We start from the raw sequence: 57671 nt of genomic DNA, 5'->3' as shown, positions 1-57671 counted from the left end.
TGATGTTGTCACGTGAACGCGGTAATATTTCACCTTTGTCCGCCCAAAAGTTAACTTGTTGATAAATTTTATCAACATCTGACATTCTTGCACGACGCACCGACATTGCCGCCGCTTTTTGTGCATTTAAACGTTGTTTTACTTGCTTTAATGCAACTTCAGTTCGTTGCTTACCTGGAGCACCAACCACTTGCTCGTTGAGTATTTCTTCATTGCCAGTCGCTAATGCTTTTTCAACTTGTGAACGCGAGGTACCACCAAGTGCTTCACGCTTATCTAGGGTAGATTCAATCGATAAATGTTGATAAACATCTTGCTCAATTTTTTCCGAGTATTCCTGCAATTGAGTAATGGTTAGATCTTCAAGCGGCACACCTTTATCAATTGCGGCAAGCACTACCTCACCCACTATATGGTGCGCTTCTCGAAATGGAATATCTTTACCGACTAAGTAATCAGCAAGTTCAGTCGCATTAGCGTAGCCTTGCTGCGCAGCGGCAAGCGTACGTGAACGATTGACTTTCAATCCGTCAGCTACAAGCACTGCCATTTCCATGCACTCTTGCCAAGTATCCATTGCATCAAAAAGGCCTTCTTTGTCTTCTTGCATATCTTTGTTATACGCAAGCGCCAGCGCTTTCATTGTTGTTAACATACCGGTTAACGAGCCAAAAACTCGACCCGCTTTACCACGAATTAATTCACAGGCATCAGGGTTTTTCTTTTGCGGCATTAATGATGAACCAGAGCTAACAAGATCGCTCATCTCAACAAAACCGGCTTCGCCAGAGTTGTAGAAAATCAGATCTTCTGCAAAACGTGATAAATGCATCATTGAAATACTCGCAGATGCTAATAATTCAATGACGTGATCTCTATCTGAAACAGCGTCTAAACTATTCATCGTTGCGGTTCTAAACCCTAAACGATTGGCGAGTGCGTTACGATCGATTGGATAAGCGGTTCCTGCAAGGGCGCCAGAGCCAAGCGGTGACACATCTAACCGATAAAGTGCATCTTTTAAACGCCCAATATCACGGTTAAACATTTCAACATAGGCTAAACACCAATGACCAAAAGTAACAGGTTGCGCACGTTGTAAATGGGTATAACCCGGTAACACTGTGTCTTTTTCACGTTCAGCAAGATTCATCATTGATTGCTGTAAATTCACTAAGGCAAACAATAAATCTCCACCCGTTTCTTTACACCACAATTTTAAATCAGTTGCCACTTGGTCATTACGGCTACGGCCGGTATGAAGCTTTTTACCTAAATCACCCGTTTTCTCGATTAACTGAATTTCAACCCAGCTATGAATATCTTCTGCATCAGATGCCAAGATTTGTTTAGGGTTTTCTTCAACCGATGCTTTTAATTCTTCTAATGCTGCCGTTAAACGTGTTAACTCGTCATCATTGATTACGCCAACTTCATGAATGGCCTGTGCCCATGCAATTGAACCAACAATGTCTTGTACCGCCATACGATAGTCAACAGGAAGCGAGTCATTAAACTTTTTAAATTGTAAACTCGCTTTTTCTTTAAATCTTCCGCCCCATAATGCCATGGTAATTTATCCTTTACTTCTGATCTGATTGAGAGAGTGCTGTAATTCTGCTTGATAAGCTGAATAAGCGGATAAAGCCTTCTGCATGTTTTTGGTCATAAACATCATCAGCACCAAACGTAGCAAATTCTTCTGAATACAATGAATTAGGAGAACGACGTTGGGTAACTTGTGCCATACCTTTATAAAGTTTAACTACCACATCACCCGTTAATTTTTCTGCAAGTGATGCTGCACCAGCCAGTTGAGATTTCGCTAAAGGCGTAAACCAACGACCGTCATAAATCACATGAGAAAACTCAAGGCCAATTGATTCACGATATTTTAATGACTCTTTATCTAAAATTAAGGTTTCTAAACCTTTGTATGCCGCCATTAAGATAGTACCGCCTGGTGTTTCATAACAACCTCTAGACTTCATACCAACTAAACGGTTTTCCACGATATCGATACGGCCAACACCATGAGCGGCACCTTTTGCATTTAAGTACATTAGAGCTTCATGAGCAGGTGAGCCTGTGTCTTTAAAGTCTTTTCCATCAACAGCAACTAACTCACCTTCGACAAAGCTAAGTTGTACGCGCTCGGCTTCATCAGGTGCGTCCATTGGATCAACCGTCATGGTCCACACTTCTTTTGAAGGCTCACACCAAGGATCTTCTAATTCACCACCTTCGTGCGAAATGTGCCATGTATTAGCATCACGGCTGTAAATTTTCGTTAATGACGCTGAACATGGAATATCACGCTCTGCTAAGTAATCTAATAAGTCTTCACGAGAAACCATGTCCCATTCACGCCATGGCGCAATAACGGTTAACTGTGGAGCAAGCGCGGCAAAACAAGACTCAAAACGCACTTGATCATTCCCTTTACCAGTACAACCATGACATACAGCATCAGCACCAACTTTAAGTGCAACTTCAACATGAGCCTTAGCAATAACAGGACGTGCCATTGAAGTACCTAACAAATATTGCCCTTCATAAACCGCACCGGTTTTCAAAATAGGGTAAATGTAGTCTTTTACATATTCTTCTTTAAGATCAACTACATGACATTCTGAAGCACCCGAAGCAATCGCTTTTTCCTGAATACCGACTAATTCTTCTTCGCCTTGACCAACATCAGCACAAAAAGCGACAACCTCACAACCTTCATAGTTTTCTTTTAACCATGGAATGATCGCTGAAGTATCTAAACCGCCTGAATATGCTAATACTACTTTTTTGATTTTTTTCTTTGCTGCTAAAGCCATTTCAATCTACCTATAAATTTTAAATTTGTTTAAAAAACCCGATTTTCAGGTTTTATGTTAATTATGACTATTTCTTTTATTTGCTGACACCGCTAAATAACGACGTTAACACAGCACATTGTGCCCACATTCTATTTTCTGCTTCTTGGAAAACAACTGACTTTTCTTCATCATCAAATAGTGCGGTGGTAATTTCTTCCTCTAAATGCGCCGGCTGGCAATGCATAACGACACTTGCCTTAGCTTTTTCCATTAAGGCATGATTCACCTGATAAGGCGCAAACACCTTTAATATTGTCGCTTTCTTACTTGGGTCTTCATCACCCATTGATACCCAAGTATCAGTATAGATAGCGTCTTGTTGACCAAGCTGATTAATATCAGTGGTAAACGTAAACTGTGCGCCACTTTCTTGTGCAAAAGCTTGTGTTTTATCTAGCATTTCTTGTGAAGGTCCATAACCCTCTGGGCAAACAAGTGTAAAATCAACGCCCACTAATGCCGCCATCAACATTAAAGAATTAGAAACATTATTCCCGTCTCCAATATAAGCAAGTTTGACCTTGGTTAAATCGTCGATATTATCTTTAGCAAAAATTTCCGCTAAAGTAACAAAGTCGGCAAGTGACTGACACGGGTGATATAAATCACATAACGCGTTTACTACCGGCACACTAGCGTGTTGTGCTAGTCCTTCAATAGCACTGTTTTCAAAAACCCGAGCAACAATGGCATCAGCGTAACAAGAAAGGTTTTTAGCGTAATCACTTACTCTTTCACGTTCACCTAACTTACCGTTTTGTTGACCTAAATAAAGCGCATGGCCACCAAGTTTTGCTATACCCATGTCAAAGCTTACATGCGTTCTCAAAGAAGGCTTTTCAAAAATCATAGCCACAGATTTCCCTGCTAATACTTGATTAAAGTTAGCGGGATTTTTTTTAATTTCAATCGCAAGTGAGATTAACGCTAATATTTGTGATTTGCTTAATTGATCATCCGCTAAAAAATTAGCCAATGCTGGAGTATTATCTGTCATTTTATTGTCCTGTTTCGAATTCGTATCTTTCAATAATTTACGCTAACTAGTTTGTTTCTTTATGTTTAAAGCTACTTAGCAACTTGGTTGAATGCGGGTGCCGATATTCTCACCATTAAGCAAATGAATAATTTGCTCGGGAGATTGCCAACTGGCCACCGCGATACTTCGTCGTAACTGGTTCGCCGCATGTAAAGCGGCATTTACTTTGGCGGTCATACCGCCAGCAATCACACCTTGATCAATCAAAGCCGATGCTTGTTCATTATTTAAAGAAGCAATGTATTCTCCGCTACCATCTTTTACGCCATTAACGTCGGTTAACAGTAGCAATTCGGCATTAAGTAATTTACAAATAGCAACCGCCGCGTCATCGGCATTAACATTGACAAGTTCACCACTATTTAACGAACCAATAGAAGAAATAATGGGCAAAAATTTCGCATTGATTAAGCTATCCAGTAATTTGCTGCATTGCGCACTTGGCTCACCAACCATGCCTAAATCTTTTTCACTTAATGTGCATGACACCATATTACCATCTGATAATGACAACCCAACGGCATGTATATTTAAGCTAGCTGCGGCAGCGACGATTGATTTATTAACACTCCCCGCTAATGCGCCAGAAATGATTTGCATTTGCTCTGGTGGCGTTACCCGTAAACCGTGTTTTTTTTCCGTGGTAAAACCCGCTTGGCTTAGCATTTCATCAACAACACAGCCACCACCATGCACAAGCACAACAGCTTGATTTTGTAATGAGGCGATAACCTTTAATAACGATTGCAAAGCTGAAGCTTTCTCTAAAATAGCGCCGCCAATTTTGATCACTAATGGCTTGTTGTTTTGCTTACTTGACTGTGCCATTAGCTAATGCCTTTATTTTGTGTGGCCAGTAAACTATATTCACTCGGCAAACCAAGTGAGATGTTGGCACATTGCACGGCTTGAGAGGCCGCACCTTTTAATAAATTATCAATCGCACAACTAACCACTACCACCTGCTTTTCTTCATCCACTTGCCAATGAATATCAGCAAAAGGTGTGTTAGCAACATTATCAATTTTTGGCCAAGCACCAGTTAACCGCACTAAAGGTTGATTTTGATACGCTTGCTCAAAGGCTTGATCGACCTGCTCTTTAGTAACAGATGGTTTGATTTGAAGGGTTACGGTTGCCATTAAGCCTCTTTTATAAGGAGCAAGGTGTGGATTAAATATCACCTGAGCATTTGCTTCTTGGCTGATTTCTGGCTGATGTCTGTGTTGTAAAATATTATAAGGCGTTAAACTGACCTCATAAAAACTGGTGGCTAACGACGCTTTTCTACCTGCACCACTAACGCCACTAATGCCATTAACCACGATCAGTGAGTTTTCAAGGTGTAAATGATTTGCCGTTAATGGCTTCAGTGATAATAAACTCGCGGTTGGATAACAACCAGGTACAGCCACTAGCTGAGTAGCCGCAATATTTTCGCTTTCCCATTCAGCTAAACCGTACTTTGCTTGTGATAAAGCCGTTAGGTGTTTATGTTCAAAACCATAAAACGTCGGGTAATCTTGACTATTTTTCAAGCGGAAGCCGCCAGATAAATCAAATACTTTAATACCTGCATCAACAAAGCTTTGTGCCCAATCGGCACTGAATTCGTGTGGCGTCGCAAAAAATACCGCATCGATGTTATTAATCGCTGAATCAAACCAAGTTTGTGAGAAACAAACCAATGGTAAATCACACACTCCAAGGTAACGAGGATGCAATTGCGAAAATGTCATATCAGCAGAGCTACTGTTTTCAGAAACAACTAAATATTCAAGCGAAATTTTATCGTGCGCTGACAATAAACCAATAAGCTCAGCACCTACATATCCACTTGCTCCAATAACCGCGACTTTCATATAACCTCTATTTGCAATTTTATTCAGCTAATTGTTCTATATTCAATCAACTAAAATGATAATTTTTAATGTTAAATTTTTTCTATGTGAAATGAATAACCAAGATAAAAGTTATTATTTATTAAACCTAATAACTGAGTCTATATAACAGTTATGTTCTAATTTATTCGATAATAAATAATGGATTAAACATTTTTCCATAGCGTTATCAAATTAGGTTATCTACACTAGAATGAGAATTTAACACCTAATGGGTAGTTATGCAACAAATTAGCATAACTACCTACTGATTTTATTTTTTATGAATGTGAATCCTTATGCGTCAATTACCAAACTTTTCAGAATCATTAAAACAACTCATTGCAAGTCCTTCAATCAGCTCAACACAAGCCAGTTGGGATCAAGGAAATTTAGACATTATTCAATTACTTGCAACCTGGTTTGAACAAATTGGATTTGCGGTCGATATTCAAAAAGTGCCTGAGACACGCAATAAATATAATTTATTAGCTAAGTTAGGAAGCGGCGAAGGTGGGCTCTTATTAGCAGGCCATAGTGATACCGTACCTTTTGATGAAAATAGGTGGCAATCAGACCCGTTAAAAGTAGTGGATAAAGATGATAAATTTTACGGCTTAGGGACATGTGACATGAAAGGGTTCTTTGCTTTTATTTTGCAAGCATGTAAGAAATTGAACGCGACGCAATTAAAAAAACCTTTGTATATTCTTGCCACCGCCGATGAAGAAACAACCATGGCGGGTGCCCGTTTTTTCGCGCAACAACAATTAATGAAGCCAGATGTCGCCATTATTGGAGAGCCAACTAACTTAGTACCGGTTGTGATGCATAAAGGGCACATGTCACACCGCATAACTATTCAGGGGCAATCTGGCCATTCCAGTAAACCTAGTTTAGGGGTTAACGCTATTGAAATAATGTATTTAGTTATTGGGGAACTGATCGCATTAAAAGAAAAACTCATCAATAACTACAATAACCAAGCTTTTGATGTTACCGCGCCAACACTGAATTTAGGCGCGATTAAAGGCGGTGATAATGCAAATAGAATATGTGGTCACTGTGAACTTGATCTAGATATGCGCTCACTACCAGGCATGACCGATGCTGAATTAATTAACTTACTTGCTGACGCTTTAAAACCATTAGCTGAAAAATACCCCAACCGAATCTCTTTTAATGAATTACATCCAAGCTCGCCGAGTTTTGAACAAAAGCAACCAAGCGATTTTGTCAGTTTGGCGGAAGAAATTAGTGGTCATCAATGTTGCGCTGTAAACTATGCAACAGAAGCACCTTATATTCAGCAATTAGGTTGTCAAACGATTGTCCTTGGACCGGGCTCGATAAATCAAGCCCATCAACCAAATGAATTTTTAGCCTACTCTGAAATAGATAAGACCAACTTGATACTTGCAGAAATGATCAACAAATATTGTCTTTAACGTGAGTGCAAATATCTATTAAGCAAGCGAGTGTTCATAATATTTCACTACGTTACGTCCTGCCGATTTTGCGTTATATAAGGCATTATCGGCAAGATTAATTGAAACCTCTATATCTTGAAACTCTTTCACTTCGCATAACCCAAAACTAGCGGTTAAGTTAATAGAACCTTTTTCTGTCTCAATAGATAAGTTTTCAATTTGTTCACGCATCCTATCTACCACAGAGAACCCATTTGTTTTATCTGTTTGAGTTAACAAAGCGACAAATTCTTCACCACCATAACGCGCTAAAATATCACCACTCCGTAACGACTTATTTAAAGTTTCAGCAAATTTTTTGAGCACTTTGTCACCCACTTTATGACCATAGTTATCATTCACTTTTTTAAAAAAATCGATATCACACATCATGATACACAAAGGCTCTTGATGTCGTTCTGCCACGCTAAGAATTCGCTTTGATTCAGAGAAAAAAAATCGACGATTATAAAGTTCAGTTAAAGGATCAGTCGTCGCTTCAATTTCAAGCGCTTTATGAGCATCCAACATATAACTTGAAAATAAGAAAATCGTTAAGCCTGCTAAATAAGCTGGAGCAAAAATGAATAGCGTTACCATGAATTGTGTTGAAAAGTCATGACTTATAATTCCAGTGAAACTGGCTAAATTAGCGAGAAGTAATATAGTATTTAATAAAATAACGAGTGCCATACCTTTATCACCAACATTACTTCCTTGCGTTCTCTTTAATAGTGCATAGACACACAGAAGCGAATTAACAACGCTGTAAAAATAGGCAACTTGCACACTAGATTCAATGACCAATCTATCGGTAATTACATAAATCACCGCAAAGCTACAAACAAATGAAAGGGGTATTTTACTTTGGCAACGCCATAAAATACCTATTGTTAAACACAATCCAGTTAAGGCAAAAAAAACATCACTAAAAAAATCGAGTAATAGAGTAGAGGATCGGATATTGGCAGACATCACGACAAAAAAGATCACAGTACAAAAATAAAACGCACGAAATGCTAAACGAGCGGGTTTATCGCCTTCTTTATCTTTAAAAAGAAGCGACGCGATAAACATGACAATTGAAACAATAATTACCGATAAAGCTATTTCAAACTGAGAGCCCATATAGATTCATCCTATTATCTACCAGCTGTTACAGCTTATGCTTTCTAATCATTATTGTCTATTAATTAGACAAATAAAGATGTTGTCGTGTTAACTACAAATACATAAACCGACATCAATTAAGTATTTTTATTCCATAACTTTTGATGGTTTTTTAAAGAAAAATATTCACCGGCGTGCCAACACCTAGGCAATAAATCAAGATTTTTACGTTCTTGATAATTCGATGAAAGTAACTCTAATATTTCATTTAATCGTTCTTTACTGAGACTCGCGAAACCTTGCGCTGTTTCAGTATTATATAAATTCATTTCTAAAGGGATCACTATATCTAAACCATGCCCGAGAAAAGTTAAATTTCTTGTTGCCGTTCGACAAGCGGGGTATTCAGGGTTGTCTGGATATAAACTATTTACAATTGCGTATTCATAATGATCACCTAATTTTCCATCTGAAAGTTTCGGGATATAAGTAATACCAAAACCTTGCGGATAATCTCCGGTAATTGCGCGCAATGCATCAACTGCCGTTTTGCTACAACTACCATTTTCAGCATTTGCATTTAAGGCTTGATAAACCTTAGGTAACAATTTGTAATTATAACTCGGTTTTGTCGAGAGAATGATAGACGTATATATTTGAGGTACTTTCAGTAGATTACCAATTCCTTGCTTGGGAGCTATCGCACTTTTTAATAAATTTTTTATAAAAATTAATTTTTTATGCTCTGTAACATTAAACTTATCTCTATCTGCTTTCGAGTTACCTATATAAATAGGAGCACCAATACCTTCAGCCAAAAAGCGAATCGTTTCACGGTAATTGATTTGCAGCAAAGCTTTGCGATCATCAACTGGCAAGGTTCGATGAGGATCAAGTGTGCCATCTTCTCCTTTAACAATACGCTGCGCATCTTGATGAAAATGACCAATATCTTGCAGTAAAGCCGCCATTAATACCGGCACTTTTACCTGTTCTACAAATAGTTGATAAGTTTCATTATTTTCATTTTGCCAATGCTCAAATTGAGCTAAATCTTCTTCATTGAGATAGGTCTTTAATTGCGCATCATTGACTATATTTTCTTTATCAAGACACAATTTATCGAGTAATCGTAAACATAAAATAGCTTTATATAACGGCTTATTACATTCATTCACCTCAGCAATTTTTTTTCCTTCAGTTGGACTTAATAATTGAATGGTACCTAAGAATTGAGCCGACTTTTTATTACTCTCTGCTAAGCTGCTTCCTTCACTTAAGTTGATAATCTCGTGACAAATAGTTGAAAGAAACTTATGACGTTCATTACTTTCCTCTTTAAGCTCTTGCTTAAAATCACGGTAATCACGTTCTATCTTTTCAATTTCACGCTTAACTTTATCATCATCTTTTTGCGTATTTAGCTCGGCAATTCGTTGTTTAAATTTATCGAGTTTATTTTCATTAAACGGCTGACTTTCAAAAAAACTAATGGAACGCTCAAGTAAAGAATCTTTTAATATACTTCGGCCATATATTTTATTCAGTAGCACCTTTACTTGCGCGGTAAATCGCGTATCACTATAAGCTTTATTCGACATAGTTTTTTATTACAGTAAGTTACCTAACATAAAACAGATAACCTTCATGCTAGTTAATATTGCTATAAGTCACAAGAAAATATTGTACTCTTTAAAATAACCGCACAATTTAAGTGAACTGTTTTAATCAATTCCTTTGAGTTTAACTTGACTATGACGAGTATTTAACTGCTGACATATATTCACAAGATCGGAATGTATGCCACTAGCCGTAACATCTCGTCCAGCACCTGGGCCTCGGATAATTAATGGATTGTCTTGATACCAACCAGTTTTAATTTGGAAAATATTATCGCACGGCGTTAAATTTGCAAACGCATCATTATCACTTAATACTTCTAGACCAACTTTAGCCGTAAATTGACCCGAGCTAGCGACAGAAAAACGCGCTATATAACGTATACAACACTGTTTCTCTTTTGCTTGATTTAATTGTTCAGCAAAAAATGAATCTAATTGCTTTGCTGCAGCTAAAAAATCGGCAATGGATAACGTTTGTAATTCATCAGGTACTAAGTTTTGACATTCGATATCAGCTAACGAAAGTTCAAAGCCCGCAGCCCTAGCTAAAATTAATAACTTTCTTTGTACATCACGACCGGATAAATCTTCACGAGGATCAGGTTCCGTGATCCCTTGTGAAAGTGCGTCAAGCATTAACTCAGAAAACGGTAACGAGCCATCATAGGTTTCGAAAATCCATGATAGCGTTCCTGAAAAAATCCCTGATATTTCTGTAATATTATCGCCACTATTTAATAAATCATTGATGGCATAATTTATCGGTAATCCGGCACCTACCGTAGTATTGCCAAACCACAAACTTTTATTTTTAGCCGCACTAGCAAGCAAAGATTTATAATTGTCTGTGCTAGATGAAGCCGCCCATTTATTTGCACCGATAACATGAATACCTTGCTTGAAAAATTCTTCATATAACAAACTAAATTGTTCACTTGGTGTAACATCAACCACCACGAGTTCATCATAAGGATGATTCGCTAACCAAGTCATCAACTCTGCTTTATCAATTTCTTTCGCATCGTTTTGATACAAGGACAACGCCTGATTGACTTCAATCCCATCGTTATTAATGAGCGCTTTTTTAGAAGTAACTAAGCCAACTAAATGTACATTCTCAAGCGCTGGCACTCGGCCTAATTGTGCCGGTAACATTTCAAGAAAACGCTCACCAATATTTCCTAAACCTGCGACAACTAGCCCAATATGGCGAGCATCTTTGGTCATGTCATGATGAACATGGTTTAATAACTCAGTTGTGCAAGCTTGGGTGAGTATTGCCATGATGCTATGTTCATTTGGTGAATTAACTCTCGCAAACGTTTTGCTATGTCTTAATGAACGTTTAAACCGCGCTTGAACATCACCATGATGAATCACCTTATGACCGACAGTTGCTAAAATACTGGCTGGAGTAAATTTCACTTCAGTATCATGGCTCGCTAACCATTGACTCACTGCCTTTTGCTGTTCTTGATAAATAACAATAAACCCAGCTTTGTGATCTCCACATATGGCCGAAAATTCTCGTTGAGCTTGCTCGCCTAAGTTCCCTGTAAAGCTATCAGATTGCGCGAGCAATAAGTCGTTTAAAAATGTCACCGACAGTTCTTGCTTGGCAATTTGACCAAATTTACCAATTTCTGTACCGCTAATTGAAGGGTCAAAACTACTGGCAACATGTAAATGAGTACTATGGTCTGTTAGCGGTTGCAGGGTTTTTGCGTGTAATACTGGATTTCCTAATCGTCCTAGTTCTTTCGCCACACCATTTGGCAAACGGTGTAATTTTCTCGCTGATGGCACCACGCGAGGGTCGGCACTATAAATACCATCAACATCCGTCCATAAGGTAACATTTAATGCCCCAACTAATGACGCCATAATAGTAGCGGAATAATCGCTGCCATTTCGACCTAAGGTACAGGTTTCATGTTGATCATTTTTCGCAATGTAACCGGTAATAACGGCGAGTTTATCGCTTTGTTTTAATTGATATAACTGCGATTTACTTAAAACAGTATTAACTTGGCAAGCTTTGTCGTTATTAATCACGAGAAAATCACGTGAATCCACCATAAAACTTGGACAAACTCTTTCGCTTAAAACTGCAGATAATAATCGCGCAGACCACAATTCACCATAAGCTAAAATATCTGCTTGATGTTGCTGTGGTGAATGGTGTAACCAATTTAATAATTGTTCACAATCGGCTGCTAATTCATTTAATAACCGCTTTGCATTGCTTGGTGACAATAACTCACGAATCAGGTGAGCTTGCATTGACTTTAAGTCATCAAGCAAAGTTACTATTTCTTCAGATTGTGAAATGGCTTGATGATATAGCGCAAATAAGGCATCGGTTGTCCCACCATTCGCAGAAACCACCACAATATCATTTAGTTGGCAATGTTGACGAATAATGTCTACGACACGAACAATACATTGAGCAGATGCTAACGAACTACCACCAAATTTATGAACTTGAATCGCATGTTTTGCCAATTGGTTTTGATCGGCCGTTAACTTTTCTGCTGCATTAGACTGTTTCATGTTCTTTTCACTTTTGCTCTACAATTGGCTAGCGGCTAATCCAGCAGCTAAATCTTCAATAATGTCATCACTGTCTTCGATACCTACCGAAATGCGCACTAATGATTGTGTAATACCGGCTTCAATTTGAGCCGCGATCTCCATTCCCGCATGGGTCATCGTTGACGGATGACTAATTAAACTTTCTACGCCACCAAGTGATTGCGCCAAAGTAAATAAGGTTAAATTAGCGAAAAGTTTTTTCACCGCTTCTTCGCCACCCTGAACTTCAAAGCTCATCATGGCACCAAAATCATTTTGTTGACGTTTTGCAATTTCATGACCGGGATGATCTGAAAAACCCGGATAATAAACCGCTTTTACTGCTGCATGTTCTTTTAGAAACTTGGCCACCGCATTAGCATTTTCTTGATGCTGCTTCATGCGAATTGGTAAGGTTTTTAGGCCACGTAACGCTAAGTAACTGTCAAAAGGAGAGCCTGTTATCCCAATACAATTTGCCCACCAGGCCAGTTCTTCACCTAACGCTTTATCTTTAGTGACTAACACGCCACCAACCACATCACTGTGACCATTGATATATTTAGTCGTCGAGTGAAAAACAATGTCAGCACCTAACAGCAGTGGTTGTTGTAATGCTGGAGATAAGAATGTGTTATCAACCGCCACTAATGCGCCAACTTGATGACAGGCTTGTGTGATTTTCTCAATATCAACTAAACGTAATAAAGGGTTACTTGGGCTTTCTAATAACACTAGTTTAGGTTTTGCTTGCAAAGCTTCATTCAGTGCTTGCTCATCATTTTGATCAACAACAATTAATTTAAATTGTCCGCGTTTAGCTAAATGGGTAAATAATCGGTAGCTTCCACCATAACAATCATGAGGGATAACCACTGTGTCTTCTGTAGATAACAACTGACAAATCAAATGAACACTCGCCATACCTGTACTGGTGACGATACCAACACTGCCCTGTTCTAAATCTGCAATCGCTTGTGCGAAGGTTGCCCGAGTTGGATTGCCTGTCCGTGAATAATCAAACTGACGTTTTTCATTAAAGCCTTTCAGTGCATAAGTACTCGACAAATGAATAGCAGGAATAACAGCACCATGATGCTCGTCAGAATTAATGCCTGCTCTTACTGCAATAGTGGCAATTTTTTTATCGTTCATATGACTCTCAGTGAAATATTTGCTGCAAATAACCAAATAGACTTTTGGACGTCCAAAAGTCTAAATCTTTTAAATTGACCGGTCAAGAACTTTAGACATCTAAACTTCTACACATTCGTTATTGACTCGACGCTAACAACCAGTAAAATCTATTTAAAACTATACGATGAATAGTTTATCTGTTTTCAGTGTAAATTAAGCATAAAACTCATAATAAAAGTAATCAGAGGTAATTCATGGCAAAGTGGAATGGCGAATATATTAACCCATACGCCGAGCACGGTAAAAAAAGCGAACAAGTGAAAAAAATTACCGTTTCTATCCCTTTAAGAGTTCTCAAAGTATTAACGGATGAACGCACCAGACGCCAAGTAAATAACCTTCGCCACGCAACGAATAGCGAATTATTATGTGAAGCGTTTTTGCATGCCTTTACGGGTCAACCTTTGCCTGATGATATAGACTTAGCCAAAGACAATGATGACAAACTACCCGCTAGTGTACGTAAAGTATTGGAAGAACAAGGTGTGACAGACTTTAGTCAGTATGAAACTGACGATGAAGAAAAATAAGCCGACGAATTCGGCTTATTTTAAATGATTACAAAACTTACAACTTAATTTGCATAAACTTCTAACTCATCAATTTCAATAAAACTGTCGCCAAAGTTTGAATTAATTTGAATTTTCAATATTTTCGCTTCAGTTTTGTTAGCTAAATTAGCACGTTGATCGATCGCTTTAGAAAGAGTGTACTGGCCTTGCTCTTCAAATTCGCCGTTGCCTAGCGATGTTGAAACAGTGATATGACGAGGTCCACGCCCTAATTCAGCCGACTTCGTATTTAACATAATTCGAAAGCCTGAAATATTAACCACTTCTTCAAACTCAACTTGTATCCAATATTCCGCTTCATCGTCTTCAGGATCTTTTTTAACTAACCAAATACCCCGATTAATTAACGTCCCTTCACCATCAACTAATTGCTCACCAAAAATATGCCCATCAAAAGCTGCTGCTGGCTCATCACTCCCATAATGATTACTCGCATGATAGCTAGGTTCGGTTAAACCGTTTGTAAATATTTGCGCAATATTACCATATTGACCTGTTCTCTCTAGTGAGTCATTAACTTGCTCATTGCCATCACCAATAATATTACTATCGCCTTTGAGCAATGCTAAGTATTCGATAGCGCACTCCGCGTCATTATTTTCTAAATAGCCTATGCGGATAGTTTCTTGTGTTCGTCGGACTAAATTCAGTACATCAAACCATTCTTGAGAATAGTTATGCCCTCTTTCAAAGGTGAACTTCCAATCTTGATCTTCTTCACTTAGGCAGTTAACCACATTATCATCTGACTCAACAATACCCACCTTGATCACTTCAGATTTTCCAATCAAAATATCGGTGACTTTACCTTTATATTCGGCAATATCCGCTACTGCATTATAAGATAATAAAAATAATAAGAAGGGAATTTTATTCATGATTCGAACCTTTAAATTCTTAAAATATGTTGTTCGAATGCATTTACAAGATTAGTGCCAAGTTAAAAAGACAACTTTTTGACTAACAAAAGAAAATAAAAAGGTTCCGAAGAAGTTAGTATCCGCTTCACGAACCTTTGATATTAACGCAAAATTTTTATGAATTATTCCATATAATCTTCAGGCAGCTCTAACGCAGCAACCCCAGAATCAACTGCCGCTTGTGCTACCGCTTTGGCTACTCGGGCACACAAACGCGAATCCATTGGTTTAGGGATGATGTATTCTTTACCAAAGGTTAAGGTATTTTCACAACTGGCATCTAACACATCTTGAGGAACAGGCTCTTTTGCCAATTCACGAATGGCATGAACACAAGCCACTTTCATTTCATCATTAATGGTTCTTGCTCTTACATCTAACGCGCCGCGGAAAATAAATGGGAAGCAAAGAACATTATTCACCTGATTAGGGTAATCAGAGCGACCCGTTGCCATAATAATATCATCACGTGTTGCATGAGCTAATTCAGGTTTGATTTCAGGATCAGGATTCGAACAAGCAAAAATCACAGGCTTTGGAGCCATTAATTTAACATGTTCTGCTGATAAAACATTAGGGCCAGACACGCCAACAAAAACATCGGCACCATCAATCACATCTTCTAAGGTACGTTTGTCGGTATTGTTAGCAAAAAGTCGTTTATATTCGTTTAAGTCATCACGACGTGTATGAATGACACCTTTAGTATCTAACATGTAGATTTTTTCACGTTGTGCGCCACACTTAATAAGCAATTCCATACAAGCTATCGCTGCAGCACCTGCGCCCATACAAACAATATTTGCCTCTTTAATATGCTTCCCTTGAATTTCAAGCGCATTGATCATACCTGCCGCAGTAACAATTGCCGTACCGTGCTGATCATCGTGAAACACTGGGATTTTACAACGTTCAATGAGTGCTTTTTCTATTTCAAAACACTCAGGTGCTTTAATATCTTCAAGGTTTATCCCACCAAAGCTATCAGCAATGTTGGCAACGGTTGAAACAAATTCTTCCACCGTTTTATGTTTTACTTCTAAATCAAATGAATTGATATTAGCGAAGCGTTTAAACAATAATGCTTTACCTTCCATCACCGGCTTTGACGCCATACCGCCTAAATTACCTAAACCTAAAATCGCCGTACCATTAGTAATGACGGCCACAGTATTTCCTTTACCGGTATATTTATACACATCATCAGGATTTTCAGCGATCGCTCTAACAGGTTCGGCTACTCCAGGGCTATAGGCAAGCGAAAGATCAAGGCTTGTTTCCGCAGCAGTAGTAAGTTCTACACTTATTTTTCCTGGTGTTGGAAATTGATGATAATCAAGTGCCTGTTGGCGTAAATCAGTCATTATAGGTTGTCCCAGTGCGTTATATATTAATATATTATAGATTATTGTTTTTTTAGTTCATTTTCTTTTACATAATATTGCATTCTTTACCTTAAACTCAAGCTAAATTTTTGTGGTAATACCTCTAGAGCCTTTATAAACACTAACACCAATAAAACAGATTACACATTAATTGGATAAATATTCGTTATTGGTAATGAGGTATAGTGCTAGAAAAAACGCTTATTCAAAATATTTATCGTTTTTTACGTACCATTTAGCCCGACTTCACCGACTTTAGCGCGATAAAGACTTTGGTGTGCGAAAATACTGTAGTGAATAAAGTAGATAACTGAGTGGGTAGGAAAATATTAATTATATAAATAAATTGACTATATCGTTCGAAAAAACGATATAAAAAAGCCACTTCAATAAGTGGCTCTTAAAAACGTCAACCTATTTCAGGACAACACATGTAAATGAAAAACTATTCGCTAAATGGGTTAACTAAAATAATAGTTTCATTACGGTCTGGGCCTGTTGAAACTAAATCAATCGGTACACCAGTGACTTCTTCAATACGTTTAATATAAGCAATGGCATTTGCCGGTAATTGCTCAATTGAAGTAGCGCCGTAAGTTTTTTCAGACCAACCAGGCATTGTTTCATAAACAGGGGTGATTTCTTCATAACCTTCAGCCGCTGTTGGCGGAACAGTAATGATTTCACCTGATTTCGTTTGATAACCCGTACAAATTTTCAATTCTTCTAAGCCATCTAACACATCAAGCTTAGTTAAACAAAAACCCGTTACGCTGTTAACTTGAGTCGCGCGATGCATAGCAACGGCATCGAACCAACCACAACGACGTTCACGACCGGTAGTTGCACCAAATTCATGACCCACTGTGCCTAAATGATTACCAATTTCGTCATTTAGTTCAGTTGGGAATGGACCTGAGCCAACACGAGTCGTATACGCTTTGGTGATCCCTAAAACGTAATCAATATTACGAGGGCCAAATCCACAACCTGTTGAAACACCACCAGCAGTAGTATTTGAAGAAGTTACATATGGATATGTACCGTGGTCGATATCAAGTAATGTGCCTTGAGCACCTTCAAACATGATTTTTTCGCCAGCAATACGGGCTTGATCAAGCAATTCTGCAATATCAGCAACCATACCAATGATCACTTCGCGAACAGCTAATACATCAGCAAGCACTTCTTCATAATTCACCGGCTCTACTTTGTAATAATTCACCAAAGCAAAATTATGGTATTCCATAATTTCCTTTAATTTTGACGCAAAAGTTTCCGCATTAAATAGGTCGCCAACACGTAAACCGCGACGAGCAACTTTATCTTCATAAGCTGGACCAATACCACGACCGGTAGTACCAATAGCTTTACTGCCACGAGCAGCTTCGCGAGCAGCATCAAGTGCATTATGATAAGGAAGAATTAATGGACAAGCATCACTGATTAATAAACGTTCGCGAACGGGAACACCACGCTCTTCTAACATTTTCATCTCAGTCATTAATGCTTTCGGACAAAGTACAACACCATTACCAATTAAGCATTTTACGTTCTCGCGTAAAACCCCTGATGGTATTAGATGTAAAACTGTTTTTTCACCGTTAATAACAAGTGTATGACCGGCGTTATGGCCACCTTGATAGCGTACTACGTACTTAGCTGTATCAGTCAGTAAGTCGACTACTTTACCTTTGCCTTCGTCACCCCATTGGGTGCCAAGAACTACGACGTTTTTACCCATGTTCACATATTGGTAAGAAAATTAGGCGGGGATTCTATCAAATTATAATAATGAGTCCAAGCTATTCTTGTTGGATTTTAATACGATTTAAAAATATCAAATAAAGAGAATAACTTAGTTAACCACCAAATAAATATAAAAAGATGATTAGGGCGTGCTGAACTTTCGAGGTTAAATTTTGAACCCTTCGGGCAACGCTTGTTTGTCATTTCTCCTGCATTTTTGCTCATTGAGGTGGAATAACCACATATCATTTGTAATGCTTTGTATAAATACCAAACAAACTGTTGCAAAAATCATCGCGAAAAATCAACATGCCCTAGCTAATTGTTATTGTGATAACCAAAGAATGATCAAACCAATGACAATAATGGTGATCCCTATTGAACGAATTGACTGCGGCGTTTCTTCCGCCAGTTTTATTACGTATGCGCGCCATTTATTCGGAAATAATGCCGGAATTAATCCTTCAATAATCAATGCCAACGCTAAGGCTGTGAGTAATAATTGTAACGTCATCTTTTGGTCCCTAGGATTAAACTTAGCCCATAAAAAAACCATGACAATGTCATGGTTTTTCTGCATTTAGATAATAACGATTATTTTTTTACTTTGTCACTATTTTTTAAATAGTGAAAGAAATCGTTATCTGGTTTAACAACCAAAATATCATTTTTGCTACTGAAGCTTTTTTCGTAGGCTTCAAGGCTACGATAAAAACTAAAGAATTCAGCATCTTTCTTATAAGTGTCAGCATAAACTTTTGCTGCTAAGGCATCGCCTTCACCACGAATTTCAAAGGCTTCTTTTTGTGCGGTTGCTAACATAACCGTCACTTTAGCATCAATCGTTGCACGAATAATTTCCGACTGCTCTTGACCTTGTGATCTATGCTCTTTGGCTACTGCTGTACGTTCAGCACGCATTCGATCATAAATTGAATTACTTACTTCGGTAGGAAGGTTAATGGCTTTAATGCGCACATCAATCACTTCGATACCTAAGTCTTCACGGCTACTTGCAGCACTTTCTAATGCTTTAGCCATGATAGAATCACGATCACCTGAAACAATCTCTTTAATGGTACGAGTACCAAATTCAGTTCTTAAGCCATTGTTTACTTTTTGCTTTAATAAAGCACGAGCATTTTCAATGGAACCTGAAGTACGTAAATAGTACGTAGAGAAATCAACAATACGCCATTTAACAAATGAGTCGACCATTAAATCTTTTTTCTCAGAAGTAACAAAACGATCAGGTGCTTCATCTAACGTTTGAATACGCGCATCAAGTTTTTTAACACTTTCAATAAAAGGTATTTTAAATTGTAGTCCTGGCTCATAAACCATCATGTCGCCTGTTTCGGCATCTCGTTTAATTTTCGAGAACTGAAACACTATGCCACGTTGTCCTTCAAAAACAACGAAAACAGAGGAGACTACTAAGACAAACAAAGCAGCGATAATCGCAATCATAAAATTTTTCATTGCTTAATCTCTCCCATTATTAAAGCGGTCAGTACGACCAGAGGATGAAGGAGTAGAATTAATAGTGTTACCAGAATTATTGACACTCTGAGAAGAGCTTGGCACCACTCGATTAACAGGCGTTTGTTGCTGCATAATCTTATCCAATGGTAAGTAAATCATGTTATTACCACCGTCTACGTCTACCATCACTTTACTGGTGTTACTGTACACTTTTTCCAAAGTAGATATGTATAAACGTTGACGAGTAACTTCTGGCGCAGCTTGATATTCAGGTAGTAGCTTTTCAAATTTCGCCACTTCACCTTGCGCGTCTAAAACGGTTTGTTCTTTATAAGCAATGGCTTCTTGCTCCATACGTTTAACACGGCCACGCGCTCTAGGCTCAATGCCTCTTGCATACGCTTCTGCCTCACGTAAGAAACGTACTTCATCTTCTTGTGCTGCTATTGCATCATCAAAGGCATCTTTTACTTCTTCAGGAGGACGAGCATCCTTGAAGTTAACATCAACCACGATCAAACCCAGATTATAAGGTTCAATAATATCGTCTAGTTCCTTCCAAACATCTTGTCGAACTTGTTCACGACCACTGGTTAAAATATCATCCATTTTCGCGTGACCAACCACATAACGTAACGCGCTATCAAGTGACTGACTCAAGCTGTCATCAGCATTAGTGACACTAAACACGTAATTTCTTGGATCAACGACGCGATATTGAATTTGCATTTCTACACGAACAACATTTTCATCTTGTGTCAGCATAAAGCCTGCTGCGGGTAGATCGCGTGTTGTTTGGATATCAACAGGAATAATACGGTCAATAAACGTCCATTTCCAACGTAAACCAGGTTCTACCGTGCCTGAATATTGACCAAAGCGTAATACAATACCTTGCTCAGCTTCTTTAATCGTATAAAAACCACTGAATGCATAAACCAACACAGAAACAATTAACGCTAAACCAAAGCCTACAGAAGAAAAGCTTTTGCCTGAGCCACCGCCCGAAGGCTTGCCTCCAAAAATTCCGCCAACTTTGTTGCCTAAATCTTTTAAGAGATCATCTAAGTCAGGTGGACCTTGATTTTTACCACCTTTATTTTTCCAGGGATCTTTATCGTCTTTCCCCGGTTCATTCCAAGCCATGCTGCTCTCCGCTGTCTAATCTAAAATGTATAAATTGACATAATAAGTCAAAATTTATGTAAAACCTAATATATCAGTCTGTTAACTTTCGATAAAGCTTTCAATCACCGCTTCATCTTTTTTTACTAAACGATTCCACTCTCTTGCCGGTAATTTCACTTTTAATAGACAATTACCTTGCTCATCATATTGTTCATCAGAAATGCAATTTAATTGATAAAAAGTCCCTCTGAATTTTCCATATTGTGGCGGAATTTTTAAGCTATGTTTTACGATTTGTTTACCTAATCGTTCAGCTAACGCGGCAAAAAGCAGTTCAATACCTATGCCTCGCTGTGCAGAAAGCCACACTCTAATTGGTAAGCCAGTATCATCACGATCAATACGTGGTTCAACATCTTCTAACTTATCAATTTTATTACAAATGAGTAATTGAGGAACATCACCTGCATCGATTTCTTTCAACACTTCTTGTACTTGCTCGATATTTTCACTACGTCGTTCATCAGCAATATCAATAACATGTAATAAAAGTTCTGCTTCTCGGGTTTCCGTTAGGGTCGCTTTAAAGGCCGCCACTAAGTCATGAGGAAGATGTCGAATAAACCCTACGGTATCCGCTAAAATTGCACGGCCTACGTCTTCAACTTCAATCCTTCTTAATGTTGGATCAAGCGTGGCAAATAACTGATCCGCCGCATAAACCTTCGCTTTGGTAATACAATTAAATAACGTTGATTTACCTGCATTGGTATAACCAACTAACGAAATGGTCGGTAACTCGGCTCTTTCTCGTGCTCTTCGCCCTTGCTGGCGCTGCTTTTCTACTTTTTCTAAACGTTTGCGAATATTAACCATACGTTCACGTAGTAAACGTCTATCAGTTTCAAGCTGTGTTTCACCAGGTCCTCTAAGACCTATACCACCTTTTTGTCTTTCTAAATGCGTCCAACCGCGAATCAGGCGAGTACTAATATGACGTAATTGTGCGAGCTCTACTTGTAACTTACCTTCATGCGTACGGGCACGCTGCGCAAAAATATCTAAGATTAAGGTGGTGCGATCAACCACACGACACTCACAAAGTGCTTCAATATTTTTTTCTTGTGAAGGAGATAAACTGTGATTGAATAAAATCACATTCGCATCGAGTAACTTAACTTCATCGGCGATTTCTTGTGCTTTACCACTACCGACAAAAAATTTACTATGCGGTGTGTTGCGCTTACCTGTGATCACAGATAACGATTCAATGCCCGCAGAATCTACAAGCATTTCAAATTCTTGTAAATCTTCACGTGCATTTTCGTCTGGAAAATCTAAATGAACAAGTATCGCCTGCTCACCTGCTTGGTACCTATCAAACAAATGAGCAAATCCTAACAATACTAGTTAAGTGCATTAATCTTGAGAATCCATTGATTGGTTAAAGCCTGCTTGAGTTGGTTGTGGGGCTGTATTGACTGCACGTGCAGGTACAACCGTTGAAATAGCATGTTTATAAACCATTTGACTAACGGTATTTTTTAACAAAATAACGAATTGATCAAATGACTCTACTTGTCCTTGTAGTTTGATGCCATTAACTAAGTATATTGCGACTGGAATGCGATCACGACGTAAAGCATTCAAAAATGGGTCTTGTAAAGATTGCCCCTTTGCCATTATTTGGCCCCTTTTTTATTGTTAGTGAAAATTAAGTAAATCATTGCTGCTTTATTTTATAATTGTATTCAATTAACTATCTAATAAATCTAATTATACATCAATGTTTAAAGTTTGCTTACTGCTGTCAAAATTTGTTGTAAATTATCTTTACTTTCCATATTAAGCCATTGCAAATTTGGCCAATTTCTTAACCAAGTTAGCTGTCTTTTCGCTAATTGTCTGGTGGCACAAATCCCTTTAAATATCATTTCATCATGATCAAACTCACCATGAAGATGTTGCCACATTTGACGATAGCCTACACAACGTATTGAAGGAAGATTTTCATGTAAATCTTGCCGTTCTATTAGTTTAACGACCTCTTGTTCAAAACCTTGAGCAATCATTTGCTCATATCGTAAAGCAATGCGTTCGTGTAAAACACTTCGCTCTTTCGGTGCGATGGCGAATTGTAAAACATCACCTAACAGTTTCTCACCTTTTATTGCCGTTAATTGTGACAAAGTGTTTCCTGTTATGCGAAAAACTTCTAATGCCCGAGTAATTCTTTGTGGATCATTAGGGTGAATTCTTTGTCCAGCTTCAGGATCAACCTCAGTTAATACTTGATGAACAGCTTGCCAACTGGTTGCTTTTGCTTCTTGCTCAATCTTTTTTCTAATTTCACTATCCGCTTGCGGTAGTGGCGATATACCTTCAATTAAGCTTTTAAAATACATCATAGTGCCGCCGACCAATAATGGAATACGACCTTTGGCTCGAATTTCAGCAATTTCGCGTAAGGCATCTTGACAAAAATCAGCAGCTGAATAACTTTCGCTCGCATCTCTAATATTAATCAAACGATGAGGATATTTTGTTAATTCCTCTGTCGTTGGCTTAGCGGTGCCTATGTCCATATCACGATAAATAAGAGCTGAATCAACACTAATAATATCGCAAGGTAATTGTTCAAAAAGCTCAAATGCAAGGGCTGTTTTTCCAGATGCCGTCGGTCCCATTAAACAAATAACCGGTGGTTGTTTGGCCGTTGCAATCGCTTTTTTACTTTCTAAAGATGACATAGTTAATCACTTCAACTTTTCTATTGATGATGTAAGGTCGATTGTCGTTGAATTCAAGGCCAATTCTTGATTTATTGTTTGCGGACACAAATGAGTCAGTTGCATGTAAAGTGCATGTAATTGCTTTTCGTCAAAAGACTCAGGAGTTAAACATTTTACAAAACTGTTTTGCCACACCTCAACAGATAATAATGCTTCGTTATCCGCCATGAATAAATGCTCTAAGAAAAGTGAAAAACTATGATTCACATCTTTTTCTCTCAGCATAGCTGGATATTGTCTAATTTGTATCGCAGTGCTGCTAAGTCGTTGTATGACCATACCAAAAGAAGTAAACATTTCTGCATTACTCTCAATAAAGTCAATGTCAGCTTTTGAAAAACTTAATTTAATGGGTAACAACAAGGGTTGACTGGTTAATCCTTGTGGCCATTGTTTGGTAATATTTAGAAAGTTGATTCGTGCCGTCAACTTTTCTAAAGAGATTAATCTGGGCTGATTATCGTCAATATACAGCGCAAAGCTTGGCGCGATAAACTGTAAGGTTAATTGAGACAAGTTATGGTTTTCTTGATGTTCGCGAGCTTGAGCCCTAGATTCATCTAAAGGTTGCATCAAGGTTTGATAAGCCTTGCTGGCAATTGCTAAACCTTGGGCATTTCCTTGAAACTTAGCCGCATTAGTCGATGGAGCATAATGTCTCGCAGAAGTTTGACGATGATTACTGTCGTAACTTAATGGTTTTACATATTCTTGAACTTGCTCACTCGCGCTATTTATTGCTGCATTGTGTTGGTGATGAAAATACTCAACGGGCGGTATGTGCTGCTCAGCACTTTGATTTAGCTGACTTTCAAGAAAATTATCAGCTTCACCAGTAACGTCTTGTTCTTGGTGAGCCGATTGGAGTTCATTCATTAAAGCTTGATGGCAAACAGAATATATAAAATCATGTACATATCGCCCTTGATGAAAACGCACTTCATGCTTCGCCGGATGCACATTAACATCGACATCACGCACATCAAGCGTTAGAAATAAGACAAAAGCGGGATAAGTATTGTCAGGTAACATTTCATGAAAAGACTGCCGAATCGCATGATTAATCAATTTATCTCTCATCATTCGGCCATTTACATAGCTGTAGCACAAGTCATTTTGCTTACGATTAAACTGCGGGTTAGCAATCCAACCCGTTAAACTTAAACCGTCATGTTGGCAATCGACTTGTAAGGCGTTATCGATAAAGGCTTGGCCACAGACTTGTGCAACACGTTTTGCTTTTTGATTAGCCGTGTTCGCTAATCGATACTGACGAACGACTTTATGGTTATGAGTTAAAGTAAACGCCACATCAAATCGAGCCAAAGCAATACGTTTGATCACTTCTTCGATATGAGAAAATTCAGTTTTTTCTGTTCGCATAAACTTTCGACGTGCTGGCGTGTTAAAAAACAAGTCCATGACATCGATAGTCGTGCCGTCTGAATGCGCGGCTGGATTGATAGCAACGTCCATATCTCGACCTTGGGCACACGCTTGCCAAGCACTCTCTTGCTCTTTAGGTTTAGACGTTAACGTTAAACGAGCAACTGAACTAATACTCGCTAACGCTTCACCACGAAAACCTAATGAATTAATACCTTCTAAATCATTTAGGTTCTTAATTTTACTCGTCGCATGACGACTAAGCGCTAAGGTTAATTCGTCTTTAACAATGCCTTTACCGTTATCACTAATACGTATCCGTTTTGCACCGCCTTTCTCAATATCAATTTTTATCGATGTCGCGCCGGCATCTAAGCTGTTTTCAACCAATTCTTTAACAACAGATGCGGGACGTTCTACTACTTCACCTGCGGCAATTTGGTTCGCAAGTTGAGCGGGGAGGATTTCAATGGTCATAAAAAGCTTAAAAAGGCCTTAATCTGCACGAGGAATTTTTAATGTTTGTCCAATTCGAACAACATTAGAGTTTAAATTATTGACCGACTTTAACTTTCTTACTGTCACATTATAACGTTGCGCGACAACAGATAACGACTCACCGCGCGAGACTTTATGCTTTTTATAGCTAACAGAGGCATAGTAAGTTCCATCGGGCGCATTATTAGCAAAATAATTATCAACCGAATTAAAAATAGCCTGGGCCAGCTTTTGTTGATGAGCAGGTGAATTTAAATTACGTTCTTCTTTGTGATTAGAAATAAACCCTGTTTCAATTAATACCGATGGAATATCTGAAGATTTTAATACTGCTAAACTCAATCCTTCGGGCTTTTTCTTATGAAGTTTAGTAACCTTTTTTAATTGCGAGATAACGTGTTCGGCAAAATCATAACTACTTGCCATGGTATATTCTTTTTTCATGTCCGCTAACGTAATCGCTAAATTTTTATCTTTTGTCTTTTTGATGGTGTCACCAGCACCACCCAACAACTCTGACTCTTTCTGACGATTCGCTATCCAGCGGGTAAATTCAGAATTTGCCCGTCGAGTTGACTGTACTAATACAGAGGCACCATGCGGTTTTGATGACGTAAAAGCATCGGCATGAATAGATATTAATAAATCAGCTTTGTGCTTTCTTGCTAACGCTGTTTTGCGATTATGATTAACATAATAATCGCCGGTTCTGATCATCGCCGACTTTAGGCCTTTTTGTTTATCGATTAAAGCGGCTAATTTTTTAGCAATTTTTAACGTGACATGTTTTTCATAGGTACCTTTTGCGCCAATAGAACCTGGGTCTTCACCACCATGTCCCGCGACGATAGCGATCACAATATCTCGTTTGTCATTTTTATTGGTAGTTTGAATGCTATGTGTCACACGGTCTTGATCGAATAAATCAACCACTAAACGATTACCATATTGTCCTGCAGGCGCTAAAGGAAAAACATTCAAATTATATTTTTCATGCAACTCTAATACTAAACGTGTCGATGCTTTATTTTTTGCCGTGGAGGTGCGAATGGTTTTAATTCTTTTATCATTTTCAGCAAGCGCTTGAAGATTGACTAAATTTTTAGTGGATTGAAAATCAATCACAAGACGTTGCGGGTTAGCTAAACTAAAATAGCTGTAATCAGGCGTGTCCTTTAAATCAAATACTAGCCGAGTGTTTTCTGGTGCCGGCCAGACACGAATACCATCGATACTATTATTAGATTGAGCAGCATAAATCGAACTGACTAAAGCCAAGTAAAGAAAAAATAACGTACTTAAATATCGACTTATAACGCCACGCGCCATTTCGTATAACCTCTTATTCAATCGTATCAATGTTTGAACGTTCAAGCGCTAATAGTAAGTTTTTACCTAGGATATTATGCGATTGAAATTCAACCACTCTTTGCTCACCTTGGTAAGCCATATTAATGGTAATATCTGCATTAGCCAATAGACCATTGCCTTTTTCTGGCCATTCAATAAAACAACAACAATTTTCATTAAAATAATCACGAATACCCATAAACTCTAACTCTTCAGGATCTGCAAGTCGATAAAGATCAAAGTGATAAACTTGCCAGTCAGCTAAATCATAAGGCTCAACTAAAGTATAAGTGGGACTTTTCACATGACCATCATGCCCCATGCCTTGAACGAAGCCACGAGTAATTGTTGTTTTTCCAGCGCCTAAATCGCCATTTAAATAGACCACAATCCCTTGATTAAGTTCGCCTTTTACAATATTCGCTATTGTTTTCCCCATGGTGACTGTTGCTTGCTCATCAACTAATGGGAAACTACAACGATATGTGATTACATTATTGTTCATGAAAGTAAAAACACCTCAAAAGATAACCTGTTGAATGAAAAAAATAGCATTTTGCTGTTCTTCTATTTTAACTTGGTATTGGCCATTTTATTTTTAAGAAAAACGCCGAATAAAATGCAAAGTAAATAACAAGTTTTCAGGTTAGATAGTACATTAATAATGAAGCGATTATACCCGAATATAACGACAAAAATGTATAGACTGATAATATTTTATTTACCCGCTTCCAGCTTTTGTGCGCGATATAAACATTGTGATAAACTTTCAACTAAGGTTTGCAACTAGCATGTAACGCTCATTACAACGGCGGCTTTTATTATCAACTATCAAGCATTAGCAGAGAAAATCAAAATTTGGGGAAAGGAGCTGGGGTTTTCTCAAGTTGGTTTTAGTGATATCGATTTATCGTCCCATGAAAAAGCGTTAACCAACTGGTTAGCAAAAAACTACCACGGCAACATGGATTACATGGCCAAGCATGGTTTAATGCGTGCTAGGGCTAATGAATTAGTACCCAATACCATGAGCGTGATCAGTGCGCGTATGGATTATTTACCAAGTGATGCAAAATTTGCTGAAACCTTAAAAAACAAAAATAAAGCTTATGTTAGCCGTTATGCGTTGGGGCGTGATTATCACAAATTAATGCGAAAACGCTTAAAACAGTTAGGTGAAAAAATAACCAATTATTGTCAACAATTTAATTATCGTCCTTTTGTCGACTCTGCCCCTATTTTAGAACGCCCTTTAGCCGAAAAAGCAGGTTTAGGTTGGGTAGGAAAACATACGTTATTAATCAATAAAGACGCAGGGTCTTGGTTTTTTCTTGGCGAATTATTGGTAGATATTCCTTTGCCTGTGACTGAAAAAGCAGAAAATCAATGCGGCAGCTGCGTGTCGTGTATTAAAATTTGTCCAACTCAAGCAATTGTCGAACCCTATGTCGTTGACGCACGAAAATGTATTTCTTATTTAACCATAGAGTTACGTGAAGCCATCCCAGTGGAATATAGAGCAGCCATTGGTAACCGGGTTTACGGTTGTGATGATTGCCAATTAATTTGTCCATGGAATAAATTTGCACAACTTACTGCGCAAGATGATTTTCAGCCTCGACAAAATTTAGATAATATCGAGTTATTAGCCTTATTTTCGTGGGATGAAGAAGCTTTCTTACGTAAAACTGAAGGCTCTCCAATACGGCGTATAGGGTTTGAATGTTGGCAACGAAATATCGCGGTAGGTCTTGGCAATGCCGATTACCATCAAGATATTGTTATGGCTCTTGAACAACAATTAATAAAAACAACTCCAATGGTCGCAGAACATATTGAATGGGCAATTGAGCAGCAAAAACAAAAACTTAAAGCTCAAGAAAATAACCTTCCTTTTATCACCGAAAATGAGAGATTGTCAGGACGATTAATTCGCTCTGTAGAAAAAGGGTTGCCTAGAGATGCATAACATTCGTCGTGCTGTAATACTGAAGTTAACCTTCTACTCTAAAAAAGCTTAACCACTTAGTTTTAACTTGCTCTACCGCTTCGGCTGTTTTTCCTTCAAGTTTTGATTGATCAAATAATGCTAAGGCTGTATCAGCGTATTCTAAATATCGATCTTCTAGACTATCTTCTTCTTTCATTGTTGTGATAATTTTCAACAGACTTATAGAAAACTTAATACTCGTTGGGGCAAGCTGAATCGCTTGTATAACTGCCTCTAATGCAGGTTTAAGTCGTTTCTTTTGAAAATGCTCAACAGCCATATCGTGCAGCTGTTTCGGAGTAAAATGAATATCTGAGCGTTCTTGCGTTTCTTGTTCGACATACTTATTGACCACTTGGCTCGTTAATGAATCACCAGAAATTTGGTTTTTGATAGATTCAAGTAATAGCATAGCTTCTTCACGCATGCCTAACTCATGGTATACCTTCACTTTATCAAGATTGTCTTCAATTAATTCAGTAGGACGAATTGAGACTTGGTTTTCAACCATACGTTTGGCTTTTTCAGATTGATCTTGTGCATTTAATATTCGTGCTCGTGTGACCGTAATTTGCTCTTTAAATAAATGCGCATCTTCATAGTCACGCTCTAGTTGCTTAATGTACGTTTCCGACTGTTTTAAAAGTGCATCCGCACTACCATCCGTTATTGTGCAAGCTAAGTCTATGCCTGAACGAATAACATTCAATAATATTTCTGGCGAGTCATGAATAGAATTTTTAGCATTTTTAGCAATGTTTTTTGTCGCTTGATATTGACCGTAATGATCATGGTTTAAACGGGCTAAATCCCAAGATTTTTTATTACGTTCAATATTCCTAGGAGAAAGTGTCGCCGCTTTTCTTATTTCTTCATACGCCAAATCATATTTTTCTTGTTCAATATGATATTGAGCAAGCATGTCATGAGTGGCAAAACGTGTTTCTGGTTTTTTAGATAACGTGGTTAACATGTCATGAATTTCATCAATTCTGCCCTGTTTAAGTAACGACTTAACGTAACCGATATACACCCATGAATGTTTATAGTTTGCCAATAACTCTTTAAAGAAAATCTCAGCCTCTTTAAATTCAAGTAAACTCAAAAGTGCATCGCCCTTCATGCGTAAGATATTCGGATGTAACGGGGCAAGCTCTTTATTTAACAGATGTCGGTCGGCATAATAAATAACTTTTGAAAATTCACGTGCATCAATGGAATGATATAAATTAAAAAGTTTATTTTTTATTTTTAGGGTTTGTTTTAGGCGCTCTTGTACTTTTTTGGGCTGTAGCGGCTTTACCCAAAAATCATCCGGTTGTAATTCAATAATAGAATTCACTAATGATTCATTAGTTTCAGTACTTAAAAAGATTAGCACCGTGCTTTTAGTGACAAAGCCTTTAAATTTCAGTTCTTCTAATAAGTGAAAGCCATCTTTATCACTTTCAACATTGAAAGAACAAACAATGACGTGAAATTTCATTTCTCGGCACAACTTTAAACCAAAATATGCGTTTTGTGCGCATCGCACCTCGCGAACACCAATATCGTAAAGTGCTCTTTTCATCGTATCATGTACTAAAATATTATCATCGATGACCAAAACATTGACACTTTCATAATCATCAAAATAGTTTTTTACTGCTGCTTCCATTAATACGAATCCACATTATCGCCTTAGATTTACCCAATAATCACTCAATAGTATTTTGGTGATCAACTTTACGTTTTTCGCTCTTTGATAAAATAGCGAGTTTTTCTTCTTCATGACAGGTTTGCCAAGCAATTATTTCATTTATATGACGAAAGCAACCTAAGCAAATATCTTTTTCATTTAAACAACAATTGCGTACACAGGGACTAAGAATATTGTTTTCTTTATCAATTTTCATAATCAAAAGACACTAAATATGTTGCACAAACTCAGTTAACGTTTGATATTGTTGAGTTATTAACTTCAGTTTAGCATTTACTTCAGGAAGTGCTTTTTTATTTAAAGCTATCGCCAATTCTTCCGCACTTTCTTTAAGATCTTGAGCGGCTAAAATAGTCGTCAGCTTATTAATTTCAGCCGTGTGTTCTAACGCATGCTGAAAAGCTTTTTCTTTCACCGCCTGAGAAATAGCAGAAATAGCCGCATTGATTTCTTCCATATAATCATCAAGCATAAATGCAGCTATTTCAGGGGAGCCTTGATTAATGGCATAAAGGTTGAGATCAAACGCTTGATGCTCTTCAATGTCATTTGCCGTTAATAAACGATCAATACGCGAAGTGTCAGTATCTTTCACCTTTCCATTAATTTCAGGCGCTAAGTTGCTTGTCTTGCTACTTTCTATTGGAGCAGTCACAGGTTTGTTAGCAGATTTTACTTTTTTATCCAAAGGTATCGCTAACTGCTTTTCTTTTAACCAGGGTGCAAATAATTGAACCAAATTCTGAACGTCTAATGTATTTTTGATATGCGCTTGACGCCAAGCCTGTGTATAAGTTAGTTCTTGCTTCGTTGCCTTTTTCAATACGGTTTCACCCAATGAAAATACGCCACGAATAACGTTTTTTCCCACTTCCATTTTGACAAAAGGCGACGATTCAAACTCCGTTAGCAAAATTAAATATCGCCCTGATTGCCAATGATTTAGCATAATATCAGCCTGGCAAACCAAATGAACTTGAAAACCAAGCCAATGTAATAAACGAGCAAAGTGTTGATATTTTTCAGCAGACTTAACCGCAAGTAATACCTCAACTTGACTCGAAGCAAAACGATACTGACTAAAAACTTCAGCAGGAATTTGCAAATTATTGGCTTGGTTTGATGCAATAAAAGCAGCAAGATATTTAACGAAAGTTAATGATTCCAATGGCGAATCACAATATTCAAAAAAGCCTTCACTATGTAAGGCATGTGTAAACGAGGCTTGTAAAACTATAAGCTTAGGCGTGATAGGTTTGGGTAACGTATTTAAATGTTGGTTAATTAAATGGCCATCGCTTTTAAACACTTGCGACGTAAGTATCACGGCATTAATTGGATGATTTGTTAAATGTTTAACATTCAATTGCTTTATCAAATGTTCAACGTGTTCAATAGTTTCTATACTACCCTTGGCAGACTCGACACTGTTTACAATATTAGTGATAGATGTATTCCCGCTGCCTACGAGAATAAATTCCGCTCCATTTAAATCAATTTCTTTCGCTTTATTATCAATTTCAATTGCGTTTTCACCATAAGCTATTGGCATTTCAACAGACAACTTAAACCCTTGTTCGGTGATATTGGCCGTTACATTTTTACAATAAGTTGCCGATAATAACGTGTGTAAATATTGAATTTTTTGTACAACCTTATCACTACCATCATAACCAATAAAAGCGGTAATTAATTCAGGTAATTCAGCGATATTTTTTGGTGGGATCACGTCAAAGGTAAAGCAAATTATTTGCTGCCCTGAATTCTTATCGACAACATCGGCACGTATCCATAAAGTTGCATTAAATTGCTCTAATAAGCACAAACGTGACAAAGCCGTTAATGTTCGATGAAATAAACTTACGTTAACTTTGGCTCGCGACAACACCCGTTTATCAACCACTAGTTGCACCATATTACGTTGTTGATTGGCTTCAACCATTATATTGTGACACAGTACAAACAGTTCATTTTTTGTCTCGACATCAGTGAAGGTTTGAACGCTTCCTTCATCTTGCAATTCAACATTCATTTGCAATTGACTATTCCAATCCAAAATTCTTGTTAACTGACGATATACTTGTAACGAAGTTACATTCGTTCCAATAGAGACATTCTGACTTTGCAGCATAGTTCTGATCAGCATGTTATTCAGTTTTTCAGTACTATCTAGCCATGATTGTCGATGCGTTAATTGTTGTGAACTGAGCTGTAGTTGTAAACTTTCAATTTGCTCAATTAATTCTGCTTGAGTGTCATTTACCCAAATAGTGCCTTGCCATACATTATTTTGTTTAAAAATAGTGAGCGTGATGAGTTGATTGGCGCGACTTTTTACTTCACATTGAACAGTACGTTTATCACGCTCTGCTTGGTGGCCGGCTTTAATAATTGTTTTTAATGCTGAAAAAGAAAAAGCGTGTTGCCAGTGTTTATTAGTTTTCTCTTGTGAAAAAATTAATTGCCGAGCGAACGCATTACCTTGTGAATTTATATCATCACTTAACACATAAAACGCCAATTTCGCTTGTTCAAAAATATTCTTTTGAAGCTTATTTAACTCGTAGCTCAATGCTTGATAGTCATTTTCACTATGTAAGGGATGCACTACATTTTCCACTAATGCGACGAGTTGGTTTTCTTCCGCGGAAACAAGGCTTGTTTTATCGACTTTTTCTCCCGCTAATGTATTTTTAACATGATCTACACAAGCTACATTTTGTTGTTTAATGCGTTTTTTTAGCTGGCTCAATAACCCCCACAAAATAATCATTAACAAGATAAAAATAGAAAAAATTATGAGCTGTAAATGTTTTACGGTAATGGCTGAATCGCCAATGACAAGCGATTCAAAAACACTCGGCATTAATTGAGTTGTATTCACAGGCAAAGCAAGGTCATTACGAAGGTTTTTAAGTTGTAATTGCTGCTCTTGCAATCGCTGAAAATAAGCCTGAGATAATCGAAGATGACCACGCCATTTTGCTAAGGCATTTTGCTCAACAAATAATAATTGATTTAATTTATACAAGACATTTAATAAGGGTGTAGTTAGTTCATTATTGTCATCAAATGCTTGAAATTGAGGCTCCCACAAAGCAAGAGTTTGTAATAACTCGTCAGCAAAAAAATTAAACTCATCCAATGAATATTGTAAATTTAGACGACTAAACAAAACCTCGGTATTTTTTACCGCAAGCGATGTCTGACTTAATAAATTCACTACTTCTGTTAAGTTAGCGTGAGCTTTTGCCCGTGAGGCAGTAACTTTGTCGGTGACTTTATCTTGATTAATCTGTTGTAATAATTTTGCTTGTTGGCTTGTTTTATCTGCTATCTCTTTATTTAATTCACCTAAAACAAGTTGTAACTGAATCACACTGCTTTGTCGTAGCAACGTATTACGCTGATGATTATTCGTGAGTCGTTTAATGTTTTCTTGTTCTGCTTTTTCGGAAAGTATGATTGATTCAACAACACGCGCTTGCTTAACAGATAAGCGTTTCAATTCAGCTAGTTTAGTTAAAAATAATTGATGATTTTCAAGTAAGCTTTTTGATGTTGTATTGTTAATAATCGTGGCAAGCAGATCATTAATTTCAATATATTTTGCTTGTTGTAAATAGCTTTTTTCAATTGCAGGTAGGTGCTCATTTATTAATGTATCAACTTGTTGTTCTCGATACTGAAATAACCAAAGCGCTAATATTAACGAGAATAAGGAAAAACCAAATATGGCAAATATGCGTGGTGTTAATTGCTGAGAAAAAGGAGTCGAAGAATCCATACTTGCTAAAACTACCTATAGCTAGACGTACTTATACGTACATGACAATAAAATAATGTCCTCCAGTTTAGGGATTTATTAGCAAGAATCAAAGGGATTTATCAGAATAAGCAACTTTGCCTGAAAGCGAACGGATTAACGTCGTTTTTTTACCCAAGCCCAATCCATTTTGCATACGATTGGTTGTTCGTTTGATTCATCCGTTATCTCCACGGCAATCACCATATCGCCTTTTTCTTGTTGTAAAATGGTTTGTCGTTGCGCTTCGGAAATCTTGGCAATCGCGGTTAAACTCCCTTGCATGCGGCGCTGATATTCAATGTTCATCGACTTCAATAAAGGAACACTGCCGTCTGGCACATTCATGCCAAAAACAATTCCGGTAGCTGACTCAGCCAATAAAGCTGCCGCTACGGCATGTACACCACCAATGTGATTTTGTACTTTTTTCTTATTTGCTAACGTGATTTCTACTTGTTCATGAGAAACAGATTTAATGTTTATTCCGGTCGTTCCGGCAAACTTCACAGTAGAGCAAAAAAATTTCGTTAGTATGAATGGTCGTAATTTCTTCGGCGCATAATTTACTTTATTAATAAAACGGCTAAAACGATTAGACATAATTCACTCTCTTAATGATTGATTGTTTAAATTGTTGATCGAACTGGTCTGACCTGCAAGTGATATTTATAAAAAAAGCACCTCAGTGCTTTAGTATTTGTAGATGATACAGTAACAATCAATTAAAAATTCGATAGTTAAACCGATAATTTAATTGATAATTTAATTGATAATTAAATCGAGAAAAAATGTTCGCGATACACTTTCAATTCGGCAATAGATTCTCGAATATCATCTAAAGCTAAATGAACACCTTTTTTCACTACTTTATCTAATACTTCTGGTTTCCAACGTCGTGCTAACTCTTTCACTGTACTGACATCTAAGTTGCGGTAATGAAAATAATCTTCAAATTCAGGCATATATTTATTAATAAAACGACGATCTTGACCAATACTATTGCCACACATAGGTGATTGACCTTTAGGAACATATTGCTCAATAAACTTAATGGTTTCAGCGCTAGCCGTCGCTAAATCTATGTTACTTTCACGACAACGTTTAGTGAGCCCCGATTTTCCATGCGTATCAATACACCATTCGCTCATATTGTCTAGTACCACGTCTGATTGATGTATTGCAAACACGGGACCTTCGGCGAGAATGTTCAATTGACTATCGGTGACAATACTGGCGATTTCTAAAATTACATCATGCTCAGGCTCTAACCCTGTCATTTCTAAATCTAACCAAATTAAATTTGTCTTATTCAAAGACATACACTTCCCTTAATGACACTTTACAGATCATAAAACGACTTTATGACAAGTAATTAGATGAATGATGATTTTATCAGTATAATACGTGAGAATTAATCTCGATAAAAATACTTTGTCGTTCACTACTATAAATTAACTTTACAAATAATGAAAAATTCTTGTGGCAAAAGCTAAAAAATTAACCAAAGGCCAAGTCAGACGCATTAAAGCCAATCAAGCTAAAAAACTGCGCAACAAAGTTGAGCAAATTGATTGGCAAGATGACGAACTCGGAGAAGCGCAACTTGGCACTGTGATCAGTCGCTTTGGTCAGCATGCCGATGTTGAAGCAAGCGATGGCGAAATATTTCGTTGTAATATGCGTCGTAGTATTGGTTCAATAATCTGTGGTGACAAAGTGCTTTGGCGACAAGGAAAAGCAACCGAACATAGCATTTCTGGTGTTATCGAAGCGGTGCATGAAAGAGAATCGGTTTTAAGTAGACCAGATGTTTATGATGGCGTAAAACCTATTGCAGCCAATATTAGTCAAATTTTAATTGTTTCATCAGTGTTGCCTGCTTTTAATGCTGACATTATCGATCGTTATTTGGTGGCTGCCGAAGACACCCAAATTAAACCAGTTATCGTGCTGAATAAAACTGATTTATTAGACAGCGAAAACCAAAATGAAATTGAACAACAATTAGATATTTATCGAGCCATTGGTTATCAAATCATTTATGTCAGTAACAAAACACAAGATGGTATTGAGCAATTAAAACAGCAGCTCAAAGCCAACACCAGTGTTTTTGTAGGTCAATCAGGCGTTGGTAAGTCAACACTTACTAACAGTTTAATGCCTGAATTAGCGGTAGTTACCCAAGAAGTGTCAGAAAACTCAGGATTAGGGCAACATACAACTACCGTGGCCCGCCTTTATCATTTTGAAGATGGAGGCGACTTAATTGACTCTCCTGGTATTCGAGAATTTGGTTTATGGCATTTAACGCCAGAACAAGTCTGCAACGGTTTTATCGAATTTAAAGATTTTCTCGGTCTATGTAAATTCAGAGACTGTAAACATCAAACAGATCCCGGTTGTGCTTTAGTGGCAGCTGTAGAAGACAATAAAATTCACCCTAAGCGATTAGCAAGTTTTCAACGAATTTTAGCCAGCTTAAATGAAAACACGCTTACCACTCGTTTCAACGATTAAACCCAACAATAATTAAAAGTATGTAACTTAAGGAAACATCAGTGTCATTAGATAAGTTAAAAATAGCATTACAATATATCATGCCAAAACACGGCCTTTCACGCTTAGTAGGAAAATTTGCTGCTGCCGAAGCGGGTTGGTTAACCACCAGAGCCATTCGTTCGTTTATCAAAGCTTACGATATCAACATGAGTGAAGCTAAACTTAAAAATGCCGAAGATTTTAAAACTTTTAATGACTTTTTCACTCGCGAACTCGATGATGGCGCGCGTACCATTGACGATAATAACATGACTTTATGCTACCCCGTTGACGGAGCGATCAGTCAGCAAGGCGATATTATTGATGGTCAATTAATTCAAGCGAAAGGGTTCAATTATAGTTTAACCAGTTTATTAGGAGGTGATTCAGCTACCGCCGCACCTTTTCAAGGTGGAAAATTTTCTTGTATATATCTTGCACCAAAAGACTATCATCGCATTCACATGCCAATGAGTGGCACACTGCGTGAAATGATTTATGTACCCGGAGAGCTATTTTCAGTTAACCCATTAACGGCAAACAATGTACCCGGATTATTTGCCCGAAATGAGCGTGTAGTGACCATTTTTGATACCGAGCATGGTCAATTAGCTATGGTATTAGTAGGTGCAACCATTGTTGCTAGTATCGAAACAACCTGGGCAGGCACTATTACCCCGCCAGCAGGAAAAGATATTTTTAGGTGGACGTACCCTGCTGATGGCATTGATGCGATTCGCTTAAACAAAGGTGATGAAATGGGCCGATTTAAATTAGGCTCTACAGTCGTAGCTACTTTTTCACCTAATATGATCAACTTCAATGAAACTGCCGGCCCTGAAACAGTGACGCGTTTAGGTGAACATTTCGCAGACATCATTGTTGATAAACACGAAAAATGAAAATAATTGCTCATCGAGGGGCGAGCGGTGAATTTCCAGAAAATTCATTACTTGCCTTTGAACAAGCCATTTTACAAAAAGCGGATGGCATTGAGCTCGATGTGCGTTTTCATACTCACAGTCAGCAATTTATCGTCCTTCACGATAGCTATTTAGATAACACAACAAATAGCAAAGGCCATTTTAGTCAATACTCTCTTGCTGAATTAACTGAGCTGTCTTTAGGTCAAGAACAAAGGTTAATTACACTTTCACAGGCGCTCAGGACAATTGCTGGACGTACACTAGTTAATATTGAAATAAAGTCTAATGGTAGTGATACTGCGATAATAAGTGCACAATTATCTGCACTGAAATCACAGATTAATCAAGCGATTGAACAACACGGTTTTTCAGCACAACAATTTGTTTTATCATCCTTTAACCATCACATCATTAAACAAAGTAAATGCATCTTGCCGGATATTGTCACCGCCGCATTAATTGCCCATAACCCGATAGAATATGCCAGTTTTGCAAAAGCATTAAAGTGTTCAGCCGTTAATCCATCGATAGAATGCCTAGATCAAGCACTGGTGACTAACGCTCATCAATTAGGATTAGAAGTGTGGGTATATACTGTAGATAGACAAGAAGATATAGATTATTGCCAACAAATAAAAGTTGATGCAATCTTTACTAATTTTCCAAAAAAAGTAAGAAATTACTTAAATAATTGTAACGATAATTAAACATTTATTTTCAACAACAGTCATAACCTATTGAAATTTAATACGTTAAAGAAAAAATAAAATAAATTAATATTTATAGTTGCTCATTTTATCAACACGAGATACGATTAAGTTCGTAATATAATTGTAATAAAGCAATTTATCAGATCATGCATTGAGGAATTTTAATGGCTCGAGATAATAATGATATCAAGCCAACTGAAGCAGAACTTACCTTACTGAATATTCTTTGGAAATTAGGCCCTGCTACAGTTAGACAAGTACATGAAACCGTGAGTGAAACTCAAAAAACTGGTTATACGACAGTACTAAAAATTTTACAAATAATGCATGAAAAAGCATTAGTTATTCGTGATGAAAGTAATCGGGCTCATGTTTATGCGGCAGCAAACAGTGAAACCTTTACTCAATCATCTTTACTGAAAGATTTAGTGAGTAAAGCATTTGGTGGCTCAACTTCTAAACTTGTGATGCGTGCGTTAAATAACTCAACAAGTAAAGAAGAAATTGCTGATATTCGTCAGTTATTAAATGAGATAGAAGAACAAGAACAAGAGCAATAACAAAGTCTTAGCATATTAATTTCAAGGACCATAATGGAAAGCGTAATAAGTAGCCCCTTATTATATAATTTAGCCTTAACCCTGATCCATTTTTTATGGCAGGGATGCTTGATTGCGCTATCATTAAAATTTCTTTTAATTCTTACGCCTCATCAGCACTCTAGAACTCGCTATACTTTATCAGCCATTGCGATGATTTCCTGCTTAATCGTTCCTATCGTAACTTATTTTGCAATATATCAGCCGAATTATGTTCAATTAACGACTCAAGCAGACCCAACGCCTTACATGATGAGTACTGCAATATTAGCGAACAATGAAGCAATCCATTGGTACCAAGACATATTCGAAGCGCTGCCTTACGTGTCTATTTTGTGGTTTACTATCGTTACTTTTTTAGCAACAAAATTAACCATTGAATTATACAACGTAAATCAGTTACCTAAACAAGGTACCGTAAGCGCAGAAGCGGCTTTACAACAACGTTTCGAAGAATTGGTAAAAAAGATTAATTTACCTAAAACACCACGCTTATTGATTTCACTGAAAACCGATATTCCAATGGCAATTGGTTGGTTAAAACCCGTTATTTTAATACCTGCTTCGATGTTATCTGGTTTAACCCCTTCTCAGCTAGACATGTTAATTTTACACGAATTAGCACATATTCGTCGCCACGATTATTTAGTCAATTTTTTCCAAACAATCATTGAAACATTACTGTTTTTTCACCCGGCGGTTTTATGGATATCGAAACAAATGCGCAATGAAAGAGAATACTGTAGTGATGATATTGCCGTGAATGTAGCAGGCAGTCCAATTGCCTATGCTCATACCTTAGCTGATACGGCAAATTTATGTCAGACACATCGTCATCACGCAATACCCAACATGGCAATGGCGGCTTCAGGTGGTGATTTAAAACAGCGCGTTGTTAGGTTAATTGACCAACATCATTGTTCATCAAATGATGATTCGGGCAAATTCTTAGCTTCCGTTTTAATTATATTTTCTGTCTTAATTGTCGCCATTAAACCATACTTAAATACCACGGTAATCGATTTCACATCTGGGCGCATTTCGTTCTTTAAGACCGCTAACGATATCTTTAAACAACAACCCACCAATGCTGCTAATTTATCGTCAACCTCTATTGCTCAAATGCTGTTAAAACAAGAGCAAAAAAATAATGAGCAAGCAGAAAACAACAAAACCGTGCAAATAGTAGCACCACAGAAGTCATCGACAGTTATCAGCAACTCGGCTGACGTTAAGACTCAATTACTTGCTAAAACCATTAACAATAAAGCAAATCAAACTTTTGACGCCAAGAGTACAAGCAAACAAAATGTTTCATTGAACAAACAAAAACAACAAGCGAACGCTATCATTACTCAGTCAACTGCACACGTCACTAAACAAGTAAGTAGTGAGTCTAAAACAGAGTCGTTATTAACGACTCAACATGAAAAATCCATATCAGAATTAGCCTTCGATCGCACTGACTCTTCAAATAAGCAATCAAAAATGAGTAATCCTTATTCGTCACAGGTTGCAGCTTTGAACGAGAAGCCTTTATTAGAAGAAGTAAATTTGAATATTGCTGAAACATCAAGCGATAACATTTTGAAACCTCGACCTATATATACAATTTCAACCGCAAAAACAGCCAAAGAAGCACCTAGCACCCCAACAAGAAAAAGTGCTGAAATTTTAAGATCACCCGATCCCAAATATCCATCAACGGCAACGCGCAGAGGTATTGAGATGGATGTAACGGTAAATTTTGTTATTGATACAGATGGTGTGGTAAAAGATATAACTTTTGAACAAAAAAATCGTGTCAGCTATTTCAGAAGTGCCATTAGAAATGCTATGGCGAAATGGCGCTTTTTACCTGCTCAAGTAAATGGGCAACCGGTTGAAAGTAAAATGACAAAAATCTTCTCATTTAGCTTAGCCAATTAACCTTAACTCAAGTTAAGAGTTTCTTAATTTATTGAAATATATAGCTTATATTTCTAGTTTATCTCTAGCTTGATAGTTTTGCTTAATACAAGGCAAATACACTGAAGTTAGTAAAAATAGCTGCTAGAAAAGGGTTTATTAAGCCGAGTTCAGGTTAATTAAAGGGGCATAGCAGTTTCTGTTAGTATTCAACACGCCAATACTGTTGTATAACTACCACAAATACTCTAGCCCCATTAAACGTATCAGAACAATTATCTTCTATGTTTTTTGCTAAACTTCATATACTTTTCACGCTGTTCCGCCGTTAATACTTGCATAATAGCATGTTTGCTTTTTGCTTTTTGCAAAGCCATTTCGGTGAAGTTTGTTTGATATTGACTATGTAATTCAGTAAAGGCTTTTTCATCAAATACCGGCGCTGCCATTAATGATTTCACTTGTTCCTTAAAATCTTTCATCGCAGCTCTATGCTCTTTTGAACTCTGCTTAGTTTGTTCAAAAATCGCTTTGACCTGTGTTTTTTGTTCATCTGTTAATGCTAAATGTTTTGCCATTTTCTTAAATTGACGCATCATTGGGTGTTTTTTACCCTTTTTCATACGCTCGGTTTGCACCGTTTGACTTTCTTTAGCAATAACTTCTTGAACAGGAAGAATGGCTAAGCTGCTTACTAAAATCGTGCCGATTAATAACATTGGTTTGATATTCATAATATATCCTTATTGATATTTAAAAATTAACTTCATGGTTAATATACAAAACCTAACGAAAAGAAACGCAAAGCAGTGTAAAGGTTATGTAAAGTTTCTCAGAAGTAAATTATTGTCAGTTATGATATATAAGTAACAGTAGATAACATAAGACGTGACACTCAAATGACAACACCAGTAAAATTATTGATTATTGATGACGATAAAGAATTAACCAGCCTTTTGTCTGAATATTTAGCCTTAGCGGGTTATCAATTATTTTGTTGTCATGACGGGTTAAGCGGGCTCGAGCAAGCAAGAAGTGATGAATACTCTTTAATATTGCTTGACGTAATGATGCCAAAACTAACCGGCTTTGAAGTATTAAAGGCATTAGGAGGTAAACATACCACTCCTATTTTGATGCTAACGGCAAAAGGCGATGAAGCAGATAAAATACTTGGCTTAGAACTAGGTGCCGATGATTATTTAGCTAAGCCTTTTCAACACCGAGAATTACTTGCGAGAATAAAAGCAATATTAAGGCGTATTGATATTACTAAAAATCAGCAACAACCATCTTCTCTTCAAGACGTGAATTCTGTTTCCTTAAATCACGCCACTCGCGAAGTACATTGTCATGGTCATTTAGTTGAATTAACAGGCACTGAATATCAAATTTTAGAATTATTGATGAAATCTGCTAGCACTATTATTAGTAAAGCTGAAATTTCTGAACAAATTTTAAAAAGAAAACTCAGTCCATTCGACAGAAGTATTGATATGCATGTCAGTAACATTCGCCGTAAATTACTGCCATTTAGTCCTAGTGATAAACTCAAAACTGTTCGTGGTTCGGGATATATTTTCCTAACTGGAGAGGGATAAATAGATGTTTATTAAAATGAAGAAAACACTCTCTTCGATAGGAGTAAAATTATTTTTATCATTTTGGTTAATTACACTAGCATCAATTGTCATTACACGTTTGGTCTTTACCCAAATTGAGCATCAAAGCATTATTATTCCAACGGTCAAAGAAGACACATATAAACTAAAAAAATACGCAAAGCGAATCATTAAAAGATCCCATAAAACCCCACAAGCCATTCTTCAACGCGCGCCTTTTCCTCCTGGTTTATCTATATTGATTAAAGACACGCAAACACAAGAAGTTTTCCATAATAATAAACGTGATGCTCAAACTACCGCTTCATTTCTTAGTAAGAATAGCTTTAGTAATTTAACCACTGTGCAGTTTCCTTTTGCTCGTATGACAGGGCCGGAAGACATTCAAATAAACGAAAAAAATTATCAAGTATATCTCGTGGTAAAGTCTAAGCACCCGCACTTTGGCTCCTTGTTCATGCAATTGCCATTCTGGGTTCGAATCATCATTCCCCTTTTGATTAGCCTTAGCTTTTGTTGGCTATTAGCAAAAACATTAACGCGTCCAATAATCGCCATTAAACATGCGGCCACAGAAATTGGTAAAGGCAACTATCAAGCACGCGTAATTGACGGGGAAACTCGTAATGATGAATTAGGAGAAATGGCCAAAAGCTTTAATCAAATGGCAGAAAAATTAACCACTAATATCAACGCTCATCAGCGACTATTAGCGGATGTCTCTCATGAATTACGGTCGCCCATGACTCGTTTACAAATTGCGATAGGTTTAATTGAAAGCTCAGCAGAGCAAGGTAAACCGGTAGATAAACATATTGCTCGATGTGAACGTGAAATAGGCCAGCTTGACCAAATGATCAGTAACGTATTGTCATTATCACGTATGGAAAATACCTTCCAAGAAGCCAATTTTGTCATGTTAGAAGTCACGTCAATTCTGGCAACCGCCATTGAAGACGCACAATATCTAGCGAATGAAAAAAACATTAATATTATCAATAATACTGAGATCAGCTGTCAGTTGTTACTTGATGAAACGCATTTACTAAGTGCGTTAAATAACATTTTAATTAATGCTATCAAACACAGCGAAGAAAACGGTGAGATTGAGGTATCGGCCAAAACCTCCTCTGGATACTTACACATTGCTATTGCTGACTCAGCCACAGGCGTTCCGGAAGAACAACTCCCCTTACTTTTCAATGCGTTTTATCGCGTATCAACAGCAAGAGATAGAGAAACAGGCGGCACAGGACTAGGACTGGCGATTGCCAAACAAGCCGTAGCGATCCACCAAGGGACAATTTCGGCAGAAAATAACCATAGCGGAGGCTTAACTATTACCATAGAATTACCGATAAATAAGACTAAAAATGTATAGAGCATGACAACTAAAACGTGGCTGCTATTTGCTTTTATCACAATAGGTTTCAATAGTATATTTATGACAAACGCTTTCGCTTTCACCCAAGAAGATAAGTTAACTAAATTACTATCAACAGATATTGCTGATTATTGGCAAACAGGGCAATTTGCTTCTTTTCAAGGCGTTGACAACAAACGTATTAATTACGCTAGCTTTATTGTAGATAATCCTAAAAATTGTTTAGTCATATCACCCGGTCGTTCTGAAAGTTATTTAAAATACCAAGAATTTGTTTTTGATTTATCCGCGCTAAATATTAATATTTTTATCATTGATCACAGAGGCCAAGGGCTGTCAGAGCGCTTACTTGATAACCCTCATAAAGGCTATGTCAACGAGTTTGACGATTACGCTGACGATCTACAGACCTTAATTGATACTATTGTTAAACCCCATTGTGTAGCTAACGAGCAACCGCTATTACTTTCCCATTCAATGGGAGGTGCTATTGCGACTCGTTTAGTGCAAAAATACCCTCAATCAGTAAAAGCCGTATTATTATCTTCTCCCATGATCGCCATTAATAAAGGTGGGCTACCCGAATGGTTAGCTAAAATGTTGATCAGTACCGGCAATATGCTTAATCATTTATTGTCCGACCAAGCCTGGTATTTTATTGGTCAAGGCGATTATCAAGCAAAAGATTTCGCCAGTAATCATTTAATGCATTCTCAAATACGATATCAAGCATTCATCGACTTATATCAAGCGCAACCACAGCTGCAACTTGGCGGCGTTACCTTTAACTGGTTAAAACAAGCGGTGCTCACTCAACAGAAAATATTTGCCGAACTCGATAATATTTCAACGCCAATCGCTATTATGCAAGCTGGTAATGACACTATTGTTGATAACAGTGCTCAGGATAATTTTTGTCAACAACTCAACCAGTACAAACCAAACCTGTGCCAACAATCACAGCCGCATGTCATTGAAGGCGCAAAACATGAGCTGATATTTGAAAGCGATAAATACCGTAATCAAGCCCTCACTTTCATCGAAAAATGGATTGTGAATTACACTCAATAAGGTTTCAATTAGTGTGCAGCGTCATGACTTATTTTAGTGTCAGTAGTGACAACAGAGCTTGGATCATGATGAATAAAAACTTCGCAGGGTGCTAATGCCTGTTCAATTTCTCGTTCAATAGCCTCACCAATACTATGAGCTGCCAACAGGGTTAATGTATCGTCCAATTCTAAATGAAACTGAATAAAGCGCTGATGCCCTGCTTGTCGTGTTCTTAAATCATGCAGCCCTAAAGCGTTATCATGTGCATCAACAATTGCCTTAATTTTACTGACCTCTTCTTCAGACAATTCATGATCCATTAAATGCTGTACACTAAGCCATATTATTTTTATAGCGCCATATAGTAAGTAAACACCCACAAACAATGTAAAAACACCATCAGCTTTTGGCCAATAATCATGACTCAACAATAAAGCAGCCAACACACCTAAATTCAAAATTAAGTCTGATTGATAGTGCAAAGAGTCAGCACTAATTGCTAAAGATTGAGTTTTAGCAATAACATATTTTTGGATAAACACTAACGCTAACGTGAAAAAAATAGCGATAACACTAACCCATACCCCAACTTCAGTTTGTACAATTGCTTTTGGTGTAATCACCCGTTCTACGCCATTGATCATTAATAGAAAAGCAGAACCTAAAACAAAAGCGGCTTGCACTAAACCCGCTAAACTTTCAGCTTTACCATGACCAAACTTATGCTCTTGATCGGCTGGCGCTAAAGCAAACCGTAAAATAACAACATTCATCACTGAAGCAAATAAATCTAACATTGAATCAGTAGCTGACGCTAACATGGCACTGGCATCTGTTGCGAACCAGGCATAAAGCTTAATGACCACTAATATGAGTGCCGTTATCGTTGCGCATATTGCCGCCAGTCGCACTAAAAAATTATAGTTTTGTTTAGTTGATGTCATACAACACTTAATGAGTAAAATAACCTAATATAAATGATAGCAAGACTTTAACCATAACCTAAGCTCAAGGTATAATTAAACGGCAAATTCATTATTGAGAATACTTATGTTAGATGTGGTGTTATTTCAGCCTCAAATCCCACCCAATACGGGAAATATCATTCGCTTATGTGCAAATACTGGCTTTAGGCTGCATTTAATAGAACCGTTAGGTTTTGATTTTGATGATAAAAAATTACGTCGCGCCGGTTTAGACTACCATGAGTTTGCTGCCACGAAACGCCATAAAAACTTTGCTACCTTTGTTGAGAGTGAACAACCCAAACGTATTCTTGCGATAACGACTAAAGCTACCAATTATTATGGTGATGTTAGTTTTACTGCCGGTGACTATTTATTATTTGGTTCTGAAACTGCCGGTCTGCCTGAAGAAGTAAGACAACAAATTCCTGATCAAGACAAAATTCGTATCCCAATGATCAAAGATAGCCGCAGCATGAATTTATCAAATGCTACCTCAGTAATTATTTATGAAGCTTGGCGACAATTGGGCTTTAAAAATTCCGTTTAATATCAAAAAATCTACACGGATTATCTATAATAGAAATTGAATTAAACGGCAATTAAAGGGTAAATATAGGGTTATTTATAAGATATTTCAGAGCGAAATATTATTCGTAAGTGCGTTCTCTTGATAATAAATCAGAGGCGGCTAATTTCGCATTTTTACCACAGTACAAGACTTGGTAAACTTGCTCAACAATTGGCATCTCAACGTTCATACGTTCAGCTAACATATAAACTTCTTTAGTATTACGATAGCCTTCGACCACTTGGCCTATCTCTGCCATCGCTTGTTCAACACTGGTTCCTTGCCCTAAGGCTAAGCCAAAACGACGATTACGAGATTGATTATCAGTACAAGTTAGCACTAAATCGCCTAAACCCGCCATGCCCATAAAGGTAGTCGGTTGCGCATTAAGGGCTTCACCTAAACGAGTCATTTCTACCAAACCGCGAGTGATTAATGCTGTACGGGCATTAGCACCAAAACCTATGCCATCTGCCATGCCTGCACCAATAGCAATAACGTTTTTAACGGCACCACCTAATTGCACACCAATAAAATCGTTATTCGAGTAAACACGAAAGGTTTTTTCGCAATGCAGTAAATCTGATAATTCAGAAACAAAAGCATCATCGGTAGAAGATAACGAAATAGCAGTTGGCAAACCTGCCGCCATTTCTTTGGCAAACGTAGGGCCAGAAAGTACTGCTAACGAAATATCTTCACCAAGAATGTCTCGGGCAACGTCTTGCAATAAATTACCTGATTGTGGATCTAAGCCTTTTGTCGCCCAGGCAATTTTTGCATTAGCCCGTAAAAAAGGTTTGATTTGTTTAAGCATGTCACCAAAAACATGGCTAGGTACAACCACCAAAATATTGTCACTGGCTTGAATAGTAGCCGCTAAATCAGCAGACAAAGATAACGATTCAGGAAATTTGCTGCCCGGTAGATATTTTTCATTACTGCGTGAAGCAGTCATATTGCTGATGTGCTGAGAATCTCTTCCCCACAATAAGGTGTCATGACCATTGCGCGCAAAACAAATAGCTAGGGCGGTTCCATACGAACCCGCCCCAATAACACTTATTTTAGCCGATGTACTCACTAGTTAGGTTAACTAATTAGTGTGTTTCAGCACTTGCTGGTGCTTGAGCCGCTTGCTCTTTCGCTTTTTGTACATATGAAGCGAATAAAGCGTCAAAGTTTACCGGTGCTAAATTGATTTGTGGGAAAGAACCACGGTTCACTAAGTTTGCCACTGATTCACGCGCATATGGGAATAAAGTGGTAGGACAGAATGCACCAATAGTATGAGCTAATTGTGCTTCTGGTAAATTGCCAATAGTGAAAATACCTGCTTGTTGTACTTCCGCTAAAAAGGCTGTTTGACCTTCAACTGTTGCCGTAACGGTTAACGCTAAAATTACTTCATATGTATCATCTGATAATTTTGCCGAACGAGTGTCTAAATCTAACTGTAACTCAGGCTTCCATTCTTTTTGAAAAATAGCTGGAGAATTAGGTGTTTCAAAAGAAATGTCTTTTGTGTAAACACGTTGAATTGCAAATTGTGGTGCTTCTTGTTTCTGCTCTGTTGCGCCTTCAGCGTTTGTTTGGTTTTCATCAGCCATGAGTGTACTTCCTATGCTTCATGCAATATGCATGTTTAAAAATTAATGAAAAAGTAAAAAAGTTATCTTTTTTACTTTGCTTATGCCGTTTTATACTTCACCTTGCAATAAAGTATCTAATTTATTTTGTGCGTGTAACGCATATAATTCATCACAACCACCAACATGGTGATCGTTAATAAAAATTTGTGGGACGGTAAATGCGCCATGACTGCGTTGAATCATTTTTTCTCTTAAATCAGCATCATTATCAATTTTAATTTCTGTGTAGTTCACTTGTTTATGATCGAGAAGCATTTTTGCTCTCATACAAAAGCCACAAGTTACTTTAGTGTAAATTTCAACTGCCATGATAAACCTTAAAATTAAGAGACTTAACGTTATTTACTTTTTAACTACCGGTAAACCGGCACCTGTCCATGCGTTCAAACCACCTTTCAGTAAACTTACTTTAGTAAAGCCCGCTTTTAAAAGTTGATCGGCCGCTTTAGTTGCAGTTATCCCGGCTGCGCATACTACAATAATGGGTTTATCTTTAAATTTTTCAAGGGCTGAAAAATCATTATTCTTTAGTTTTTCAGCACTAATATGTTTCGAATCGATAATGTGATTGTTTTTAAAATCTTTCTCCGCACGAATATCTAATACAATGCCGTCTTCACGATTCATAGTAAATGTGACTTCTTGCGGACTTAATTGCTTGATAGGCGACATTTTAATACGAATGGTAGTAACAATAATCGCGATAAAGATACCCACCCAAGCAGCACTTAACATCGGGTGACTGGCTAAAAATGAACTAAATTGTTCCATAAATGATCTAATATTTATCTACAAAAAATTTCTCGACAGTATACAGATTACTAGCATTTTTTATAGCGTAAAAACGACATTTTTATCAATTTTGAGATAATTATTGTTTAACTCTCGATATGCAATAGAACAATTTTGTCTAGAGCAGTTAGAGAAATTCCTGTTTCACATTGATATAATACGGTTCATCTATTATCTAATTTTCACTTATTTGAACTTCGGAAACAGTATGTCGAACAAAAAATCTACCGTACTTATCATTCTAGATGGCTGGGGCTATCGTGAAAATGAACAGTCTAATGCTATTTTTCATGCCAAAACTCCTGTTATTGATAACTTGATGGCAAATTACCCTAACATGCTTATTCAAACATCAGGTATGGCTGTTGGTTTGCCCGACGGTCAAATGGGTAACTCAGAAGTCGGTCATGTTAATTTAGGCGCGGGACGTATTGTTTATCAAGACTTTACCCGAATCACTAAATCAATTGAAGATAATGAATTTCAACAGACTCCAGCACTTTGTCAGGCAGTCGATAAAGCCGTAGAAAAAAACAATGCTGTGCATATTTGTGGCTTAATGTCACCAGGTGGTGTGCATAGCCATGAAGATCACATACTTGCTATGATCGACTTAGCAAAAGCTCGTGGCGCTGAGAAAATATATTTACATGCTTTTCTAGATGGTCGAGATACGCCGCCAAGAAGTGCCAAAGCGTCTTTAGAAAAAGCCCAAGCAAAATTTGCTGAACTTGGTTGTGGTCAAGTGGCATCTATTATTGGTCGCTATTATGCAATGGATAGAGATCAACGTTGGGATCGCGTAGAAACTTCTTATAATTTAATGACCCAAGGAAAAAGCGAATATCAATTTTCAAACGCTGTTGATGCCCTAGAAGCCGCCTATCAACGTGATGAAAATGACGAATTTGTTAAAGCAAGTGCCATCACTAACCCACAAGGGGAAGTCATCGGTATTAATGACGGCGACAGTGTTATCTTTATGAATTTCAGAGCCGACCGTGCTCGCCAGTTTACTCGCTCATTTGTTGATGCTGATTTTGACGGTTTTACTCGCCAAAAAACGCCAGCTCTTGCTGATTTTGTGATGTTAACGCAATATGCGGCTGACATAAAAACCAGTTGTGCCTTCCCGCCAGCGCCGTTAAATAATGTATTAGGTGAATGGTTAGAAAAACACAACAAAACTCAGTTACGCATTTCTGAAACTGAAAAGTATGCGCATGTCACGTTCTTTTTCAGTGGTGGTAAAGAAGATACGTTTAAAGGTGAAGAGCGCATCTTAATCCCTTCTCCACAAGTGGCGACTTATGATTTACAGCCTGAAATGAATTCAACTTTACTAACAGACAAGCTCGTTGCAGCAATTGAAAGTGGTGAACATGATTTTATTGTGTGTAATTACCCTAATGGCGATATGGTTGGTCACACAGGTAAATTTGATGCCGCAGTAAAAGCGTGTGAAGCGGTTGATACCAGTATTGGTCGAGTATTAAAAGCACTAGAAAAAACAGGTAGCGAATGTTTAATTACCGCAGATCATGGTAACGCTGAACAAATGGTAGATAACTCATCTGGTCAAGCGCATACCGCCCATACTTGTGAGCCAGTACCACTAATTTATGTCGGCAGAAAAGCCACACCAGCTTCAACGGGAGCACTGAGTGATATATCACCAACCATTCTTAATTTAATGGCCATGGAACAACCCGAAGAAATGACTGGTACTAATTTGATGGAGCTTGATTCATAATAATATCGAATTTACTTATTTAGAATAAAAGTCTTTCGATAAAAATGAACATGCTAGATAACAGTCAAAAATTTTCAGCACGAGTCGCATTTAGCCTCGTGCTGTTTTTATGTTTGTTATTATTAGCTAGTTTCAAGCAAAAAAGTTACGCACAACCATTCGTCCAACCTTTGGCTCAAGAAAGTACAGACGAAAAACTCTCTAACGTTAAAGACGCCATCAACAAACAAAAAACAACCATTAAACAAGTTGATAGCAAAAGACAAAAGCTTTTATCACAACTGAAAAACGATGACCTGGCAATTGCAAAGATTATCAACGCACTCAATAAAACCGATGCTTCCCTAAAACAAACGAAGAAACGTTTGAACGAGTTAGTCAAAGAAAAAAGTCAAATCAACCAAGCAAAAAAACAACAAGAAACGGTACTGGCAAAACAATTACGCACCGCTTATTCGACAGGCCATCATGACTACTTAAAACTGATTTTAAATCAGCAAGATCCGAGCAGCGTGCAACGAACCGTCACTTATTATCAATATTTAAATAAAGCTCGTATCAAAGAAATCGAGCAATACAAAACAACCATTGCGCAGTTAGTTGAAATTACCGAGCAACAGAAACAACAAGCTGAACAATTGCAACACCTTGAAAAAACACAAAAACAACAAAAAGTTTCACTAGAGAGCAATAAAGAAAAACGACAAGAAACCGTTGCCCAACTGAGTCAGCAATTGTTGAGCTCAAAACAAATGCTAGCCAAACTCGAAGAAGAAGAAGCAGATTTAGTCGCAGCTTTAGCAAGAGTCGCAGAATTAAGTAGACAAGAAGTTGATTTAACCGGCTTAAGTAAACTCAAACGTAAGTTATCTTGGCCAGTGAAAGGCAGAATCAATCGAAGCTTTGGCTCAAGAAAACAAGATTACCTCAAATGGAAGGGGGTATTAATGGCTGCGCCTTTAGGCAGGCAAGTAAAAACCATTCATAACGGCACGGTTTTATTTGCCGACTGGTTAAAGGGTTATGGTTTAGTCACGGTTATCGATCACGGTGAAGGTTATATGAGTTTATATGGCCACAACCAAGCGCTTTTAAAATCAGTAGGAGAACGTGTTGAAACCGGTGAACCCATTGCCTTGGTCGGTCAAAGTGGTGGACAATCACAACCCGCGTTATATTTTGAAATTCGATATAACGGCCAAGCAGTTAACCCTAAGCTTTGGTGCCGTTAATTAAAAACCATTGATTTAAATGAAAATTAATTCACTGTCAGATCTTTTTACACGACTATATTATGCTAATGCTCGATTTGAAAAAACTTACCTGCTACTCTGATACCACTGAAACTTTTGTTAAACTAAATGTGCGTTATTTAATTCCTTTATTTCTACTGTTGTTAACCAATACCTCTTTCGCACAACAAGCCAAAGTTGCGATAATTATTGACGATATTGGTTATCGTAAAACTGACAATGCGAGTTTAAACCTCCCCGGTGAAATCACTTACGCTATTTTACCTCATACCCCTTTTGGCAAAAAATTAGCAGAAAAAGCCAATGCCAAACACAAAGACGTTATATTACATATTCCTATGGAAGCTGAAAACGGTAAAACCTTAGGACCAGGGGCTCTCACCGTTGAAATGGATGAAACTTCTATCAGAAATAGTTTAGCTGACTCATTTGCTGAAATTCCGTTTGCTATTGGCATTAACAATCATATGGGTAGTAAATTAACCAAGCTATATTCCCCTATGGCATGGACGATGCGATTTCTCAAAGACAATGGATTAATTTTTATCGATAGTGTGACAACTGAAAACAGCAAAGCACGTAAACTAGCTCGACATTTCGGTGTGCCAAATTTAAGCCGACACTTATTTCTTGATAATGAGCTCAGCCAAAGTTACATCAGCGGCCAGTTTGCACAGTTAATTAATCAAGCTAAAAAATACAAACGAGTCGTAGCCATCGCTCACCCTCATCCTGAAACAATGACCGCATTGCAGTATTTAATTCCTCAGCTTGCCGAGCATGATATCCAATTAGTGGGAATATCAGAATTATTACCTCAATTATCCGCAAATAATAAGCGTCTGGTTTCAGAGTAATCAAATTATTTAATCCTATATAAGCAAGCGATGAATTTTTAAATGCTTTGTTATTGATACCAAAGCCATTTAAAATTAACATAATGCGTATATAAGCAATATTTTAGGGATATTATGAAAGTTACCGTATTTGGAATAGGTTATGTAGGCCTTGTACAAGCAGCTATTTTAGCCTCTGTTGGTCACGATGTGATGTGTGTTGATATCGACGAGCAAAAGATTGAAAACTTAAAAAAAGGCATCATCCCTATTTATGAACCTGGCTTAACTCCTCTTGTTGAAGAAACTTATCAAAACGGCTTACTAAACTTTACCACTGATGCTGAGAAAGGCGTTTCACACGGTAGCATTCAGTTTATTGCCGTAGGTACACCACCTGATGAAGACGGTTCAGCTGACTTAAAATATGTTTTAGCCGTTGCAGAAACTATCGCTACCTATATGACCGATGAAAAAATCATCATCGACAAATCAACCGTACCGGTTGGCACAGCAGACAAAGTATCAGCAAAAATTGCTGAAGTGTTAGCCGCGAAAGGTCAAGATGTCGCATTTGATGTTGTTTCAAACCCAGAGTTTCTAAAAGAAGGTGCTGCGGTTAGCGATTGTATGAAACCTGATCGTATTGTCGTCGGCACAGAAAATGAAAAATCTCGTGTAGCAATGCGTGAGCTTTATGCGCCATTTAATCGTAATCACGACCGTATGATATTTATGGACGTAAGATCAGCTGAATTAACTAAATATGCCGCAAACTGTATGCTCGCGACAAAAATTTCATTTATGAATGAAATGTCTAACCTTGCTGAATTATTGGGCGCAGATATAGAAGCAGTTCGTCACGGAATTGGTTCAGATTCTCGTATTGGTTATCAGTTTATTTATCCTGGCTGTGGTTACGGTGGCTCTTGTTTCCCGAAAGACGTACAGGCACTCGTACGTACCGCGAATGAGATTGATTACAAACCTGCATTATTAGAAGCGGTAGAATCTGTAAACTACGCACAAAAACAGAAACTATTTACGCATTTAAACAATCACTTTAAAGGTGAACTTGCCGGAAAAACGATTGCAATATGGGGGTTATCATTTAAACCACAAACAGACGATATGCGCGAAGCTTCTTCAATCGTTTTAATGAAAGCCTTATGGGAAGCAGGCGCAACCGTGCAAGCTTACGACCCTGAAGCCATGGAAGAATGTCAGCGAATTTTTGGTGATAATGACAATTTAGCCTTAATGGGCACTAAAGAGTCAGCCTTAAAAGGCGCTGATGCTTTAGTGGTGTGTACCGAATGGAGTCAGTTCAGAGCCCCTGATTTTGACCTTATTGGTAACTCTTTAAGCACCAAAGTAATTGTTGATGGCCGTAACTTATATGATCCACAGTTATTAAATAATCGCGGTTTTGCTTATTACGCAATTGGTCGTGGTGATAGCGTCAAAAAGGTAAACGCATAGCATGAAATACTTAGTCACTGGGGCTGCTGGTTTTATTGGATTTCATGTTTCGCAAAAACTTTGTGAACAGGGTCATCAAGTTATCGGTATTGATAATCTCAACGATTATTATGATGTTACACTAAAACATGCACGCTTAAAGGAACTAGCCCCCTTTGATACGTTTCATTTTATTCAATTAGACCTTGCTGATCGTGAAGGTATCGCAAAGTTATTTGCGCAAGAAAAGTTTGATCGAGTAATCCACTTAGCTGCACAGGCAGGGGTTCGTTATTCAATTGACAACCCAATGGCTTACGCCGATTCAAACTTGATAGGCCATTTAACGATTCTAGAAGGTTGTCGTCATAACAATGTTGAACATCTAGTATATGCGTCTTCAAGTTCAGTGTACGGTTTAAATAATAAAACGCCATTTTCAACCTCTGACAGCATCGACCACCCTATTTCATTGTATGCCGCTACTAAAAAATCCAATGAATTAATGTCGCATACCTATTCTCATTTATACGACATTCCTACCACAGGATTAAGATTTTTTACCGTTTATGGTCCTTGGGGTCGTCCCGATATGGCGCTGTTTAAGTTTACCAAAGCGATTGTTGAAGGAAATCCTATCGATATCTACAATCATGGTGATATGCGTCGAGACTTTACCTATATTGATGATATTGTTGAAGGTATTTTAAGAATACAAGCCATTATTCCAGAAAAAAATAACGATTGGCGTGTTGAAACAGGCTCTGCCTCAATGAGCTCAGCACCTTATAAAGTATTTAATATTGGTAATGGTAACCCTGTAAAATTACTCGATTTTGTTGAATCGCTTGAAACATCTTTAGGTATGACAGCACAAAAGAACTTTATGCCGATGCAAGCGGGCGATGTTTATCAAACCTATGCCGACGTTGAAGACTTATACAAAATAACTAATTACAAACCTTCGATATCTGTCCCACAAGGTGTGAGTAATTTTGTTGATTGGTATAAAGATTTTTATCAAATCTAAAAACGGTGAATCATAAAACTAAAATAGATTTAAGCCCGTTAAACTCTGCGCTTAAATCTATTTTGTTGTTCCACTTACTTAGATTTTCGTTTTGTCATTCAAATCTGTTTTACTTTTTTACTATCACGCAGAAGTATTAATACTTAATTTTATGCTTAGTTAATAATTCAATAACATGTTTAACTGGAATAGCATAAGTAATACCACTTGGATTACTAATCACCCCTTCTTTACTCTGCTGCACAAATACTTTATTAATCACGCCAATCACTTTTCCTGTTTCAATGTCGTATAAGGCACTACCGCTATTACCGGGATAAGCCGTGGCATCTAGTTGATAAATTAAATAAGGATCACGTAATCGCTTTAACATGGCTAGGTTAATATTTCCGGCGTTTTGCACAGGGGTAATGGTCGGTGAAACATTGGCAATAATGCCGCGATGAGTAACAGGATATAGCCCCAATACTCCGCCAATGGGAAAACCGGTAAAAGCTACGTAACTGCCTTCTGGGTATAAAGGTTCATCAGCTAACTGCATCGCAGGTAAAGGCTTACCTTCAATTTTCAAAATAGCTAAATCATACCTTTTTGATGAATCTAATAAGGTTGCCTTACGAACCTTGGCCGCTTTCCCTGAACCAACAAAAACCACCAAAGATTGTAATAAGTTTTCATCTAACATTTCAGGCACAACATGATGATTTGTTACAACATATTGACCATTTCCCACGACAAAACCTGAACCTTGTAGTTTGTTTCTAGGCTTACCTGTTGGCGTATAAACACCAATACCAACAACCGAAGGTTTAATTTTCGCTATAGTTTCAACTAATTGAGCGGAAAAAGCTGAGTATGAAATAAAAAAACTTAGCAGAATTATATAGAACCGAAACATTGATTTTTCCTTAAAACAAAGGGCGTAGGTAAAGGATTTATTTAAAAATTAGCATAAATAGAATTATCTATCATAATAACAATAGGTTAATAAATAGAATTACCTATAAAAAGTATTTTTCACTTTCGGATAGTACATGAATAAACAAAAAATTGTTCCAATTCTAGCCGGTGGTGGCACTCGCCTACCAGCCCACGCAGGAATTTTACAAGCGCTTGGCGAATTTGATATTGAATTTGATGATATCGTTGGCGTATCAGGCGGAAGTATCATCGCCAGCCTCTTCGCTTCTGGATTAACACTCCCAGAAGTTAAACATATTGCCTTAAATACTGACTACAATCAGTTTCGAGAATTTTCATTAATTAAACTTATCCGCAATGGTGGATTAAGTTCAGGAGATGTTTTCGAACGTTGGGTAGATCGTTTATTAGAAGGTAAAACCTTTAAAGAAATGGATTACAACTTACATGTTGTCGCTACTGATGTAGCTCATGGCAAACCCGTTATCTTTAATAAAAAAAATACGCCCGATTTAAAGGTTTCTGTAGCCGTGCGATTTTCTATGTCGATCCCTTTAGTATTTAGCTTCAAAAAATTCGGAAAGCACTTAATGGTTGACGGCAGTATTTTATCAGAAGATGCCTTACACCGAGATTGGGCAGAAGACGGCACACCAGTTATTTGTTTTCGACTAAAAGGAGATTACGAATACGATGAAATAAAAATCAAAGGCATGTTTCCCATCGTTCAATATATTAGCTTATTGATCAGAACCTTTATGACAACAATTTCAAGAGAATATATTAATGACGCCTTTTGGCATAACACGGTAGTTGTAAATACAGGCCTTTCATCTGCCGTAGATTTCACCATGAATGTTGAGCAAAAAGAGGCGCTGTATTTTAAAGGTTATCATACCGCTAGTAAAATTTTGCCCTTGAAAGTAAAAGCATTATCAACAACCAAAGTTTAGATAAATCATTAATTTACTCTGTTTTAATTCTCATGAAACCTCAAACCTTTAATTTAATAATCTATTAACAGTTATATCTAGTTAATTTTCTGTATTATCGATACAATGAAAGCAATGTTAATATTTTGAATTGTCGAAAGAAAAATTAGCGAAACAATAATAGTTTAACTAAAAATTGATTTGGAATCGGGTTATGGAACAGTTATTAAATGCAAAGGTTG

General features: G+C 37.5%; 52 protein-coding genes (2 of these 52 running past the window's edge). 19 read left to right on the top strand and 33 right to left on the bottom strand.

Annotated features, from left to right (window positions below; translation table 11 throughout):
• From argH to argC, 5 genes are all read right to left on the bottom strand, one after another.
• Positions 1–1570, bottom strand: the 5' portion of a protein-coding gene (gene argH / locus Q4493_RS04600; RefSeq protein WP_303449732.1) for an argininosuccinate lyase. 359 nt of this gene lie to the left of the window's left edge; the window shows 1570 of its 1929 coding nt (coding positions 1–1570); its start codon is at positions 1568–1570; its stop codon lies off the left edge, out of view.
• A 13-nt stretch (positions 1571–1583) separates the two neighbouring features.
• Positions 1584–2828, bottom strand: a complete 1245-nt coding sequence (locus Q4493_RS04595) for an argininosuccinate synthase (protein ID WP_303449731.1) — start codon at positions 2826–2828, stop codon at positions 1584–1586.
• Positions 2829–2904: 76 nt separating this feature from the next.
• Positions 2905–3846, bottom strand: coding sequence for an ornithine carbamoyltransferase (locus tag Q4493_RS04590; protein ID WP_303449983.1), 942 nt, complete (start codon positions 3844–3846; stop codon positions 2905–2907).
• A 96-nt stretch (positions 3847–3942) separates the two neighbouring features.
• The gene (gene argB / locus Q4493_RS04585; RefSeq protein ID WP_303449729.1) at positions 3943–4737 is read right to left on the bottom strand and encodes an acetylglutamate kinase; all 795 of its coding nucleotides are present in this window, start codon (positions 4735–4737) and stop codon (positions 3943–3945) included.
• Entirely contained in the window at positions 4737–5771 is a 1035-nt protein-coding gene (argC, locus tag Q4493_RS04580) for an N-acetyl-gamma-glutamyl-phosphate reductase (RefSeq protein ID WP_303449727.1), read from the bottom strand. The genes argB and argC overlap by 1 nt, the downstream gene beginning before the upstream one ends.
• A gap of 317 nt (positions 5772–6088) precedes the next feature.
• Here argC and argE point away from each other — a divergent pair, with 317 nt between their 5' ends.
• Positions 6089–7237 (top strand): acetylornithine deacetylase, encoded by a 1149-nt coding sequence (argE, locus tag Q4493_RS04575; RefSeq protein WP_303449726.1) that lies wholly within the window; start codon positions 6089–6091, stop codon positions 7235–7237.
• A gap of 18 nt (positions 7238–7255) precedes the next feature.
• On the opposite strand, the gene Q4493_RS04570 is transcribed toward argE, so the two are convergent.
• The 4 genes from Q4493_RS04570 to metB all read right to left on the bottom strand — a co-directional run bounded on the left by Q4493_RS04570 (position 7256) and on the right by metB (position 13719).
• Positions 7256–8386 carry a GGDEF domain-containing protein gene (locus Q4493_RS04570; protein ID WP_303449724.1) on the bottom strand — a complete coding sequence of 377 codons (1131 nt, stop codon included), beginning with the start codon at positions 8384–8386 and terminating at the stop codon, positions 7256–7258.
• Positions 8387–8505: 119 nt separating this feature from the next.
• Entirely contained in the window at positions 8506–9969 is a 1464-nt protein-coding gene (locus Q4493_RS04565; protein ID WP_303449722.1) for a hypothetical protein, read from the bottom strand.
• Positions 9970–10092: 123 nt separating this feature from the next.
• A complete protein-coding gene (gene metL / locus Q4493_RS04560) occupies positions 10093–12543 on the bottom strand; it encodes a bifunctional aspartate kinase/homoserine dehydrogenase II (protein WP_303449721.1) in 2451 nt (816 codons plus the stop codon).
• Positions 12544–12561: 18 nt separating this feature from the next.
• Positions 12562–13719 carry a cystathionine gamma-synthase gene (metB, locus tag Q4493_RS04555; protein WP_303449719.1) on the bottom strand — a complete coding sequence of 386 codons (1158 nt, stop codon included), beginning with the start codon at positions 13717–13719 and terminating at the stop codon, positions 12562–12564.
• A gap of 236 nt (positions 13720–13955) precedes the next feature.
• Between metB and metJ the strand changes: the two genes are divergently transcribed.
• The gene (metJ, locus tag Q4493_RS04550) at positions 13956–14291 is read left to right on the top strand and encodes a met regulon transcriptional regulator MetJ (protein WP_303449718.1); all 336 of its coding nucleotides are present in this window, start codon (positions 13956–13958) and stop codon (positions 14289–14291) included.
• Between the two features lie 44 nt (positions 14292–14335).
• Here metJ and Q4493_RS04545 read toward each other — a convergent pair whose 3' ends face one another.
• The 12 genes from Q4493_RS04545 to tsaE all read right to left on the bottom strand — a co-directional run bounded on the left by Q4493_RS04545 (position 14336) and on the right by tsaE (position 27531).
• On the bottom strand, positions 14336–15211 hold the full coding sequence (locus Q4493_RS04545; RefSeq protein WP_303449717.1) for a hypothetical protein: 876 nt from the start codon (positions 15209–15211) through the stop codon (positions 14336–14338).
• 164 nt (positions 15212–15375) lie between these two features.
• Positions 15376–16617 carry a malic enzyme-like NAD(P)-binding protein gene (locus Q4493_RS04540; RefSeq protein ID WP_303449716.1) on the bottom strand — a complete coding sequence of 414 codons (1242 nt, stop codon included), beginning with the start codon at positions 16615–16617 and terminating at the stop codon, positions 15376–15378.
• A 466-nt stretch (positions 16618–17083) separates the two neighbouring features.
• On the bottom strand, positions 17084–18382 hold the full coding sequence (locus Q4493_RS04535; protein ID WP_303449714.1) for an adenylosuccinate synthase: 1299 nt from the start codon (positions 18380–18382) through the stop codon (positions 17084–17086).
• 330 nt (positions 18383–18712) lie between these two features.
• Positions 18713–18901: a DUF2065 domain-containing protein gene (locus Q4493_RS04530; RefSeq protein ID WP_303449713.1), complete on the bottom strand. Its 189-nt coding sequence runs from the start codon at positions 18899–18901 to the stop codon at positions 18713–18715.
• 80 nt (positions 18902–18981) lie between these two features.
• Complete coding sequence (gene hflC, locus Q4493_RS04525) at positions 18982–19869, bottom strand: protease modulator HflC (protein WP_303449711.1); 888 nt, start codon at positions 19867–19869, stop codon at positions 18982–18984.
• Between the two features lie 3 nt (positions 19870–19872).
• The gene (gene hflK / locus Q4493_RS04520) at positions 19873–21018 is read right to left on the bottom strand and encodes an FtsH protease activity modulator HflK (protein WP_303449710.1); all 1146 of its coding nucleotides are present in this window, start codon (positions 21016–21018) and stop codon (positions 19873–19875) included.
• Between the two features lie 81 nt (positions 21019–21099).
• Entirely contained in the window at positions 21100–22386 is a 1287-nt protein-coding gene (gene hflX, locus Q4493_RS04515) for a ribosome rescue GTPase HflX (RefSeq protein WP_303449708.1), read from the bottom strand.
• A 33-nt stretch (positions 22387–22419) separates the two neighbouring features.
• Entirely contained in the window at positions 22420–22683 is a 264-nt protein-coding gene (gene hfq, locus Q4493_RS04510; RefSeq protein ID WP_303449707.1) for an RNA chaperone Hfq, read from the bottom strand.
• A 107-nt stretch (positions 22684–22790) separates the two neighbouring features.
• Complete coding sequence (miaA, locus tag Q4493_RS04505) at positions 22791–23750, bottom strand: tRNA (adenosine(37)-N6)-dimethylallyltransferase MiaA (protein WP_303449705.1); 960 nt, start codon at positions 23748–23750, stop codon at positions 22791–22793.
• 6 nt (positions 23751–23756) lie between these two features.
• The gene (gene mutL / locus Q4493_RS04500) at positions 23757–25655 is read right to left on the bottom strand and encodes a DNA mismatch repair endonuclease MutL (protein WP_303449703.1); all 1899 of its coding nucleotides are present in this window, start codon (positions 25653–25655) and stop codon (positions 23757–23759) included.
• A gap of 18 nt (positions 25656–25673) precedes the next feature.
• The gene (locus tag Q4493_RS04495) at positions 25674–27005 is read right to left on the bottom strand and encodes an N-acetylmuramoyl-L-alanine amidase (protein ID WP_303449702.1); all 1332 of its coding nucleotides are present in this window, start codon (positions 27003–27005) and stop codon (positions 25674–25676) included.
• A 13-nt stretch (positions 27006–27018) separates the two neighbouring features.
• Positions 27019–27531, bottom strand: a complete 513-nt coding sequence (gene tsaE, locus Q4493_RS04490) for a tRNA (adenosine(37)-N6)-threonylcarbamoyltransferase complex ATPase subunit type 1 TsaE (RefSeq protein ID WP_303449701.1) — start codon at positions 27529–27531, stop codon at positions 27019–27021.
• Between the two features lie 297 nt (positions 27532–27828).
• On the opposite strand from tsaE, the gene queG reads away from it, so the two are divergent.
• Positions 27829–28995: a tRNA epoxyqueuosine(34) reductase QueG gene (gene queG / locus Q4493_RS04485; protein ID WP_303449981.1), complete on the top strand. Its 1167-nt coding sequence runs from the start codon at positions 27829–27831 to the stop codon at positions 28993–28995.
• Positions 28996–29020: 25 nt separating this feature from the next.
• On the opposite strand, the gene Q4493_RS04480 is transcribed toward queG, so the two are convergent.
• The 5 genes from Q4493_RS04480 to orn form a co-directional block, all read right to left on the bottom strand.
• Positions 29021–30673, bottom strand: a complete 1653-nt coding sequence (locus Q4493_RS04480) for a response regulator (protein ID WP_303449700.1) — start codon at positions 30671–30673, stop codon at positions 29021–29023.
• 40 nt (positions 30674–30713) lie between these two features.
• The gene (locus Q4493_RS04475; protein WP_303449699.1) at positions 30714–30911 is read right to left on the bottom strand and encodes a DUF1289 domain-containing protein; all 198 of its coding nucleotides are present in this window, start codon (positions 30909–30911) and stop codon (positions 30714–30716) included.
• A 12-nt stretch (positions 30912–30923) separates the two neighbouring features.
• Positions 30924–34502, bottom strand: a complete 3579-nt coding sequence (locus Q4493_RS04470) for a hypothetical protein (protein WP_303449698.1) — start codon at positions 34500–34502, stop codon at positions 30924–30926.
• A gap of 135 nt (positions 34503–34637) precedes the next feature.
• Positions 34638–35123 (bottom strand): DUF4442 domain-containing protein, encoded by a 486-nt coding sequence (locus Q4493_RS04465; RefSeq protein WP_303449696.1) that lies wholly within the window; start codon positions 35121–35123, stop codon positions 34638–34640.
• 173 nt (positions 35124–35296) lie between these two features.
• Positions 35297–35842 carry an oligoribonuclease gene (gene orn, locus Q4493_RS04460; protein WP_303449694.1) on the bottom strand — a complete coding sequence of 182 codons (546 nt, stop codon included), beginning with the start codon at positions 35840–35842 and terminating at the stop codon, positions 35297–35299.
• A gap of 160 nt (positions 35843–36002) precedes the next feature.
• On the opposite strand from orn, the gene rsgA reads away from it, so the two are divergent.
• The 5 genes from rsgA (at position 36003) to Q4493_RS04435 (ending at position 41225) form a co-directional block, all read left to right on the top strand.
• On the top strand, positions 36003–37040 hold the full coding sequence (gene rsgA, locus Q4493_RS04455; RefSeq protein WP_303449693.1) for a small ribosomal subunit biogenesis GTPase RsgA: 1038 nt from the start codon (positions 36003–36005) through the stop codon (positions 37038–37040).
• Between the two features lie 41 nt (positions 37041–37081).
• Complete coding sequence (gene asd, locus Q4493_RS04450) at positions 37082–37963, top strand: archaetidylserine decarboxylase (protein ID WP_303449691.1); 882 nt, start codon at positions 37082–37084, stop codon at positions 37961–37963.
• Entirely contained in the window at positions 37960–38694 is a 735-nt protein-coding gene (locus Q4493_RS04445) for a glycerophosphodiester phosphodiesterase family protein (protein WP_303449690.1), read from the top strand. Before asd ends, Q4493_RS04445 begins: the two co-directional genes overlap by 4 nt.
• 167 nt (positions 38695–38861) lie before the next feature.
• Entirely contained in the window at positions 38862–39257 is a 396-nt protein-coding gene (locus tag Q4493_RS04440; RefSeq protein WP_303449688.1) for a BlaI/MecI/CopY family transcriptional regulator, read from the top strand.
• A gap of 33 nt (positions 39258–39290) precedes the next feature.
• A complete protein-coding gene (locus Q4493_RS04435; RefSeq protein ID WP_303449687.1) occupies positions 39291–41225 on the top strand; it encodes a TonB family protein in 1935 nt (644 codons plus the stop codon).
• A 254-nt stretch (positions 41226–41479) separates the two neighbouring features.
• Here the strand turns inward: Q4493_RS04435 and Q4493_RS04430 are convergent, their stop codons facing one another.
• Positions 41480–41938 carry a Spy/CpxP family protein refolding chaperone gene (locus Q4493_RS04430; protein WP_303449686.1) on the bottom strand — a complete coding sequence of 153 codons (459 nt, stop codon included), beginning with the start codon at positions 41936–41938 and terminating at the stop codon, positions 41480–41482.
• A 165-nt stretch (positions 41939–42103) separates the two neighbouring features.
• On the opposite strand from Q4493_RS04430, the gene Q4493_RS04425 reads away from it, so the two are divergent.
• The 3 genes from Q4493_RS04425 to Q4493_RS04415 all read left to right on the top strand — a co-directional run bounded on the left by Q4493_RS04425 (position 42104) and on the right by Q4493_RS04415 (position 45281).
• Positions 42104–42805, top strand: a complete 702-nt coding sequence (locus tag Q4493_RS04425; protein ID WP_303449685.1) for a response regulator transcription factor — start codon at positions 42104–42106, stop codon at positions 42803–42805.
• Positions 42806–42809: 4 nt separating this feature from the next.
• Positions 42810–44207: an ATP-binding protein gene (locus Q4493_RS04420; protein ID WP_303449684.1), complete on the top strand. Its 1398-nt coding sequence runs from the start codon at positions 42810–42812 to the stop codon at positions 44205–44207.
• Between the two features lie 63 nt (positions 44208–44270).
• Positions 44271–45281 carry an alpha/beta fold hydrolase gene (locus Q4493_RS04415; RefSeq protein WP_303449683.1) on the top strand — a complete coding sequence of 337 codons (1011 nt, stop codon included), beginning with the start codon at positions 44271–44273 and terminating at the stop codon, positions 45279–45281.
• An 8-nt stretch (positions 45282–45289) separates the two neighbouring features.
• Here the strand turns inward: Q4493_RS04415 and Q4493_RS04410 are convergent, their stop codons facing one another.
• Entirely contained in the window at positions 45290–46207 is a 918-nt protein-coding gene (locus Q4493_RS04410) for a cation diffusion facilitator family transporter (RefSeq protein ID WP_303449682.1), read from the bottom strand.
• 106 nt (positions 46208–46313) lie between these two features.
• On the opposite strand from Q4493_RS04410, the gene trmL reads away from it, so the two are divergent.
• Positions 46314–46778 carry a tRNA (uridine(34)/cytosine(34)/5-carboxymethylaminomethyluridine(34)-2'-O)-methyltransferase TrmL gene (gene trmL, locus Q4493_RS04405; RefSeq protein ID WP_303449680.1) on the top strand — a complete coding sequence of 155 codons (465 nt, stop codon included), beginning with the start codon at positions 46314–46316 and terminating at the stop codon, positions 46776–46778.
• Between the two features lie 100 nt (positions 46779–46878).
• On the opposite strand, the gene gpsA is transcribed toward trmL, so the two are convergent.
• The 4 genes from gpsA to Q4493_RS04385 form a co-directional block, all read right to left on the bottom strand.
• The gene (gpsA, locus tag Q4493_RS04400) at positions 46879–47883 is read right to left on the bottom strand and encodes an NAD(P)H-dependent glycerol-3-phosphate dehydrogenase (protein WP_303449679.1); all 1005 of its coding nucleotides are present in this window, start codon (positions 47881–47883) and stop codon (positions 46879–46881) included.
• Positions 47884–47899: 16 nt separating this feature from the next.
• Complete coding sequence (gene secB, locus Q4493_RS04395; RefSeq protein ID WP_303449678.1) at positions 47900–48409, bottom strand: protein-export chaperone SecB; 510 nt, start codon at positions 48407–48409, stop codon at positions 47900–47902.
• Positions 48410–48499: 90 nt separating this feature from the next.
• A complete protein-coding gene (gene grxC / locus Q4493_RS04390) occupies positions 48500–48763 on the bottom strand; it encodes a glutaredoxin 3 (protein WP_303449978.1) in 264 nt (87 codons plus the stop codon).
• A gap of 30 nt (positions 48764–48793) precedes the next feature.
• The gene (locus tag Q4493_RS04385; protein ID WP_303449677.1) at positions 48794–49222 is read right to left on the bottom strand and encodes a rhodanese-like domain-containing protein; all 429 of its coding nucleotides are present in this window, start codon (positions 49220–49222) and stop codon (positions 48794–48796) included.
• Between the two features lie 229 nt (positions 49223–49451).
• Here Q4493_RS04385 and gpmM point away from each other — a divergent pair, with 229 nt between their 5' ends.
• From gpmM to Q4493_RS04360, 5 genes are all read left to right on the top strand, one after another.
• Positions 49452–50996: a 2,3-bisphosphoglycerate-independent phosphoglycerate mutase gene (gpmM, locus tag Q4493_RS04380; RefSeq protein ID WP_303449676.1), complete on the top strand. Its 1545-nt coding sequence runs from the start codon at positions 49452–49454 to the stop codon at positions 50994–50996.
• A gap of 50 nt (positions 50997–51046) precedes the next feature.
• Complete coding sequence (locus Q4493_RS04375) at positions 51047–52228, top strand: murein hydrolase activator EnvC (protein WP_303449675.1); 1182 nt, start codon at positions 51047–51049, stop codon at positions 52226–52228.
• A gap of 62 nt (positions 52229–52290) precedes the next feature.
• Positions 52291–53106 (top strand): divergent polysaccharide deacetylase family protein, encoded by an 816-nt coding sequence (locus Q4493_RS04370; RefSeq protein WP_303449674.1) that lies wholly within the window; start codon positions 52291–52293, stop codon positions 53104–53106.
• A 114-nt stretch (positions 53107–53220) separates the two neighbouring features.
• On the top strand, positions 53221–54567 hold the full coding sequence (locus tag Q4493_RS04365; RefSeq protein ID WP_303449673.1) for a UDP-glucose/GDP-mannose dehydrogenase family protein: 1347 nt from the start codon (positions 53221–53223) through the stop codon (positions 54565–54567).
• 1 nt (position 54568) lies between these two features.
• Positions 54569–55576, top strand: a complete 1008-nt coding sequence (locus tag Q4493_RS04360; protein ID WP_303449672.1) for an NAD-dependent epimerase — start codon at positions 54569–54571, stop codon at positions 55574–55576.
• A gap of 136 nt (positions 55577–55712) precedes the next feature.
• On the opposite strand, the gene Q4493_RS04355 is transcribed toward Q4493_RS04360, so the two are convergent.
• Positions 55713–56474, bottom strand: coding sequence for a serine protease (locus tag Q4493_RS04355; protein ID WP_303449671.1), 762 nt, complete (start codon positions 56472–56474; stop codon positions 55713–55715).
• A 136-nt stretch (positions 56475–56610) separates the two neighbouring features.
• Here Q4493_RS04355 and Q4493_RS04350 point away from each other — a divergent pair, with 136 nt between their 5' ends.
• Together Q4493_RS04350 and tviB are read left to right on the top strand one after the other, a co-directional pair.
• The gene (locus tag Q4493_RS04350) at positions 56611–57450 is read left to right on the top strand and encodes a patatin-like phospholipase family protein (RefSeq protein ID WP_303449670.1); all 840 of its coding nucleotides are present in this window, start codon (positions 56611–56613) and stop codon (positions 57448–57450) included.
• 193 nt (positions 57451–57643) lie between these two features.
• Positions 57644–57671, top strand: the start of a protein-coding gene (tviB, locus tag Q4493_RS04345; protein ID WP_303449669.1) for a Vi polysaccharide biosynthesis UDP-N-acetylglucosamine C-6 dehydrogenase TviB. It continues 1250 nt past the right edge of the window; only the first 28 of its 1278 coding nucleotides appear in the window; it begins with the start codon at positions 57644–57646; its stop codon lies beyond the right edge, outside the window.

This window comes from Colwellia sp. 1_MG-2023, from assembly GCF_030546755.1.
GTDB lineage: Bacteria > Pseudomonadota > Gammaproteobacteria > Enterobacterales > Alteromonadaceae > Thalassotalea_H.
The sequence above is the reverse complement of the archived record's forward strand: the minus strand, read 5'-3'. Positions and strand labels throughout refer to the sequence as shown.

Bases quoted from the DNA above. Each gene is read 5' to 3' on its own strand.
- Q4493_RS04595 (WP_303449731.1), bottom strand. From the start codon at position 2,828: ATGGCTTTAGCAGCAAAGAAAAAAATCAAAAAAGTAGTATTAGCATAT.
- argB (WP_303449729.1), bottom strand. From the start codon at position 4,737: ATGGCACAGTCAAGTAAGCAAAACAACAAGCCATTAGTGATCAAAATT.
- argC (WP_303449727.1), bottom strand. From the start codon at position 5,771: ATGAAAGTCGCGGTTATTGGAGCAAGTGGATATGTAGGTGCTGAGCTT.
- argE (WP_303449726.1), top strand. From the start codon at position 6,089: ATGCGTCAATTACCAAACTTTTCAGAATCATTAAAACAACTCATTGCA.
- Q4493_RS04570 (WP_303449724.1), bottom strand. From the start codon at position 8,386: ATGGGCTCTCAGTTTGAAATAGCTTTATCGGTAATTATTGTTTCAATT.
- Q4493_RS04565 (WP_303449722.1), bottom strand. From the start codon at position 9,969: ATGTCGAATAAAGCTTATAGTGATACGCGATTTACCGCGCAAGTAAAG.
- metL (WP_303449721.1), bottom strand. From the start codon at position 12,543: ATGAAACAGTCTAATGCAGCAGAAAAGTTAACGGCCGATCAAAACCAA.
- metB (WP_303449719.1), bottom strand. From the start codon at position 13,719: ATGAACGATAAAAAAATTGCCACTATTGCAGTAAGAGCAGGCATTAAT.
- metJ (WP_303449718.1), top strand. From the start codon at position 13,956: ATGGCAAAGTGGAATGGCGAATATATTAACCCATACGCCGAGCACGGT.
- Q4493_RS04545 (WP_303449717.1), bottom strand. From the start codon at position 15,211: ATGAATAAAATTCCCTTCTTATTATTTTTATTATCTTATAATGCAGTA.
- Q4493_RS04540 (WP_303449716.1), bottom strand. From the start codon at position 16,617: ATGACTGATTTACGCCAACAGGCACTTGATTATCATCAATTTCCAACA.
- Q4493_RS04535 (WP_303449714.1), bottom strand. From the start codon at position 18,382: ATGGGTAAAAACGTCGTAGTTCTTGGCACCCAATGGGGTGACGAAGGC.
- Q4493_RS04530 (WP_303449713.1), bottom strand. From the start codon at position 18,901: ATGACGTTACAATTATTACTCACAGCCTTAGCGTTGGCATTGATTATT.
- hflC (WP_303449711.1), bottom strand. From the start codon at position 19,869: ATGAAAAATTTTATGATTGCGATTATCGCTGCTTTGTTTGTCTTAGTA.
- hflK (WP_303449710.1), bottom strand. From the start codon at position 21,018: ATGGCTTGGAATGAACCGGGGAAAGACGATAAAGATCCCTGGAAAAAT.
- hfq (WP_303449707.1), bottom strand. From the start codon at position 22,683: ATGGCAAAGGGGCAATCTTTACAAGACCCATTTTTGAATGCTTTACGT.
- miaA (WP_303449705.1), bottom strand. From the start codon at position 23,750: ATGTCATCTTTAGAAAGTAAAAAAGCGATTGCAACGGCCAAACAACCA.
- mutL (WP_303449703.1), bottom strand. From the start codon at position 25,655: ATGACCATTGAAATCCTCCCCGCTCAACTTGCGAACCAAATTGCCGCA.
- Q4493_RS04495 (WP_303449702.1), bottom strand. From the start codon at position 27,005: ATGGCGCGTGGCGTTATAAGTCGATATTTAAGTACGTTATTTTTTCTT.
- tsaE (WP_303449701.1), bottom strand. From the start codon at position 27,531: ATGAACAATAATGTAATCACATATCGTTGTAGTTTCCCATTAGTTGAT.
- Q4493_RS04480 (WP_303449700.1), bottom strand. From the start codon at position 30,673: ATGGAAGCAGCAGTAAAAAACTATTTTGATGATTATGAAAGTGTCAAT.
- Q4493_RS04475 (WP_303449699.1), bottom strand. From the start codon at position 30,911: ATGAAAATTGATAAAGAAAACAATATTCTTAGTCCCTGTGTACGCAAT.
- Q4493_RS04470 (WP_303449698.1), bottom strand. From the start codon at position 34,502: ATGGATTCTTCGACTCCTTTTTCTCAGCAATTAACACCACGCATATTT.
- Q4493_RS04465 (WP_303449696.1), bottom strand. From the start codon at position 35,123: ATGTCTAATCGTTTTAGCCGTTTTATTAATAAAGTAAATTATGCGCCG.
- orn (WP_303449694.1), bottom strand. From the start codon at position 35,842: ATGTCTTTGAATAAGACAAATTTAATTTGGTTAGATTTAGAAATGACA.
- Q4493_RS04445 (WP_303449690.1), top strand. From the start codon at position 37,960: ATGAAAATAATTGCTCATCGAGGGGCGAGCGGTGAATTTCCAGAAAAT.
- Q4493_RS04440 (WP_303449688.1), top strand. From the start codon at position 38,862: ATGGCTCGAGATAATAATGATATCAAGCCAACTGAAGCAGAACTTACC.
- Q4493_RS04435 (WP_303449687.1), top strand. From the start codon at position 39,291: ATGGAAAGCGTAATAAGTAGCCCCTTATTATATAATTTAGCCTTAACC.
- Q4493_RS04430 (WP_303449686.1), bottom strand. From the start codon at position 41,938: ATGAATATCAAACCAATGTTATTAATCGGCACGATTTTAGTAAGCAGC.
- Q4493_RS04425 (WP_303449685.1), top strand. From the start codon at position 42,104: ATGACAACACCAGTAAAATTATTGATTATTGATGACGATAAAGAATTA.
- Q4493_RS04420 (WP_303449684.1), top strand. From the start codon at position 42,810: ATGTTTATTAAAATGAAGAAAACACTCTCTTCGATAGGAGTAAAATTA.
- Q4493_RS04415 (WP_303449683.1), top strand. From the start codon at position 44,271: ATGACAAACGCTTTCGCTTTCACCCAAGAAGATAAGTTAACTAAATTA.
- Q4493_RS04410 (WP_303449682.1), bottom strand. From the start codon at position 46,207: ATGACATCAACTAAACAAAACTATAATTTTTTAGTGCGACTGGCGGCA.
- trmL (WP_303449680.1), top strand. From the start codon at position 46,314: ATGTTAGATGTGGTGTTATTTCAGCCTCAAATCCCACCCAATACGGGA.
- secB (WP_303449678.1), bottom strand. From the start codon at position 48,409: ATGGCTGATGAAAACCAAACAAACGCTGAAGGCGCAACAGAGCAGAAA.
- Q4493_RS04385 (WP_303449677.1), bottom strand. From the start codon at position 49,222: ATGGAACAATTTAGTTCATTTTTAGCCAGTCACCCGATGTTAAGTGCT.
- gpmM (WP_303449676.1), top strand. From the start codon at position 49,452: ATGTCGAACAAAAAATCTACCGTACTTATCATTCTAGATGGCTGGGGC.
- Q4493_RS04375 (WP_303449675.1), top strand. From the start codon at position 51,047: ATGCTAGATAACAGTCAAAAATTTTCAGCACGAGTCGCATTTAGCCTC.
- Q4493_RS04370 (WP_303449674.1), top strand. From the start codon at position 52,291: ATGCTAATGCTCGATTTGAAAAAACTTACCTGCTACTCTGATACCACT.
- Q4493_RS04365 (WP_303449673.1), top strand. From the start codon at position 53,221: ATGAAAGTTACCGTATTTGGAATAGGTTATGTAGGCCTTGTACAAGCA.
- Q4493_RS04360 (WP_303449672.1), top strand. From the start codon at position 54,569: ATGAAATACTTAGTCACTGGGGCTGCTGGTTTTATTGGATTTCATGTT.
- Q4493_RS04355 (WP_303449671.1), bottom strand. From the start codon at position 56,474: ATGTTTCGGTTCTATATAATTCTGCTAAGTTTTTTTATTTCATACTCA.
- Q4493_RS04350 (WP_303449670.1), top strand. From the start codon at position 56,611: ATGAATAAACAAAAAATTGTTCCAATTCTAGCCGGTGGTGGCACTCGC.